A 55,875-nucleotide genomic window follows, 5' to 3' on the forward strand; every position below is an offset into this window, starting at 1 on the left:
CGAGGGCGAGGGCCAGGGCCGATACCAGGGTGAGGGCGGTGATGAAGGCGGACTGGGCGGTCGCCGTGCGCACGCCGATGTCCCGCACCCGCCGGGCCCGCTCCGCGAACTCCGCGGACTCCTCCTCCGGCCGGCCGAACAGCTTCACGAGCGTGGCGCCCGGCGCGGAGAACCGCTCGGTCATGCGGGTGCCCATCGCCGCGTTCAGCGTGGCCGCCTCACGCTGCATGACGGCCATGCGGCGGCCCATGCGCCGGGCGGGGACGACGAACACCGGCAGCAGCACCAGCGCGAGCAGGGTGATCTGCCAGGACAGCGTGAGCATCACGGCGAGCGTCAGCAGCAGCGTGACGAGGTTGCTGACGACTCCGGACAGCGTGTTGCTGAACGCGCGCTGTGCGCCGATCACGTCGTTGTTGAGTCGGGAGACGAGCGCGCCCGTACGGGTACGTGTGAAGAACGCGACCGGCATGCGCTGCACGTGATCGAACACGGCCGTCCGAAGATCGAGGATGAGTCCCTCCCCGAGCGTCGCCGACAGCCGCCGGGAGAGGATCCCGAGCGCCGCTTCGGCGACGGCGATGAGGGCGATCAGCAGCGCCAGGCGTACGACGGTGCTCTCGGCGCCGTCCGACACGATCGCGTCGACGACCTTGCCGGCCAGAACGGGCGTCGCCACGGCGAACAGGGCCGTCACCACCCCCAGGAGGACGAACAGGGCGATGCGGCGGCGGTGCGGGCGGGCGAACGCGCCGATGCGGCGCAGCGTCGCGCGCGCCAGGGGACGGCGGTCCTGCTGGGCGGTCAGGACGCTGTGCAGCTGTGTCCACGCTGTGGTCTCCATGCTCATGGAGACGAACCTAGGACCTCAAGCTTCCTTGAGGTCAAGGATTCGGCGACACCGTCTCCGGCGCGCTCGCTGACGGCCGTCACTCGACGCGGGATCAGCGGACGCTCACCCGCACCGGCCCGCCGCCCGGGTCCACGCGCCGCGTCCACCGTGCCGTCAGGGTCAGGGTCCGGTTCGGCAGCGCCGGGCCGAGGCGGGCCTGGTGCAGGGGGCGGCCGTCCTGAGTGACGGTCAGGACGACGCGGGGAAGGGGAGCCGACGTCCGCAGCACATACGGGTGGTGGTCGCCCGGCGTCACGCGGTTCGGGGCGATCCAGCGCAGCGGCGGGTCCACGAGGAGCGGGACTGCGGCCGGCCAGTCGGCCCGTGCCAGCCAGGCCCGCACGGCCCGGGCCACGTGCGCTCCCTCGCGGGCGGCCGCGCCCGCCCGCTCCACGGCGTGCAGCACGTTGCCCGCGGCGAACACGCCCGGCCGTTCGGTGCGCAGGGCGCCGTCGACGGCGGGGCCCCGGGTGCCGGGGTCGAGGGCGAGTCCGCCGCGCCGGGCCAGTTCGTGGTCGGGCACGAAGTCGCCCGTGAACACGACGGTGTCGCAGCGCAGGGTGGCGCTGCGGCCGTTCCGGTGGCGGATCCGCACGCCCGACAGGCGTCCGCGGCCGAGCAGTTCGGTGACCGTCGTGCCGGTGAGCAGGGGAACGCCCCGGCGCAGCCTGGCGTCCAGGGCACGGGCCGGTGCCGTCTGGGCGCGCGGCAGCTCCGTGACCATGGCGACGACCTCGGCCCCGGCGGCCCGTACGGTGCCGGCGGCGGCGTACGACACGTCCTCGGCGCCGACGATCACCGCGCGCGTGCCGACGCGCTGCCCGTGGAGGTGGACGGCCTGCTGGAGTTCCCCGGTGGTGAGGACGCCCGCGGGCCGGGTGCCGGGGACCAGGCGGGCGGCGCGGGGGCGTTCGCGGGCGCCGGTGGCCAGCACGACGGCGCGGGCCGTGACGGTCTCCGCGCCCTCGGGTCCCACGGCGGTGAGCGTCAGCGGGCCCGCCCAGTCGAGGGCGGTCACCCCGGTCCGTACGACCGCGCCGGACCGCAGCGCCGCCTCGGTGAGCCGACGCGCGTACTCGGGGCCGGTCAGCGGGTGCGGCCAGGGTCCGAAGCCGCCGTGGACGCAGTGCCGCGGCACTCCCCCGGCCCGCTGCTCCCGGTCGAGCACCTCGATCCGCCGTCCCTCGCCGGTACGGGCCAGGGCGGCGGCAGCCGCGAGCCCGGCGGGCCCCGTCCCGACGACCAGCACATCGACCCGGCGTTCACCGCTGCTCATGACCCCGCCCCTCCACACAGCGCCCGGCCGACAGGTCCGCGCCCCGGGGCACCGCACGCCGGCCCGGCCGCGTCCCGGTCACGGCCCGGCCTCCCGGCTGCCCCACGCGGGCACGCCCCGACCGGGCCGCGTCGGCCCGCCGCATGCCGCTCACGGCTCCCCCAGCGGAGCCCGCCCCGCAGACCACACCACGGATCCCGCACCACCCCGACCACGACCGGCCTTCCCGGCCGGCCCGCGCAGGAACTCCCCGCAGCCCTGCGCACCGGCCCGCCGCACCCCGGCCACGGCCGAGTCCGCCGGCCCGCCTCGCCCCCCTCACACCCCCGCCTCCCCCAGCAGCGCCCGTACCTCCGCACCGCAGTAGAACCCCTGGCAGCGGCCCGCCCGGGCGCGGGTGCGGCGGCGCAGGCCGTCCGGGGTGCGGGGCGGGATCGTGCCGGCGAGGGCGTCGCGGATCTCGCCCCGGGAGACGCGCTCGCAGTGGCAGACGAGGCGGCCGTACTCCGGGTCGGCGGCGACGAGTTCGGGCCGCTGGTAGGGGCGCGGGAAGGCCTCGCCGAGGTTCGGCATGCGCACCGGCTCCAGGTCCCGGTCGGCGCCGGGTTCCAGGCCCGCGTCGCCGAGCAGGTCCATGACGTGCTCGGCGATGGCGAGGGAGGCCGTCAGGCCGGTGGAGCGGATGCCGCCGACGGTGACGTACGCCTGCCCGGGGTGGGCGCGGATGCGGTAGTCGTCGTGCTCGGTGGCGGCGCGCAGCCCGGCGTACACGGCCGTGACCTCCTCGTCGAGGAGCCGGGGCAGGATGCGGCGGCCCTTGTCGCGCAGCGCGGCCAGGCCCTCGGCGGTCGAGGCGGTGGCGGACTTGTCGTCCAGGTCCTCGGCGGTGGGCCCGAGCAGGACGTTGCCGTACACGGTCGGGGCCACCAGAACGCCCTTGCCGAGGGCGGTGGGCACGGGCAGCAGGATGTGCCCGACGAGGGAGCGGGCGAACTTGTCGAAGACGATGAGCTGGCCGCGGCGCGGGGTGACCGTGAAGTCGTCGTGGCCGAGCAGCCGGTCGAGCGTGTCGGCGTGCAGCCCGGCCGCGTTGACCAGCAGGCGGGCCCGCAGCGCGCCCCGCCCGGTGCCGATAACGTGCAGGCCGTCGCGCCGACCGACCGTCGTCACCGGCGAGTTGAGGTGCAGGTCGACGCCGTGCCGGACCGCCTGCGTGGCGTACGCGAGGGTCGTCGTCCAGGGGCAGACGATGCTCTCGCCGGGCACGTGCAGGGCGGCGAGCGCGCCGGGGCCGAGGTGGGGTTCGCGGGTGTACAGCTCGTCGGGGCCGATGATGCGGCTCGCCCGGTACTCGTTGGCCTCGGCCTTCTCGGCGAGGCGGGGCAGCGCCGCGAGCTGCTCCTCGTCCCAGGCGACGAGGAGCGCGCCGACCGGTTCGACGGGGATGCCGGACTCGGCGGCGTACGCGGCGAGCAGCCGGGCGCCCTCGCGCACGAGCCGGGCCTCCAGGGAGCCGGGGGCGGCGTCGAAACCGGTGTGCAGGATCGCCGTGTTGGCCTTCGAGCTGCCCTCGCCGACGTCCTCGCGCGCCTCCACGAGCGCCACGCGCAGCCCGGGGTGCCGGGCGAGCCGGCGGGCGATCGCGCAGCCGACGACACCGGCGCCGACCACCGCCACGTCGTACGGCTCGCGGGGCAGCTCTCCCTCGGCGGTGACCGTCATGCGGGGGTCCGTTCCAGCAGGGCGGCGACCTCCGCGTGGAACCGGCCGCGGCGTTCGGCGGCCTCGTCGGCGGTGATGCGGGGTTCGTACACGGCGGACGGTTTCCCGTCGGGCAGGGCCTGTTCGAGGGCGGGGACGGCTCCCGAGCCGAGGCGGGCCAGCGCGCCGACGCCGAGCGCCGTCGCGTCGGGCAGCGCGGACACCTCCACGGGGCGTTGCAGCAGATCCGCCTGCGTCTGCATGAGCAGCGCGGAGCGGGTCAGGCCGCCGTCGACGCGCAGGGTGCCCAGCGGGGTGCCGAGGTCGGCCGCGGCGGCGTCGGCGAGTTCGGCGACCTGGGCGGCCAGCCCTTCGCACAGGGCGCGCACCAGGTGCCCGGCGGTGGTGTCGAGGCCGAGGCCGGTGAGGGAGCCGCGCACGTCGCCGCGCCACCAGGGGGCGGCGAGTCCGGCGAGGGACGGCACGAAGACGACGCCGCCGCTGTCGGGGACCGTGCCGCCCACGGCGTCGAGGTCGGACGCGCCGGAGAGGACCCCGAGGTCGGTGAGCCAGCGCACCGCGGACGCGGCCGTGTAGACCTGGCCGTCGAGGCAGTAGCTGGTGCGTCCGGCGAGCCGCCAGGCGACGCAGCTGACCAGCCCTGAGGCGCCGCGCCGGGGGGTGTCGCCGGTGTGGGCGAGGAGGAACGCGCCCGTGCCGTAGGTGCACTTGGCGGCGCCGGCCGCGGTGACGCGCTGGGCGAGCAGGGCGGCCTGCTGGTCCACGAGGAGGCCGGTGAGCGGCACGGCGGGGCCGAACGCGGTGGTGGTGCCGACGGGTTGGGCGGCGTCGACGACCTCGGGGAGGCGTTCGCCGGACAGGCCGTACAGGTCCAGGGCGCGCGGGGACCACCGCGTCCGGTCGAGGTCGAGGAGCTGGGTGCGTCCGGCGGTCGCGGCGTCGGTGACGAAGGCGCCGGTGAGGCGGTGGACGAGCCAGGCGTCGGTGGTGGTGACGACTCCCTCACGGGTGAGGTGACGTCGTATCCAGGCCATTTTCGGGGCGGCGAAGTACGGGTCGAGGGGCAGCCCGGTCAGCTGCCGCAACTCCTCGGCGTGCGACGCGAGTTCGTCGCAGACGCCCTGGGCCCGGCGGTCCTGCCAGACGAGGGCGTCGGTGAGCGGGCGGCCGGTGTCCGGGTCCCAGGCGAGCACGGTCTCGCCCTGGTTGGCCAGGCCGACCGCGGTGACGGGTTCGCCCGCCTCGGCGAGGGCTCGCCGGCCGGCGTCCACCACGGAGGCGTACAGTTCCCCGGGGTCGGCCTCGACCAGGCCGCCGGGCAGATGGCGGGGTCGTACGGCGGCGAATCCGGTGCCGACGACGCCGCGTTCGGGACAGATCACGAGGGCCTTGGTGCCGGACGTGCCCTGGTCGACGGCGAGCACCGCACCTGTCATCGTGCTTCTCCTGTCGCACCGTGGAAGATCGCCGCACGTCAGCCTGCCGCCGTCGCGCGCGCCGCGTCAAGCACGCACCGCGCCGCACACCGCGGGGGCCGGTGGGGCGCAAGGGGAGGGAGTTCGGCAAGATGAGGACAACGGAACAGTTCCGGAACGTGACGCTCTATATAGTGACCGGCGACCGAACGTGACTCCTCAACCCGTGCCCATAGGAGGGCTGTTGCTACTCCAGCCTGCCGCCCTGCCCGGCTCGTTCCCGGGAGCGGCCGGGTGATGGCCAAAGCGGGGGAACGGCCCGCCTACGACCCGGCCGGCCACGACAGCGCCCTGCGTGCCGCTCTGCAAGAGGTGCGCACCGGGCGCTGGATGTCGATGCGCGAACTGCTCGAGCAGACCACGACGTGGTCGCAGTGGACGCAGCGGACCCAGGTGCTGGCCGCCGCCGCCGCGGGCACCGACGTGGTGCGTGCCTGGCGTGCGGAGGAGCCGAAGAACGTGCACGCCTCGGTGATGCACGCCCGGGTCTGCGTGGAGCGGGCTCTGCGGGCGGGCCGCGAGGGTCATCGCCGTACGCACGAGCTGTGGCAGGAGGCCTGGCACGCCTGCGACTCGGCCGCGCACGCCGCGCCGCACGATCCGGTGCCGTGGGTGTGCCTGCTGGCGCTGGCCCGGCTGGACGAGGAGCAGCGCTGGGCGGAGCACCGGATGCCGCCGCCCGAGCCGATGCTGCCCGCGGGGCCGTGGGGTCTGCTCGCGCAGGCCGACAAGCGCGACCCGTACAACCGTGAGGCGCACCACCGGATGCTGCAGTTCCTGTATCCGCACAGGGATTCGGGGCGGCTGGCGGAGGCGTCCGGGTTCGCGCACTGGGCGGCCGGTTCGGCGCCGCCCGGTTCCGCGCTGCATGTGCTGCCGCTGTACGTGCGGGTGGAGCGGTACCGCCGCTCGGGCGGCCGGGACGCCGCCCTGGACCTGCACTGGGTGGCCGAGGACGCGACGCGTGAGGCGCGCCGGGCGTTTCACAGCTGGTTCGAGCTGACCCGGTCCGAGGAGCGTTCGCTGCTCGACCTGAACCACCTCGCGCACGCGCTGTGGGGCGCCCTGCAGTTCCCGGAGGCCGCCCAGGTCTTCGATGCGCTCGGCCCGTACTACACGCCCCTGCCCTGGGCCTACCGCACCAGCGATCCGCGCGACGCCGCGCAGGCCGTGGAGGTCTTCGTGCAGGCCCGGGCCCGCTGCCGGTCGGCCGGCCGGCGCACCTGATTCCGCACGCCCCGTGGTCCCGATGCAGGGCCCTCCAGTCCCCCACTCGTCCCTCTCCCGTCCCACCCGTCCCGGAGGTTCCGGCATGTCCCCCACCCACCGTCCCGCGCACGCGCAGGGGTCCCCGCACCCCGACGAGGAGCAGCGCCTGCGGGAGCTCGGCTACCGCCCGGTGCTCGCGCGCCGCATGGGCGCGTTCGGCAACTTCGCGATCAGCTTCTCGGTGATCTCGATCCTGTCCGGCTGCATGACCCTGTACGGCTTCGGCATGGGCGCGGGCGGCCCCGCCGTGATGCTGTGGGGCTGGGCGGGCGTCGGCCTGTTCGTGCTGTGCGTGGGGCTCGCGCTGGCGGAGGTCACCAGCGCCTACCCGACGTCGGGGGCGCTGTACTACATGGCCGACCGGCTCGGCGGGCGCCGCTGGGGCTGGTACACCGGCTGGCTGAACCTGCTCGGCCTGCTCGGCGCGATCGCCGGTATCGACTACGGCGCCGCCCTGTTCACGGGCGCGTTCATGAACCTCCAGTGGGGCTTCGAGCCGACGCCGGAGAAGACCTTCCTCATCTTCTGCGTGATCCTGCTGCTGCACGCGGTGCTCAACCTGTTCGGGGTGCGGCTGGTCAGCGTGCTCAACTCGATCAGCGTGTGGTGGCACCTGGCGGGTGTGGCGATCATCGTGGGCGCGCTGGTGATCGTGCCCGACCACCACCAGTCGGCGTCGTTCGTGTTCACCGAGTTCGTCAACGACACGGGCTGGGAGAACCCGCTGTACGTGGCCGCGATCGGCCTGCTGCTCGCCCAGTACACGTTCTCCGGCTACGACGCCTCGGCGCACCTGTCCGAGGAGACCGCCAACGCCTCGGTGACGGCGGCACGCGGCATAGTGCGCGCGATCTGGGTGTCCTGGGTGGCCGGTTTCGTCCTGCTGGCGGGACTGACGTTCGCGATCCAGGACTACACGGCCACGCAGAACAGCGCGACGGGCGTGCCGCCCGCGCAGATCCTGCTCGACGGGCTCGGCACCGACGCGGCGAGCGCCCTGCTGCTGATGGTGATCGTCGCCCAGCTCTTCTGCGGCAACGCGGAGGTCGCCGCGGCCAGCCGCATGGTGTTCGCGTTCAGCCGGGACGGTGCGCTGCCCGGCTCCGCGCTGTGGCGCAAGGTGTCCCCGCGCACCCAGACGCCGGTCGCGGCGGTGTGGCTGTCGGTCGGCGTCGCCTGCGTCCTCGCCCTGCCGTCGCTGTACTCGGCGACGGCGTACGGCGCGGTCACGGCCATCAACGTCATCGGCATCACGCCCGCGTACGCCATCCCCGTGTTCCTGCGGCTGCGGGCGGGTGACCGCTTCACGCCGGGGCCGTGGCACCTGGGCAAGTGGAGCCGGCCGATCGGCATCGTCGCGGTGGTGTGGGTGGCGTTCGTCACCGTGCTGTTCTGCCTGCCGCAGTCCTCGCCGGTGACGGCCGACACGATGAACTACGCGTCGGTCGCCCTCGTCGTCGTCCTGGTCCTCGCCACCGTGTGGTGGTTCGTGGCCCGCCGCTCGTACGGCGTCCCGACGACGGCCGCGTACGGCACCGACAAGGAACAGGCCGAACTGGCCGAGGGCATCGTCTGATTCACCTGCTCGCGACACCGCATCCGGTACGAACACCCGTGCCGGATGCGGCAGGATGAGCCATCGCGCCGGCCGCTCGTGCTTCGGGCGGCCGACGCGCCGGCACATCTTGGAATCGAGCAGGTGACGACGTGACGACACTTCACATCCGGCCGTCGGCGGGGACCTTCGCCGCCGCCCTCCGCCACGGGGGTGACCGGTGACGCGGGAGCTCACGGTGGACGACCTGGTCCTCGCCGGGATCGCCCTCGGCGCGGGCCTGCTGGCGGCCTTTCTGCTGCGGATGCTGCTGCGCTGGCTGGGCCGGCACGCCGACCGCACCCGCTGGGGCGGCGACGACGTCATCGTGGACGCCCTGCGCGCCCTGGTGCCCTGGGCGGCGATCTCGGCCGGCGCGGCCGGTGCGGGCGCGGCGCTCCCGCTGACGCGGACGGTCCAGCACAACGTCAACCAGGCGCTGACGGTGCTGCTGATCTTCGTGGCGACGGTGTCGGTGGCCCGGGTGGTCGCCGGACTGGTCCGCTCGGTCGCCCAGTCCCGCTCCGGGGTCGCCGCCTCGGCCACGATCTTCGTGAACATCACCCGGGTGCTGGTGATGGCGATCGGCTTCCTGGTGGTGCTCCAGACGCTGGGCATCTCCATCGCGCCGCTGCTCACCGCCCTGGGCGTCGGCGGCCTCGCGGTCGCCCTGGCCCTTCAGGACACCCTCGCCAACCTCTTCGCGGGCCTCCACATCCTCGCCTCCAAGACCGTCCAGCCCGGGGACTACATCCGGCTGAGCAGCGGCGAGGAGGGCTACGTCGAGGACATCAACTGGCGCCAGACGACGGTCCGCAACCTGTCGAACAACCTGGTCGTGGTCCCCAACGGGGAGCTGGCGAAGACGAACATGACCAACTTCATGCGTCCCGAGCAGCAGTTGACGATCATGGTGCAGGTCGGGGTCGGCTACGACAGCGACCTGGAGCACGTCGAGCGGGTCACCACCGAGGTCGTCACGGAGGTGATGACGGAGATCAGTGGGGCCGTGCCCGACCACGAGCCCGCCGTGCGGTTCCACACCTTCGGCGACTCGCGGATCGGGTTCACCGTGATCCTCGGCGTGGGCGAGTTCAGCGACCAGTACCGGGTCAAGCACGAGTTCATCAAGCGCCTGCACCGGCGCTACCGCGCGGAGGGCATCCGCATCCCGGCGCCCACCCGGAACGTGTCGCTCCAGCAGGGCGCCCCGGCCATCCCGCAGCAGCGCACCGGCGGGGAGACCGTGCCGGACGAGACGGCCCGGCTGCACGACTGACCGCCGCCGTTCCCCGCGCACGGACCCGGGGTGTGGGCCTTCTCACACCCCGGGGCCGTGCGCGTCGGCACATCGCCCCGCAGGTGGCCGCCGACCCCTGTCGAGCCGGGGACGATCACGAGATATCTTGATGTCGAGCAATGTTGCAGACGTGGAGCGGAGCACCCGGTGACTGACTCGACCATCATCTATACGCACACTGACGAGGCCCCGGCCCTGGCGACGTATTCCTTCCTGCCGGTGGTCCAGGCATACGCCTCGCAGGCGGGTGTCGCCGTGGAGACGCGCGACATCTCGCTGGCCGGGCGCATCATCGCCGTCTTCCCGGAGTACCTGACCGAGGACCAGCGCATCCCGGACGCGCTCGCCGAGCTCGGCGAGCTGGCCAAGACGCCCGAGGCCAACATCATCAAGCTGCCGAACATCTCGGCGTCGATCCCGCAGCTGAAGGCCGCCGTCGCCGAACTGCAGAGCCAGGGCTACGCGCTGCCGGACTACCCGGACGACCCGAAGACCGACGAGGAGCGCGAGATCCGCGCCCGCTACGACAAGGTCAAGGGTTCCGCCGTGAACCCGGTCCTGCGCGAGGGCAACTCCGACCGCCGCGCCCCCGCGTCGGTGAAGAACTACGCCAAGACGCACCCGCACCGCATGGGCGCCTGGACCCCCGAGTCCAAGACGAACGTGGCGACCATGGGCGAGAACGACTTCCGCTCCACCGAGAAGTCCGTGGTGATCGCCGAGGACGGCGCGCTGCGCATCGAGCTGGTCGGCGACGACGGCACCACCACCGTGCTGCGCGAGTCCGTACCCGTCCTCGCGGGCGAGGTCGTCGACGCCTCCGTGATGCGGGTCGCCGCGCTGCGCGAGTTCCTCACCGCGCAGGTCGCCCGCGCCAAGCAGGAGGGCGTGCTGTTCTCCGTGCACCTGAAGGCCACGATGATGAAGGTCTCCGACCCGATCATCTTCGGTCACGTGGTGCGCGCCTTCTTCCCGAAGACGTTCGCCAAGTACGGCGAGACCCTCGCCGCGGCCGGCCTCACCCCGAACGACGGCCTCGGCGGCATCTACAAGGGCCTGGAGGGCCTGCCCGAGGGCGCCGAGATCAAGGCGTCCTTCGACGCCGAACTCGCCGAGGGCCCGGACCTGGCGATGGTCGACTCCGACAAGGGCATCACCAACCTGCACGTGCCGTCCGACGTGATCGTCGACGCCTCCATGCCCGCCATGATCCGCACCTCCGGCCACATGTGGGGCCCCGACGGCCAGGAGCACGACGCGCTCGCCGTGCTGCCGGACTCCAGCTACGCCGGCGTCTACCAGGCCGTCATCGACGACTGCCGCGCCAACGGCGCCTACGACCCGTCGACCATGGGTTCCGTCCCGAACGTCGGCCTCATGGCGCAGAAGGCCGAGGAGTACGGCAGCCACGACAAGACGTTCGAGATCCCGGCCACCGGCACCGTCCGCCTGGTCGACGGGGGCGGCAACGTCCTGATCGAGCAGGCCGTGTCCGCCGGTGACATCTTCCGCGCCTGCCAGACCAAGGACGCCCCGATCCGCGACTGGGTGAAGCTCGCCGTCACCCGCGCCCGCGCGACCGGCGCCCCGGCGGTGTTCTGGCTGGACGAGACCCGCGCGCACGACGCCAACCTGATCGCCAAGGTCCAGCAGTACCTGCCGGAGCACGACACCGAGGGCCTGGAGATCAAGATCCTCAGCCCGGTGGAGGCGACCAGGTTCTCCGTCGAGCGCATCCGCCGCGGCGAGGACACCATCTCCGTCACCGGCAACGTGCTGCGTGACTACCTCACCGACCTGTTCCCGATCCTGGAGCTGGGCACCAGCGCCAAGATGCTGTCGGTCGTCCCGCTGATGGCGGGCGGCGGCCTGTTCGAGACGGGCGCCGGCGGTTCCGCGCCGAAGCACGTCCAGCAGCTCGTCAAGGAGAACTACCTGCGCTGGGACTCGCTCGGCGAGTTCTTCGCCCTGGTGCCGTCCCTGGAGCAGTACGCGAAGGTCACCGGCAACGCCCGCGCCCAGGTGCTGGCCGACGCCCTCGACCGCGCCACGGCGACCTTCCTCAACGAGGACAAGTCCCCGACCCGCCGCGTCGGCGGCATCGACAACCGCGGCAGCCACTTCTACCTGTCCCTGTACTGGGCGCAGGAGCTGGCGCGGCAGACCGACGACGCGGACCTGGCGAAGGTCTTCGCCCCGTTCGCCGAGACCCTCGCGGCGAACGAGCAGAAGATCGTCGAGGAGCTGAACGCCGTCCACGGCCGGCCGGCCGACATCGGCGGCTACTACCGGCCCGACCCGGCCAAGGCGGCCGAGATCATGCGCCCGTCGGCCACCTGGAACGCGGCGCTCGCGTCCCTGAGCTGACCGGACGGCCCCCGGGCCCCGGCAGGACCCACCCCGCCCCGTCCGGCACCCGCCGGGCGGGGCGCGGCCGTTCCCCACACGGGCAGGCCGTCACCACTCGCGGGGTGCGATCAGCTCCTCCCCGTCCGCGTCGGGGAAGCCGTGGGCCCGCGCCACGCACCACAAGGCCTCCGCCATCTCCTCCCGGGCCACGGTCTCGATCTCGCTGCCCGGCGCCTCGAACTCGGCCTCCAGGTGGCCTTGAGGAGGTGGTGTCCGCTGACCTGCCGGCCGACGATCCTCATGGTGTCCCGCCCCGTCCGCGCGCTCACCGTTCGACGGAGCACCTTGATCGTGCCGTACGCCCCTGACAACGCCCCCGGAGCCGCCGCATGACCGACGCCCCGCCCGCCTTCGAGCTGCTCGCCGGGGCCGCGCGCTCCCCCGTGATCCTGCACGTGCCGCACTCGGCGCGGGAGATCCCGGCCGCGGTGCGGGCGGGCATCGTGCTGGACGACGCGGCGCTCGGGCGGGAGCTGGACCACATCACCGACGCGCACACCGCCGAACTCGCCGGGGCGGCCTCCGACCTGGCGGCGGTCACGCCCTGGCGGTTCGTCAACCGGCTGTCGCGGCTGGTCGTCGACCCGGAGCGGTTCCCTGACGAGCGGGAGGAGATGCTCGCCGTCGGCATGGGCGCCGTCTACACGCGGACCACGCACCGCGCCGAGCTGCGGCCCGCGGACACCGACCCGCAGCCGCTGGTCGCGCGGTACTTCGAGCCGTACGCGCGGGCGATGACGGAGGCGGTCGCCGGCCGGCTGGCCGCGACCGGGCGCGCCGTGATCATCGACGTGCACTCCTACCCGAGCGCCCCGCTGCCGTACGAGCTGCACGGCGAGGGGCCGCGCCCGCCGGTCTGCCTCGGCACCGACGCCTTCCACACGCCGCCCGCCCTGCTGGGGGCGGCCCGGACGGCGTTCGCGCGCTGCGGTGAGGTCGGCCTGGACAGCCCGTTCTCCGGTGCGTACGTGCCGCTGGAGTTCCACGGGAAGCGGCCCGAGGTGGCGGCGCTGATGGTGGAGATCCGCCGGGACACGTACATGGCGGAGCCGGGTGGCCCCGCCGGGCCGGGCCTGCACCGGCTGGCCGGCGCCCTCGCCGAACTCGTGGACGCCGCGTCCCGCTGAGCCGGGTCCGGCGCGCCACCGGCTGGAGCACTCCGGCGCGACAGACGCCGGGGCCGCCATCAGGGTGGAGGGATGATCGAGGAGACCTCCACGCCGACCGGCCAGGACCGTCCCCCGGTACGGGACTGGCCCGCGCTCGACCTGGACGGGACGGAGTTCGACCCGGTCCTCGCCGGGCTGATGCGCGAGGGCCCGCTGACCCGGATCCGGCTGCCGCACGGCGAGGGCTGGGCGTGGCTCGCCACGCGCTACGACGACGTCAGGCTGATCACCAACGACCCGCGGTTCGGCCGCGCCGAGGTGACGAGGCGTCAGGTGACTCGGCTGGCACCGCACTTCAGGCCGCGGCCCGGGTCGCTCGCCTTCGCCGACCAGCCGGACCACAACCGGCTGCGCAAGGCCGTCGCCGCCGCCTTCACGGTGAGCGCGGCCAAGCGCCTGCGGCCCCGCGCGCAGGCCGTCCTGGACGGCCTCGTGGCCGGGGTCGTACGGGACGGTCCGCCGGCCGATCTGGTCGAGCGGGTGCTGGAGCCGTTCCCGATCGCCGTGGTCAGCGAGGTGATGGGCGTGCGGGCGGCGGACCGGGAGCGGGTGCACGCCTGGACGCGGCAGATCATCTCCACGTCCGGTGGCACTGAGGCCGCCGAGCAGGCCAAACAGGGCCTGTACGCGTATATCACGGACACGGTCCGGGCGCGGGCCGGAAGCACCGGCGACGACGTGTACGCGCTGCTCGGCGCCGCTGTCGCCCGCGGCGAACTCACCGAGGCCGAGACGGTCGGCCTCGCCGGGCCGCTGCAGATCGGCGGTGAGGCCGTCACGCACAACTGCGGCCAGATGCTGTACCTGCTGCTGACCCGGCCCGAGCTGATGGCCCGGATGCGGGAGCGCCCCGGGGAGCGCGGCGCCCTCCTGGACGAGCTGCTGCGCTACATCCCGCACCGCAGCTCGGTCGGCCTCGCCCGCATCGCGCTGGAGGACGTCCGCCTGCACGGCGTGCGCATCGCCGCGGGCGAGCCCGTGTACGTGTCCTACCTGGCCGCCAACCGCGACCCGGACGTGTTCCCGGAGCCGGACCGCATCGACCCCGACCGCTCCCCCAACCCGCATCTGGCGTTCGGCAACGGGCCGCACTTCTGCACCGGCGCCGTCCTCGCCCGTCTGCAGACCGAGCTGCTCGTCACGACGCTGCTGGACCGGCTGCCGGGGCTGCGGCTCGCCGTGCCGCCCGAGCAGGTGCCCTGGCGGCACCGGACGATGATCCGGGGTCCGCGCAGCCTGCCCTGCGCCTGGTGAGCGCGCCCCTCGGGCCCGCAGCCACTCCCCGCGAGCAGTTCGACCGGATGGCACGGCAAGGACCGGCCACCCCGCCTCACTCCGCGGGCAGGTCCAGCAGCCGGGTGATCGTGCGCAGCACCCCGTTGTCGGTGTGGGCGGGGGCCAGGTGCCGGGCCCGCGCGACGACGTCGGGGTGGGCGCCCGCCATGGCGAAGGACCACTCGGCGGCGTCCAGCATCTCCAGGTCGTTGAGGTAGTCCCCGAACGCCATGGTCTGCGCGGGCGTGATGCCCAGGTCGCGCTGGAGACGGCGGACGGCGGTTCCCTTGTCGGCGGTGCGGTTCATCACGTCGACCCAGTGCTCGCTGGAGACGACGACCTTGTGGGTGTCCGCGAACGGGGCCAGGGCCGGTGCCGTGGTCCGCGCCGCCGGGCCGAAGTCGAAGAGGGCGACCTTGATGATGTCGTCGTCCACGGCGGTCGCGTCCCCGACGACGCGGTGGGCCACGTAGTACTTGCGGACCTCCGCGAGGAAGGCCTCGTCGGCCCGCTCGACGTAGGCCGACCGCTTGCCGCACACGACGGCGCCCACGTCCGCCCCGCCTGCCGTGAGCCGCCGTACGGCCTCGATCACGCGGGCGACGACACCGGGGTCCATCGGGTCCGAGCTGAGTTCGACGCCGTCGCGCACCACGTAGGTGCCGTTCTCGGCGATGAACACCATGCCCTCGTCGGCCCCGGTGAACTGCCGGGCCAGGGTGGCGTACTGCCGCCCGCTCGCCGGGCTGAAGAGGATGCCGCGCTCGCGCAGCCGCTCCAGCACGCGGCCGAGCCCGGCGGGCAGGCGCCCGGCCCCGTCCAGGAGCGTGCCGTCCATGTCGGTGACGATCAGCCGGATGTCGGGGGGTCCGCCGACGGGCACGGGCACGTCCCGGCCGCCGCCCCGGGCGGTATGCGGCGCCGCGGAGTCCGAGGTGTGGGCGGAGTTCGGGGAGAAGGGCATCGGGTTCTGGTTCCTGACGGGAGCGCGTCGGTCTGTAGGTGTCGGTACGTGTCTGTACGTGCGAAAGGCCCCCGCGGGCTGTCCGCCCGCGAAGGCCTCTTCGCAGTGTCGGGACGACAGGATTTGAACCTGCGACCCCTTGACCCCCAGTCAAGTGCGCTACCAAGCTGCGCCACGTCCCGGCGCGTCTCCCCCGGCCGGGGGAACACGCACGTCAACCCTACCCCATGGGTCCGGCAACGCCGGGCGGCGGCGCCCCCGTCGTCCCCCGCGCCTCCAGCGTCGGCGTCGCCAGATGCGTACGCCCTTCTCCCCCGGGCCTGTCGAAGCGGTCCAGGAGGCGGCGCGCGGCGAGGCGGCCGATCGCGTGGCCGGCCTGGTCGACGGTGGTGAGCCACAGGTGACGCAGCTGGGCGATGCTCGTGTTGTCGTAGCCGACGACGGACAGGTCGTGCGGCACGCGCAGGCCGAGTTCCCCGGCCGCCGACAGCGCGCCGACGCCGGCGATGTCGTTGACGGCGAAGACGGCGGTGGGCCGGTCGGGGCGGCTGAGCAGCCGGACGGTGGCCCGGTAGCCGCCCTCCTCGGTCATGTCGCTGGGCTCGACGGCCGCTCCGCCGGCCAGGCCGTGGTCCCGTACGGCCGCCTCGAAGCTGCGGCGGCGCAGCTCGCCCACGGCGCCGTAGCCCGCGATGTGCGCGATGCGCCGGTGCCCGAGGCCGAGGAGGTGCTCGGTGGCGAGCCGGGCGCCCTTCTCGTCGTCGCCGGCCACGACGTCCACGCCGGGCGGCACCGGTTCGCGGGCGCCCGCGACGACGACCGGTATCCGCTCGGCGACGGGGCCCAGTGCGGCCGGGTCCGGCAGCGTGCCGACCACGACCAGGCCGTCGACCCGCAGGTCAAGCAGCGGGCCCGCGGGGTCCTGGCCGGTGCGGCGGTTGAGGCGGGCGTCGGCCAGCAGCATGTGCAGGCCGGCCGCGTGCAGCAGGGAGTTGAGGCCGTCGAGCAGGTCGGCGAACCACGGGTTGCGCAGGTCGTTCAGCAGGACGCCGACGGTCCGGGTGCGCTGTTCGCTGAGGCTGCGCGCGGCGGCGTTCGGCCGGTAGCCCAGCTCCCGCGCGGCCCGCAGCACGGCGTCCCGCTTCTCGGGCCGCACCTGCCCGGAGCCGCGCAGCACCAGCGAGACCAGCGACTTGGACACGCCGGCCCGGTCGGCCACGTCGCGGATCGTCGGTGGTCTCATGGTGTGGACCGTTCCATGGGCGCAGTCGCCTGTCAAAGCCTTGACAGCGGCTGGTGGGCGCGCTCAGGGTGGCCGACATCCGGTGTGGAACGGTCCAAAGAGGGGCTGGGGTCTCATGGTGGACGCGCTCGGTGTCGCCGTCGTCGGGTTCGGCTGGATGGGCCGGGTGCACACCCAGGCGTACGCGCGCGTGCGGCACCACTATCCGGACCTGCCGCTGCGCCCGGAGCTCGTGACGGTCGCGGAGGAGGTGCCGGGCCGAGCCGAGGAGGCCGCGGCGCAGTTCGGGTCACGGCGAGTTCGGCGCGTTCCAGCCGGGCGCGGCGAACGCCATGGGCTACGACGACCTGAAGGTGATCGAGGCGTACCGCTTCCTGCGGTCGGTCGCCGAGGGCAGGCCGTACGGCGCGACGCTCGCGGACGCGGTGCGCAGCGCCGAGGCGCTGGACGCGATGGCACGCTCGGCGGAGAGCGGCGCGTGGGTCGGCGTGCCGGAGCGGTAGGCGGGGCGGGCGGCGCGTGGGCCGGCGTATCGGCGCGGTGGGCGGGCCGGGTGTGTGGGCCGGCGTGCCGGTGCGGTGGGCGGACCAGCGGGCGCGTGGGTCACGCGTACCGGCCCGGGAGGCGCGGCACGTGGTCAGCGTATGGGCGCGGCGGGCGGACGGGGTGGCATGTTGTACGGCGTGACCACCTGGCAGCGCGCCCACGGCGCCTGAGGGGTTTTTGATGGCTTCCTGCTGGTTGTTCGACGGGTTTGTCAGGACAAGAATGTCAGCGCTGCGGCGGCCCTGTCACCGAAGGGACGACGTCCTCGGCGCCCTCGACCGGCCCTTGCCCCAGGCCCGACCCCGTACTCAAGGAGCAGGCACCCCATGCGCATCGGAATCCTCGGCCTCGGCCGCATCGGCGTCTTTCACGCCGAGACCCTCTCCGGGCTCGGCGCCGTCACCTCGCTCGTCGTCGCCGACCCGGTCGCGGACGCCGCCAAGTCCGCCGCCGAGCGGTTCGGCGCCGAGGTCGCGGACTCCCCCGAGGCCGTGCTGGCGGCCGGGGTGGACGGCCTCGTCGTCGCCGCCGCGACCGACGCCCACCCCGCGCTGATCCGTGCCGGTGTGGCGGCCGGCGTGCCGGTCTTCTGCGAGAAGCCCGTCGCCCGCACCATGGCCGAGGGCGTCGAGGTGCTGAAGGCGGTCGAGGGCAGTGGCGTGCCGGTCCAGATCGGCTTCAACCGGCGCTTCGACGCCGGATTCATGGCCGCGCGGGAGGCCGTGCGCGGCGGCGCGCTGGGCAAGCTGCACACCGTACGGTCGACGACGCTGGACCCGGCGCCGCCGCCGGCCGCGTACGTCGCCGCGTCGGGGGGCATCTTCCGGGACTGCTCGGTGCACGACTTCGACATGATCCGCTGGGTGACGGGCCGCGAGGTGACCGAGGTGTACGCCGTCGGCGGCAACCGGGGCGCGGACCACATCCGGGAGGCGGGCGACGCCGACACCACGGGCGCGGTGCTCACCCTGGACGACGGCACGATCGCCGTGGTCTCCAACAGCCGCCACAACGGCCGCGGTCACGACGTCCGCATGGAACTGCTCGGCTTCGCGGACTCCGTGGCCGTCGGCCTGGAGGACAGGCTGCCGCTGCGTTCGGTCGAGCCGGGCGCGACGTTCCCGGCGGGCACCCCGCACGACTTCTTCATGGACCGCTTCGCCGCCGCCTACCGCGCCGAACTGGCCGCGTTCACCGAGGTCGTCGCGGGCAGCCGGCCCTCCCCGTGCACGGTGGCGGACGCCCTGGAGGCGGGCTGGATCGCCGAGGCGTGCACGCTGTCGCTGCGCGAGCACCGGCCGGTGACGGTCGCTCAGGTGCGGCAGGGCTGACCCGGCCGGGACGGCGGGGGGCGGGGTCACGGTGATCGCCGTGGCCCCGCCCCCCGCCGCCGTCGCCGTCAGGCCCCGCAGGACCGCAGGAACCTGCGGGTGCGCACCGCGATGGGCAGCGGCCTGTCCGGCTCGCAGGGGTACATGTCCTGCTCCACGATGGCGAAGAGGTCCACGCCGAGGTTCTGGGCGGCCTGCAGGACCGGGCCCAGCTCGGGCACGCCGCCGGGCGGTTCGCACATCACGCCGCGCTGCACGGCCGGGCCGAACGGCACCCCGCCCGCGCGGACGTCCGCCAGGATCTCCGGGTCGACCTGCTTGAGGTGGAGGTAGCCGATGCGTTCGCCGTAGGTCTCGATGAGTTTGACGCTGTCGCCGCCGCAGTAGGCGTAGTGCCCGGTGTCGAGGCACAGGCCGACCAGGTCGGGGTCGGTGGAGTCGAGGAAGCGTTCGACGTGTGCCTCGGTGTCGATGTGGGTGTCGGCGTGCGGGTGGACGACGATGTCGAGGCCGTAGCGCTCCCTGACCTCGCGGCCGAGGCGTTCCATGCCCTCGGTCAGGTGGGCCCACTGCTCGCCGGTCAGCTCCGGCGGCTCCAGGATCTCGGCGGTCTTGTCGTCGCGCCAGAAGGACGGGATGACGACGAGGTGCCGGGCGCCCATGGCCCGGGTGAGGGCGGCGACCTGGCCGACGTGCTCCCAGGTGGCGTCCCAGACGGCCGGGCCGCGGTGCAGGCCGGTGAAGACGGTGCCCGCGGAGACCTTCAGACCGCGGCGCTGCACCTCGTCGGTGAGGCGGGCCGGGTCGGTGGGCAGGTAGCCGTAGGGGCCGAGCTCGATCCAGGAGTAGCCGGCCTCGGCGACCTCGTCCAGGAAGCGCTGCCAGGGCACCTGCCGGGGGTCGTCCGGGAACCACACTCCCCAGGAGTCGGGGGCGGAGCCGACGCGGATCCGGTCGAGCACGGGGGCCATGGCTGTCAGTTCCCTTCGGACGGTGCGGGTGCCTGGAGGTCCTGTTCCCCGGGGAGCCGTTCGGTGTCGACGCCGCGGACCTGGGCCAGTTCGTGCTTGAGGGCGGCGAGTTCCGCGCCGCCGGCCATGTGGTTGGTGAGTTCGTCGAGGCCGATCTCGCTGCGGGGGGCGCTGAGTTCGAGGGTGCCCAGGCGCAGCACGCTGAAGTGGTCGCCGACCATGTAGGCGTGGTGCGGGTTGTGGGTGATGAAGATGACGCCGAGGCCGCGGTCGCGGGCGGCGGCGATGTACTTGAGGACCACGCCGGACTGCTTGACGCCGAGGGCGGCGGTGGGCTCGTCCAGGATGAGGACGCGGGCGCCGAAGTGGACGGCGCGGGCGATGGCGACGCACTGGCGCTGGCCGCCGGAGAGGGTGCCGATGGGCTGTTCCAGGTCGTCCAGGACGATGCCCATGTTGCGCAGTTCCTCGTCGGCCGTCTTCTTCATGCGGTCGATGTCGAGGCGGCGCACGGGCCAGGGGCCCTTGGTCAGCTCGGAGCCGAGGAAGAAGTTGCGCCACACCGGCATGAGCGGCACGGTCGCGAGGTCCTGGTAGACGGCGGCGATGCCGCGGTCGAGCGCCTCGCGCGGGGTGGAGAAGCGGACCGGCCGGCCGTCGACCAGGAACTCGCCCTCGGTGTGCTGGTGCAGCCCCGAGACGATCTTGATGAGGGTGGACTTGCCGGCGCCGTTGTCGCCGAGGACGCAGGTCACCCTGCCGGGACGGACGGCGAGGTCGACGCCGTGCAGGGCGCGGACGTTGCCGTAGGACTTGCCGGCGCCGCGGAGTTCGACGACGGGGTGGTCCTCCTCGGGGGCGGTGTCCTGGAGCGCGGCGCCGTGGGTGCCGGTTGCCTTGGGGGTCATGGGTTCACCTCCGGGTCGCCGTGCGGCGGACCCACAGATTGACGAGGGTGGCGCCGAGCAGCATCACGCCGAGGAAGGCCTTGAACCAGTCGGCGTTCCAGCCGGCGTAGACGATGCCCTGGTTCACCATGCCGAACATGAAGGCGCCGAAGACCGTGCCGATCGCCGAGCCGTAGCCGCCGGTGAGCAGGCAGCCGCCGATCACCGCGGCGGCGATGTAGATCAACTCCTGGCCGACGCCCTCGCCGGACTGCACGGTGTTGAAGGAGAACAGGTTGTGCATGCCGACGAACCAGGCGCCGAAGCCGACCGTCATGAACAGCGTGATCTTGGTGAAGGTCACGGGGACGCCGACCGCGCGGGCGCTGTCCTTGTTGCCGCCGACGGCGAAGATCCAGTTGCCGTACTTGGTGCGCAGCAGCACCCAGGTGGCGATGGCGGCGAAGACCAGCCACCACACGACGGTGATCTTCACCTGGACGCCGCCGACGTCGAAAGAGGACGCGAAGACCGCCCGGGCCTGCTCGAAGCCGTCCATGTCGCTGATGTCGTCGGTGGCGACGTTGCCGGTGACGTGTTTGGTGATGGCGAGGTTGGCACCCTGGAGGATCAGGAAGGTGCCCAGTGTGACCAGGAAGCTGGGCAGGCCCGTGCGCACCACCATCCAGCCGTTGAACGCGCCGATGGCGAGGGACAGGATCAGCGCGACGACGATGCCCGTCCAGACGTTCACGGTGAGCTGGTAGCTGAGCATGCTCGCGGTGAGCGCCGAGGTGATGACCGAGACCCCGGACGACAGGTCGAACTCGCCGCCGATCATCAGCAGGGCGACGGGCAGCGCCATGATGCCGATGGTGGACGCCTGGTAGAGCACGGTCGCCATGGAGCTGCCCTGACGGACGGTCGGGGCGGCGATCAGGAAGAAGACCAGCACGGCGAGCGCGCCGAGGAGGACGCCCACCTCCGGCCGCGCCAGCAGCCGCAGGACCAGCGGGCGCCGCGCGGTGCGCCCGTCGGTCCGCCGGGGGCCGGAGGCCGGCGGTGTGGTCACCGCCGGCTGCTGGGTCGTGCTCATCACCGGGTGCCCTTCGCGGCGAACTCGGCGATCGTGTCGACGTTGGACGTGTCGACGAAGGCGGGGCCGGTCAGCACCGGCTGCTCGCCGCCGCCGCTGTAGTTGCCGTTGTTCTTGTAGAGCCACAGGGAGTCGACGGCCAGGTAGCCCTGGAGGTAGGGCTGCTGGTCGACGGCGAACTCGATGGTGTCGTCCTGGATGGCCTTGGTGAGTTCCTTGTTGAGGTCGAAGGTGGCGACCTTGGCCTTGCTGCCGGCGTCGCCGATCGACTGCACGGCGGTCAGGGCGAAGGGGGCGCCGAGCGTGACGACGTGGTCGACGGAGGTGTCCTGCTTGAGCTTGGCGGTGATGGTCGACTTCACGGACGGCATGTCGGTGCCGTTGACGTAGAGGTTCTCGACCGAGCCCTCGAAGGTCTTCTTCACTCCGTCGCAGCGCTGGGTGAGGCCGATGTTGCCCTGTTCCTGGATGACGCAGACGGCCTTCTTGGCGCCGACCTCGTTCAGCTTCTTGCCGAAGGCCTCGCCGGCGACGGTCTCGTCCTGCCCGAAGAACTCCAGCAGGCCGAGCTTCTTCCAGTCGCTCACCCCGGAGTTCAGGCCGACGACGGGGATGCCGGCCTGCTCGGCCTTGGCGACGGCGCCCTTCATGGCGTCGGGCTTGGCGAGGGTGACGGCGATGCCGTCGACCTTCTGGTCGACGGCGTTCTGCACGAGGTTGGCCTGGTTGCCCGCGTTCGGGTCGGCCGAGTAGACGAGCTTGATGTTGTCCTTGGCCGCGGCGGCCTCGGCGCCCTTGCGGACGATGTCCCAGAAGGTGTCGCCGGGCGACTGGTGCGTGATGAGCGCGACCGTCATGCGGGGTGTGGTGGCCTTGCCCGCGGAGGCGTCGGCCGCTCTCTCCTCGGCCTTCTTTCCGCCGGAGCCGCTGGAGCAGCCGGCGAGGGCCAGTGCCGCCGCCGCGGTCAGGGCCAGGGCGGGGGCGAATCTGCGGGAGCGGGCGGGAGAAGAGCGGTCCATCTTTCCTGCACCTCACTGTGCGACGAACGAGGGAGACGGCGAAACGGACGGATCACCAGGATCCGGGGCCCGTGGGCCCGGATGGCCCGGGTCGTGTGCCGTCGGGCACGGCTGTTGCGCTGGGACGCGATCCAAGTCTCTGACACGCCCGCTGTCAATACTTTGTTATGACATCATTTCACAAGCAGGTCCGAATGTAAGTACAAACTATTGACAGTGGGGCCGCCGGGACCTACACCTGAGAGGCGGCAGGCCCCCGCCCAGTCAGAGGAGCGTCGCGCATGGCCGAGTCACGCCAGCCCTTCGACCTGATCACCATGGGCCGCATCGGGGTCGATCTCTACCCGCTGCAGACGGGTGTACCCCTGTCCCGGGTGGAGACATTCGGCAAGTTCCTCGGCGGTTCCGCCGCCAACGTCGCGGTCGCCGCCGCGCGCCTGGGCCGCGCCTCGGCCGTGATCACCCGCACCGGCGACGACCCGTTCGGTGTCTATCTGCACGAGGCGCTCAAGGAGTTCGGTGTGGACGACCGCTGGGTCACCCCGGTCGCCGCGTACCCGACGCCGGTCACGTTCTGCGAAATCTTCCCGCCGGACGACTTCCCGCTGTACTTCTACCGCCGCCCCAAGGCCCCCGACCTGGAGATCCACCCGGACGAACTCGACCTGGACGCGATCCGCGCGACCCGCGTCTTCTGGATGACCGGCACGGGCCTGAGCGAGGAGCCCAGCCGCACCGCCACGCTCACCGCGCTGCGGGCCCGCGCCAAGGCGGGCGTCACCGTGTTCGACCTGGACTGGCGGCCGATGTTCTGGCCCGACCCCGGCACGGCCCGCCCGCACTACGCCGAGGCGCTGCGGCACGCCACGGTCGCGGTCGGCAACGTGGACGAGTGCGAGATCGCCACCGGCGTCCGCGAACCGCGCGCCTGCGCCGAGGCGCTGCTCGCGGCCGGGGTGGAACTCGCGGTCGTCAAGCAGGGCCCGAAGGGCGTGCTGGCCGTGCACCGCGACGGCTCCGAGGCGCAGGTCCCGCCGGTGCCCGTCGAGGTCGTCAACGGCCTCGGCGCGGGCGACGCGTTCGGCGGCTCGCTGTGCCACGGGCTGCTGTCGGGCTGGGACCTGGAGCGGACCATGCGGTACGCCAACGCCGCGGGCGCGCTCGTCGCCTCCCGCCTCGCCTGCTCCTCCGCGATGCCGACCGGGTCCGAGGTCGCCGACCTCCTCGCCCGCGGCTGACCGGGGCCGAGGCCGAAGACCTCCTCGCCCGCGGCCGACCGCGCCACTCCCCGAACGGAGCCCGTCTTGACCCTCAGCATCCCCGACCTCACCGCGGTCAGAGCGCGCCGCCCGGAGGCCGTCGCCGAGGCCGCCGCCCGCCGGGCGCGCCGTCCGCTGACCGGCGACAGCGGCCGGCTGATGATCGTCGCAGCGGACCATCCGGCGCGCGGCGTGCTCGGCGTCGGCGACCGCAGGCTGGCCATGGCCAACCGGGCGGACCTGCTGGAACGGCTGTGCGTCGCGCTGTCCCGGCCCGGCGTCGACGGGGTCCTCGCCACCGCCGACGTCCTGGAGGACCTGCTGCTGCTCGGGGTGTTGGAGAACAAGGTCGTCATGGGCTCCATGAACCGCGGCGGCCTCGCGGGCGCCGCGTTCGAGATGGACGACCGGTTCACCGGGCACCGCGCCGAGGACATCGCCCGGCTCCGCTTCGACGCGGGCAAGCTGCTGCTGCGCATCGACTACGACGACCCCGGCTCCCTCACCACCCTGGAGTCCAGCGCCCGGGCCGTCGACGCGATGGCCGCGCTGCGGCTGCCGGTGTTCGTCGAGCCGTTCATCTCCCGCCGGGTTGACGGACAGGTCCGCAACGACCTGTCCGCCGAGGCCGTCACCCGGTCCATCGCCATCGCCTCCGGCCTCGGCGGCACCTCCGCCTACACGTGGCTGAAGCTGCCGGTGACCGACGACCCGGACGACATGGCCCAGGTGCTGGAGACGTCCACCCTGCCCGCGGTCCTGCTCGGCGGCGAGGTCGGCGACGACCAGGACCGGGCCTACGAGAGGTGGCGCAAGGCGCTGCGGCTGCCCACCGTGCAGGGCCTGATGGTGGGCCGTTCCCTGCTGTACCCGGCCGAGGGCAGTGTCGAGACGGCGGTCGACACGGCCGTGGGCCTGCTGTGACCGACCGCGCCGAGACGAGCCCGAGGCACACGAGGAGACACCGATGACGAGCCCGTACCACCTGCCCGCCGGCACGGCGTCCGGCGGCCCCTACGCCGTGGACGTCACCCCGGACACCGCGGGCTGGGGTTACTCCGCCCTGCGGGTCCTGGAGCTGCCGCCCGGCGGTGCGCACACCTTCGACACCGGAGACAGCGAGTGGATCGTGCTGCCGCTCAGCGGCGCCTGCACGGTGGCGACGGCCGACGACTTCGGGCACGAGACCTTCGACCTGCACGGCCGTCCGGACGTGTTCAGCGCGGTCACCGACTTCGCCTACGTCCCGCGGGACGCGCGGACCACGGTGACGGCGACCGGCGGCGGACGGTTCGCGCTCACCGGCGCGCGCTGCGAACGGCGGCTGCCCGCCCGCTACGGACCGGCCCCCTCGGTGCCGGTGGAGCTGCGCGGCACCGGCAGCTGCTCCCGCCAGGTCAACAACTTCGGCGCTGCCGGGGTCTTCGACTGCGACCGGCTGATCGCGGTCGAGGTGCTCACCCCGGGCGGCAACTGGTCGTCGTTCCCGCCGCACAAGCACGACGAGCACCACCCCGGCGAGGAGTCGGTGCTGGAGGAGATCTACTACTTCGAGTTCGCCGTCCATGACGGCGTCCCCGGCCTCGGCTACCAGCGGGTCTCGCCGTCCGGGCCGGGCCGCGGGACGGACGTGCTCGCCGAGGTCCGCGGCGGTGACGTCGTGCTCATCCCGGACGGCTGGCACGGGCCGTCCATCGCCGTGCCCGGCCACCACATGTACTACCTGAACGTGATGGCGGGCCCCGAGGCCGAGCGTGCCTGGCTGATCCGCGACCACCCCGACCACGCCTGGATCCGCGACACCTGGCCCCAGCAGCCCGTCGACCCCCGTCTGCCCCTCTACCGCGCGCCCGAGAGGTCCCGATGAGCGCCACCACCCGCCGCCTGACCACCGCACAGGCCCTCGTCCGCTTCCTGGCCGCCCAGTACACCGAACGGGACGGCGTGCGCCGCCGGCTGGTCGCCGGAACCTGGGGCATCTTCGGGCACGGCAACGTCGCCGGGCTGGGCCAGGCGCTCGTCGAGTACGGCGACGTCATGCCGTACCACCAGGGCCGCAACGAACAGGCGATGGTGCACGCGGCCGTCGGTTACGCCCGCCAGCTGAACCGGCTGTCCACGCAGGCGGTGACGACGTCCATCGGGCCGGGCGCCACCAACCTCGTCACGGGTGCCGCGCTCGCCACCGTCAACCGGCTGCCGGTGCTGCTGCTGCCCGGCGACTACTTCGCCTCGCACGCCGCCGACCCGCTCCTCCAGCAGCTGGAACACCCGGTCTCGGCGGACGTGTCCGTGAACGACACCCTCCGCCCGGTCTCCCGCTACTTCGACCGCGTCACCCGCCCCGAGGCCCTGATCGCCTCCGCGCTGAACGCGATGCGCGTCCTCACCGACCCGGCGGAGACCGGCGCCGTCACGCTGGCTCTGCCGCAGGACGTGCAGGCGGAGGCCTTCGACTGGCCGGAGGAGTTCTTCGCCGACCGCGTCTGGCGGGTACGCCGCCCCGCGCCCGACGAAACGGAGCTGGCGGAGGCGGTCCACGCGATCCGGACCGCCCGGCGCCCGCTGATCGTCGCGGGCGGCGGCGTCCACCACAGCGAGGCCGAGGAGGCGCTGGGGGCGCTGGTGGACGCCACCGGCATCCCCGTCGCCTCCACCCAGGCCGGCAAGGGCTCACTGCGCCACGACCACCCCGCCGACGTGGGCGGCATCGGCCACACCGGCACGGCCGTCGCCGACGCGCTCGCCCGCACCGCCGACCTGGTGATCGGCGTCGGCACCCGCTACAGCGACTTCACCACCGCCTCCAGCACCCTGTTCCGCGACCCGGACGTCCGCTTCCTCAACGTCAACATCACCGGATTCGACGCCCACAAGCTGGCCGCCCGCACCCTGGTCTGCGACGCGCGCACCGGCCTCACCGCCCTCACCGGGGCGCTGCGCGGGCACCGTGTCGCCGACGCCTACGCCGCCGAGTACCGCGCCGGCAAGGAGCGCTGGGAGCGGGTCGTGGAGGCCGCCTACCGCGGCGACGACGACGCCGTTCCCACCCAGACCCAGGTGCTGGGCGCCCTCGACGCGGTGGTCGGCGACGAGGACGTGGTGATCAACGCGGCCGGTTCGCTCCCCGGCGACCTGCACAAGCTGTGGCGGTCACGGTCCCCGCGCCAGTACCACCTGGAGTACGGCTACTCCTGCATGGGCTACGAGATCCCCGCAGCGATCGGCGTGCAGCAGGCCGCGCCGGACACGGTGGTCTGGTCACTGGTGGGCGACGGCACGTATCTGATGATGCCGACGGAGATCGTCACGGCGGTCCAGGAGGATCTGCCGGTCAACATCGTTCTCCTGCAGAACCACGGCTACGCCTCCATCGGCGGTCTGTCGGAGTCGGTGGGCGCCGAGCGGTTCGGCACCGCCTACCGGCACCGGGCCGCCGACGGCACCTTCACCGGCGCCCCGCTGCCGGTCGACCTCGCGGCCAACGCGGCGAGCCTCGGCATGGACGTGCTGCGCGCCAAGACCCTCCGGGAGCTGCGCGAGGCGCTGTCCGCGGCCCGCGCCTCGGACCGGCCGACGTGCGTGTACGTGGAGACCGACCCGGCGCCGACCGCTCCCCCGGCCGAGGCCTGGTGGGACGTACCGGTCGCCGAGACCGCCACCCGGGAGGCCGCGCGCACGGCCCGCGAGGACTACGACCGGCAGGCCGCCGGGCGCCGCCGCCACCTGTGAACCACCGCGAATGACGCGACTCCCGCCCCCCGCAGAGCTCACTCAGGGAGGTACCTCCATGGCGAGGACCGGTGACCCCGCACGCGCCGTGACCGCCCCCGCGCTCGACCGCCTGGACTTCGCCCTGGACCGCTCCAGTCCGGTGCCGCTGTACCACCAGCTCGCGCGGCAGCTGGAGGCGGCCATCGAACACGGGGTGCTCACCCCGGGGAACCTCCTGGGCAACGAGATCGACCTCTCGGTGCGCCTCGGCCTGTCCCGGCCCACGGTCCGCCAGGCCATCCAGTCCCTGGTGGACAAGGGCCTGCTGGTCAGGCGCCGCGGGGTGGGCACCCAGGTCGTGCACAGCCGGGTCAGGCGCCCGCTGGAACTCAGCAGCCTGTACGACGACCTTCAGGCGGCCGGGCAGGGGCCGTACACGCGGGTGGTGCGCAACGAGACCGTGCCCGCCTCCGCCGAGGTGGCCGCCGCGCTCGGCATCGCGGAGGGCGCGGAGGTCACGGCCCTGGAGCGGCTGCGCGGCACCCACGGCCAGCCGGTGGCGATCCTGTGCAACCACCTCCCGGCGGGGCTGCTGGACCTCGCCACCGACCGCCTGGAGTCGACCGGCCTGTACCGGATGATGCGCTCCGACGGCATCGTCCTGCACAGCGCCCGGCAGAGCGTCGGCGCCCGCACGGCCACGGCGGAGGAGGCCGCCCGCCTGGACGAGCAGGCGGGCGCGGCGCTGCTCACGATGCGGCGCACGGCGTACGACGACACCGGCCGCGCGGTCGAGTTCGGCACGCACCTCTACCGCGCGTCGCGGTACGCGTTCGACTTCCAGCTCCTGGTGCGCCCCTGACCCCGGGCCGTCGGTTCGCGGGGCGAGGGCCCTCGGTGGGGCGCCGGCGGCCCTGCGGTCAGTGGGCCGCGTCCAGGCGTGCCCGCTGCTCGGGAGTCAGGTCCAGGTCGACGGCGGCCAGGTTCTCCTCCACCTGCGCCACCGATGACGCGCCGGCCAGCGGGATCACCGGGAGCTGCCCTCCGATCTGCCAGGCCAGCACCACCTGGTTGACCGTCGCGCCGGTCTCCCGGGCCACGTCGCGCAGCACCGACAGCCGGGCCGGGGTGCCGGGGTGGTCGTAGTCGGGCGGCAGCGGCTTGTCGTCGCGTACGTACGCGCCGGCCAGCAGGGGCGAGTAGGCGACCAGCGTCAGGCCGGGCTCCGCCCGCAGGTAGCCGAGCAGTTCCGGGCCCGCGTGGCCGAGGCTGCCGTCGGGGAACAGGTCGCTGGGCATGTCGGTGCGCGGGCGCAGGTGACTGTGCTGGTACTGGAGCACCTCGTAGCCCGGCAGGCCCGCGGCGGCCGCGAGGGCGCGGGCGCGTTCCACCCGCCAGACGGCGTGATTGCTGGCACCGAGCAGGCCGACGGTGCCCTCGGCGACGAGCGCGGCGAAGCCCTCGACGGTCTCGGCGAGCGGGACGGTGCGGTCCTCGATGTGGGCGTAGAGCAGGTCCAGTTTCGGCACGCCGAGCCGTTCGCGGCTGCGCTCGGCCGACTCGCGGATCACGTTCGCCGACAGTCCCTCCGGGTTGTCGACGTAGCTCGTGCCCGGGGCCAGCGGGCGGGCGCCGAGCTTCGTCGCGATCACGATCTCGTCGCCGATGCCGCGGCTGCGCCGCCACCGGCCGAGCAGTTCCTCGCTCTGGCCGCCCTGCCCGCCGTCGGTCCAGAAGGCGTAGTTGTCGGAGGTGTCGATGAAGTTCCCGCCCGCCTCGACGTAGCGGTCGAGGACGGCGAAGGAGGTCTTCTCGTCCGTGCGTGAGCCGAACAGCATCGCGCCCAGCGCGAGGACGCTGACCTGCCGGCGGGTCTTCGGGTCGGTGCCGATCGTGCGGTACTTCATGCGGTTGTCCCTCCCTGTGGCGCCCACGGTCGTGGTGCGCGAACGGGAGTCTTCAGCTTGAAGTGCGCTTCAAGTCAAGGGGTCACGGCCCACGGCCCTCGGTCCGGACGCCTCGCAACGACGGTCGCCGCGGCTCTCACGACGAGCGGCCCCGCCCCGCCGGACAGGCCTCACCCCTTCAGACCCGGCTTGCAGTCCGCACGCGGGCTCCTTGTCCGACCGGACTGCCCTGCCGCGCGCGAAGGGAACGCCGGCTCAGTGGAAGCAGAGGCAGAAGGGGTGACCGGCGGGGTCCGCGTAGATCCGCCAGTTGGTGCCCGGGTGGAGCTGGTCCGTCCGCTCCAGCACGGTCGCGCCGAGGGCGAGCGCCCGCTTCTCCTCTCCGTCGAGGTCGTCCACGTCGAAGTCGAGGTGGAGTTGTTGCGGGCGCTCCTGGCCGGGCCACTCGGGCGGCCGGTAGCCGTCCACCCGCTGGAAGGCCAGCGGCGTCCCCTCGAACCCGTGCACCTCGACCCAGCCGGGCTCGTCCGGGTCGGCGACCACCCGGCCACCGAGCAGCTGCGCGTAGAACTCCGCGAGCGCCACCGGATCAGCGCAGTCCAGCGCGACCGCCTGCAGCTTTCGAATCACTCCGACACCCTTCGCTCCTCGGCCGCTTCCGCGGCGCCCTCGTACAGGAGGCGTCGTACCCGCCGTCGCGGCGGGCATGCGCGAGAACCGCACCCCCTCGGGAAACGACCGAGGGCCCTGCCCCGCCGAAGCGAAACAAGGCCCTGACCTGGGCTTCAAGCCCTCTGCACCGTCGGGACGACAGGATTTGAACCTGCGACCCCTTGACCCCCAGTCAAGTGCGCTACCAAGCTGCGCCACGTCCCGGTGCGCGCCGTCCCGCGGCAAGCCGCGTGATCGCGCGGACAGCACTTTACCCCACCGGGCGGGCCGCGCCGAAAGGGGCCGGTGCGCGGCACAATCGGCGTATGGGCAGCAGTCGCAGGGGCAGCACGGGGCCGGGCCGGACGAACGACGCGCGTGACCGCGACGGCGAGGGCCGGGCGCGCAACGCGCGGCCCCGGGACGGGCTGGGGCGGCCCTTGCCGTACGGCGCCGCCGGTGTGCCGCGGCAGCCCGAGGGCATCGCGCGGACCCCTCCGGAGACCGTCGAGGAGGCCCAGCGGCTGCTGGACGAGGGCAAGCCGTTCCACGCGCACGAGGTCTTCGAGGACGCCTGGAAGTCGGGCCCCGAGCAGGAGCGCCCGCTGTGGCGGGGTCTCGCCCAGCTCGCCGTGGGGCTCACGCACTGCGCCCGGGGCAACGTCACCGGCGGCGCCCGGCTGCTGCGCCGCGGGGCGGGCGCCGCCGAGGAGTGGGCGTCGGCGCAGGGGCAGCCGCGGCCGTACGGGATGGATCTCGCCGGGGTCGTGGTCTGGGCGCGGGCGCTGGCGGAGGCCGTGGAGCGGGACGGCGGGACGGTCGACGCGGCCCGGAGCGCGCCCCGGCTGCGGTGACCGGCGCCGACGACGGGGCCCGCGGGACAGGGGAGGCCCGGGCGGTGTCGGTGGTCCGGCACCCGTGCGGCACACTCGGGGCGTGCGAAAGATTCATGTCATCGGTATCGGCGCGGGCGACCCCGACCAGCTCACCCTCCAGGCGGTCCGGGCGCTGCGCGGCACGGACGTGTTCTTCGTCCTCGACAAGGGCGAGGTGAAGGCGGACCTCACACGGCTGCGCCGGGACATGCTGGAGGCGCACGTGCCGGAGGGGACGTACCGCGTGGTCGAGGCGCGCGACCCGGAGCGCGACCGCCGTGCGGGCGGCGCCGCCTACTCCCCCGCCGTCGGCGACTGGCGCAGCGCCCGCGCCGGCATCTACGAGCGGATGATCGCCGAGGAGCTCGGCGAGGACGACAGCGGCGCGTTCCTGGTATGGGGCGACCCGTCGCTGTACGACAGCACGATCGGCATCCTGGAGGAGGTGCTCGCGCGCGGCGCGGTGTCCTTCTCGTACGACGTCGTGCCGGGCATCAGCAGCGTGTCGGCGCTGGTCGCCCGGCACCGGACGGGGCTCAACCGGGTGGCGCGCCCGGTGCAGATCACCACGGGCCGGCGGCTCGCGGAGGGCTTCCCGGAGGGCGTCGACGACGTCGTGGTGATGCTCGACGCGCACCAGGCGTTCCGGCGGTACGCCGACCAGGACATGCACATCTACTGGGGCGCCTACATCGGCACCCCGGACGAGATCCTCGTCTCCGGGCCGATCGCCGAGGCCGCGCCCCGCATCGAGCGGGTGCGCGCCGAGGCCCGCGAGCGCAAGGGCTGGATCATGGACACGTATCTGCTGCGCCGGAACCCGAAGGACGCGTAGCCCGGTCCTGGCCTGGTCCGAGGCCGAGGAAGTCCAGGACCCCCGGCACGTCCGGCACCGCTCGCGCGCCCTCCGGGAGGGGCGGGCGGCGTACGACGACGACCGGCAGGCGCAGTGCGCGGGCGGCGGTGAGTTTGGGTGCCGTCGCCGCTCCCCCGCTGTCCTTGGTGACCAGTACGTCGACGGCGTGGGCGCGGAGCAGGGCGTGTTCGTCGGCGAGCGTGAACGGGCCGCGGGCCAGCACGGTGTGCGTGTGCGGGGGCATCGGTGGGCCGGGGGGTTCCACGGAGCGTACGACGAAGCGGAGGTCCGTCAGGTGCGCGAAGGCGGACAGGCCCAGGCGGCCCGTGGTGAGGAAGACCCGGCGGCCGAGGCGCGGCAGCAGGTCCGCCGCCTCCGCCAGGGACGCGACGGGGTGCCAGCGGTCGCCGGGGCCGGGCCGCCAGCCGGGGCGGCGCAGGATCACCGCGGGCACGCCGGTCACGGCGGCGGCGCGGGCGGCGTGCGCGGTGATGGCCCCGGCGAAGGGGTGCGTGGCGTCGACGAGCGCGTCCACCCGCTGCCCGCGCAGCCACTCCGCCAGCCCTTCCGCACCACCGAACCCGCCCACCCGTACGTCCCCGTCGAGCGCTCCCGGCCGCGCGACGCGCCCCGCGAGGGACGTCGTCACGCGGACTCCGCGGGCGGTGAGGGCGGCGGCCAGTTCGCGGGCCTCGGTGGTGCCGCCGAGGATCAGCACGTGCGGGGACGACATGGGTGCGAGCCTACGAGGGGCGCGGGCGGCGGCGCCGCCCGGCTCAGCGCAGCAGCAGGTGCAGGGCGCCCAGCACGGTCGCCGCGATCACCAGCTGCTCGAACAGCCGCTGGTTGATGCGCTTCACGGCCCACGTGCCGAGCAGCGCGCCGGGCACGACGAACCCCACGAGAGCGGCGTCGAGCAGCAGCGAGCGGCCGTCGATCAGCCCGAGCCCGGCGCTGAAGGGCACCTTGGAGACGTTGACGATCAGGAAGAAGAACGCCGACGTGCCGAGGAAGCCCAGCTTGCGGAAGCCGGCGGAGAGCAGATACATCGACATGACCGGGCCGCCCGCGTTGGCGACCATCGTGGTGAAGCCGCCCAGCACGCCGTACGAGCGGGCCTTGAGGCGCCCGGCGCGGCTGGTGACCGGCTCCGGTTCCGCCCCGGCGTCCGCCGTGCGCCGCCGCCACAGCGTGACCGCGGCCATCACCAGCAGGATCGCCCCGATGGACGTGCGGACGATCCCGTCGTCCGCCCACATCAGGAACACCGTGCCGACGACGACGCCTGCGGCGACCGCCGGGAACAGCCGCCACAGCGTCGGCCAGTGGGCGTGCCTGCGGTAGGCGAGGACGGCGAGGAGGTCCCCGGCGATCAGTACCGGCAGGAGGACGCCGGTGGAGGCGCGGGCGGGCAGCACCGCGGCGAAGACGGCGAGGCTGACCGTGTTGGCCCCGCTCACGGCGGTCTTGGAGAAGCCGACGAGCAGGGCCGCGACGGCGAGCGCCGCGAACTCCCAGCCGGTGACGTGCCAGAGTGTCATCGTGTCCATGCGGAGACCGATGCTATGCCCACCTAACGGATTCCGGTAACGGACGGTCCGCCGGGTGACACCGTCGGCCGGAGCCCGGCCTGCGCCTGCGCGTCACCGCCCGCTCATCCGCCGTACCGCACCCGCAGCTCCCGCTTGAGGACCTTCATGCTCGGACCGAGCGGCAGCTCGTCGGCAAGCTGTACGCGCCGCGGGTACTTGTGCCGGCCGAGGCGCTCCTTGGACCACTCGGTGAGGGCGGCGGCGTCCGGGGCGGTGCCGGGGGCCGGGACGATCACGGCGCACACCTCCTCGCCGTGCAGCTCGTCGGGCAGGCCGATGACGGCGACCTGGGCGACGTCCGGGTGGCGGGCCAGGACCTCCTCGACCTCCCGCGGGTAGACGTTGAAGCCGCCGCGGATGATGACGTCCTTCTTGCGGTCGACGATCCTGAGGAACCCCTCGTCGTCCTTGGTGCCGAGGTCGCCGCTGCGGAACCAGCCGTCCACGAGGGCCTCGGCCGTGGCCTCGGGGCGGCCCAGGTATCCGGAGAAGACGTTGTGGCCCCGGATCACGACCTCGCCCAGTTCGCCCGGCGGCAGCAGCTCGACACGGTCCTCGACCTCGGCGCGGGCGATCTCCACGTCCACGCCCCACAGGGGGTGGCCGATGGTGCCGGGCCGGGTGCCGAACCACGGCTGGTTCACGCTCGCCGTCGGGGACGTCTCCGACAGGCCGTACCCCTCGTAGATCGTCGCGCCGAACGCCGCCTCGAAGCGTTCCAGCACCGCGACCGGCAGCGAGGCTCCGCCGGAGATGCACACGCGCAGCTCGGGCAGCGCCTGCGCGTCCGCCGCCGCGGCGGCCAGCGCGACGTACATCGTCGGCACGCCGTGGAAGGTGTTGACCCGTTCCCGCACCATCACGTCGATCGCGCGGGCCGCGTCGAAGCGGGGCAGCAGCACGAGCGTGGCGCCCGCCCGCCAGGTCGAGTTCATCGACACGGTCTGCCCGAAGGCGTGGAACAGCGGCAGGGCGCCGAGCGCGATGTCGTCGGGGCGGATGTCGTTGGAGTCGAAGGCGTTGACGGTCGCGTTCATCACCAGGTTGAAGTGGCTGAGCACGGCGCCCTTGGGCACTCCGGTGGTGCCGCTGGTGTAGAAGACGACCGCCGGGTCGTCGGCGCCGCGGGTGACGTACGACGGCAGCGGCTCGGCGTCCGCCGCGAGCTTGTCGAACTCGTCGCCCAGCATGACCACCCGTACCCCGGTGGCCCGCGCGGCGGCCGTGCCGGTCGCGGCCTGCGCCGGGTGGCACAGCAGCAGCGTGGCGCCGCTGTCCTTGAGGACGTGCTCGACCTCCGGCGCGGACAGCAGCAGATGGACGGGGACGACGACCCCGCCCGCCGCGGCGATCGCGTAGTACGCCGCCGGGAACTCGGCCGTGTTCGGCGCCATCAGCGCGACCCGGTCCCCGGGCCGGACGTCCAGGCCGGTGAGGGCACCGGCCTGGGCGCGGGCCCGCTGCCACACCTCGGCGAAGGTGAGGCGCAGGTCGCCCTCGACGAGCGCGGTCTTGTCGGGGCGGCGCCGGGCGTTCTCGGCGAGGATGGCGGCGACGGAGAGGGTGGCCATGTGGGTGCGGCTCCGTTTCGTGGTTGCTGGTGGTACGTCGGTGCCTCTGGGTCCCGGCCGTCAGTGCCGTTCCACCAGCACCGCGCTGCCCTGCCCCACGCCGACGCACATCGTCGCCAGGCCCCGCGCCGCGCCCGTGCGGCGCATGCGGTGCAGGAGGGTGGTGAGGATGCGGGCGCCCGAGCAGCCGAGGGGGTGGCCGAGGGCGATGGCGCCGCCGGTCGGGTTGACCAGGTCGGGGTCGATGCCGAGCTGGTCGACGCACGCGAGGGCCTGGGCGGCGAACGCCTCGTTGAACTCGGCCTCCTCGACGTCCCCCACGCTCCAGTCGGCGCGGGCCAGCACCTTGCGGGTGGCGGGTACCGGGCCGATGCCCATCACGTCGGGGTGGACACCGGCCGAGGCACCGGCGACGTACCGGCCGAGGGACTCCAGGCCCAGCTCGTGCAGCGCCTCCTCGCTGACCAGGAGGAGGGCCGCGGCGCCGTCGTTCATCGGCGAGGCGTTGCCCGCGGTGACCGTGCCGCCCGCGCGGAAGACGGGCTTGAGGCGGGCCAGCTTCTCCAGCGAGGTGTCCTCGCGGACGCACTCGTCGGCGTCGACGACCACCCCGTCCGGGCGGGTGACCGGCAGGATCTCGTCGTCGAAGTGGCCGTTCTTGCGGGCCTCGGCGGCGAGGCGGTGGCTGCGCAGCGCGAACTCGTCCTGCCGCTCGCGCGTGACGCCGTACCGCTCGGCGACCTCCTCGGCGGTCTCGCCCATGGACAGCAGGCCGTGCAGGTCCTTCATCGCCGGGTTGACCAGCCGCCAGCCGAGGCGGGTGTCGGCGGTCTCGATGCGGTGCGGCAGGGCCTCGTCGGGCCGGGGCAGCACGAAGGGCGCGCGGCTCATGGACTCGGAGCCGCCGGCCACGACGATCTCGGCCTCGCCGGCGGCGATGGTGCGGGCGGCGGTGGTGACGGCCTCCAGGCCGGAGGCGCACAGCCGGTTGACCGTGGCGCCGGGCACCGACTCGGGCAGGCCGGCGAGCAGCGCGGCCATGCGGGCCACGTTGCGGTTGTCCTCGCCCGCCTGGTTGGCGGCGCCCCAGTAGACGTCGTCGACGCGGACGGGGTCGAGGGCGGGGACGTCGGCGACCAGGCCGCGGATCACCGCCGCCGCGAGGTCGTCGGGCCGCACGGAGGAGAGGGCTCCACGGAGCTTGCCGATGGGGGTGCGGCGGGCGGCCGCGAAGTGGACGGGACGCACGGGATGACTCCTGACCTACGGCGCTGTACCCGGCCGGCGGCGCTGCCGTCCGAGCACTCGTGACGAGCACAACGTAAAAGCACAACTCAATCGGCACACCTCATCGGCACAGCCAAATCAGCAGACTTAATTAGCAGTGCTAGTTTTCGACTATAGACCGCCCGGTGGCTCCCTGGGAAGATCCCCCCGGACCTTTACCGAAGCAGCCGGAGGAGACAATGGCCGACGCCCGCGAGCACACCCTGACCGGCACCCGGGGCGCGCTCACCGTCCGCGAGTGGCCGCACCCCCGGCCCCGCTTCGTCGCCCTCCTCGCGCACGGGTACGGTGAGCACGTCGGCCGGTACGAGGAAGTGGCCGGCGTCCTCGTCGGGCTCGGCGCGGCCGTGTTCGGGCCCGACCACATGGGGCACGGCAGGTCGGCGGGCGAGCGGGTGCTGATCGAGGACTTCGAGGACGTCGTCACCGACCTGCGCCGCGCGGCGGAACTGGCCCGCGCCAGGCACCCGGAGGCCCCCGTGGTGCTGGTCGGGCACTCCATGGGCGGCCTGATCAGCGCCCGCTACGCCCAGCGGTACGGCGCCGGTCTCGCCGCGCTCGTGCTGTCCGGGCCGGTCATCGGCGCGTGGGAACTGCCCGGGCGGCTGCTCGCGCCGGACGAGATCCCGGACACCCCGGTCAGCCCGGCCTCACTGTCCCGCGACCCCGCGGTGGGCGAGGCGTACGCGGCCGACCCGCTGGTGTGGCACGGGCCGATGAAGCGACCGACGGTGGAGGCGTTCGCGCGGGCCCTGGAGACCGTGCGCAGGAGCGGCGACGTGGGGCGGCTGCCGCTGCTGTGGCTGCACGGCGACGACGACCGGCTCGTCCCGCTCGCCGGCAGCCGGACCGGGATCGAGGAACTGGGCGGCGCCGGGACGGCCGTACGCATCTATCCCGGCGCGCGGCACGAGGTGTTCAACGAGACGAACAGGGCGGAGGTCTTCGCCGATCTGGCGGACTTCCTGAACGACGTTCTCGGGCGCGGCTGAACGGCGCCGCGCCCGCGCGGTGTTGCCCGGCACCCCTGAACATGGCCCTCCGGCAGACCCGGACCGAGCGCAAGGGGCCGCGAGGCACCGCGTTTGCCCCCGAACGCCATGGGCACCCGCGCCCGCATGGAGTGGTTGCGGAGAGCAGCCTGCGTGGGGGAGGACCCGGAACTGTTCTTCCCCGTGGGCACATCAGGACCGGCACTGCGGGACGTCGCCGCCGCCAAGCGCGTGTGCGCCCGCTGCGAGGTGAGCACCGAGTGTCTGACGTTCGCGCTCAGCAGCGGTCAGACCACGGGCGTGTGGGGCGGCACCTGCGAGGAGGAACGTGCCGACCTCGTCCGCGCCTCCAGAGAGACAGCCAAGCACGACACCAGGAGGAGAAGCACCCTATGACGACGGCCGTGAAGAGCACCCTGCCCGAGGAGGCCCGCCGGGTCACCTGCGAGGCACTCCAGGAGACCCTGATCGACCTGCTCGGGCTGTCGCTGACCGGCAAGCAGGCCCACTGGAACGTCGTCGGACCGCGGTTCCGCTCCATCCACCTCCAGCTGGACGAGCTGGTCAGCGCCGCCCGGGGCTTCGCCGACACCGTGGCGGAACGCTCCGCCGCGCTCGGCGTCCCGCCGGACGGCCGCCCGGAGACCGTCGCCTCCGGCTTCGCGCTGCCCTCCCCCAAGGAGGGGTGGGTGCGCGACTCGGACGTGGTCCAGCTGATGGCGGAGTCGCTGGAGAAGACGATCGGACGGCTGCGCGAGCGGATCGACGTGACCGAGAAGTCCGACCCGGTCAGCCAGGACCTGCTGATCGGCATCACCGCCGAGCTGGAGAAGCAGCGCTGGATGTTCGACGCCGAGAACTTCCCCCGCGACGCCTGACCGGCCCGGCCCGCAACGCACGCAGCACGGAAGGGGCACGCCATGACCGACGCCCTCGAACGCGACGCGCTGTGGGAGGACTTCCACCGCGTGGTGAACATGACCTCGCAGGAACTCGCGGCCTGGCTGCGCGTCCGCTACGCGGGCGAGGAGACCGAGCCGCTGCCGGAGGAGCCGGGCTCGCCCACGGGGCAGCACGTGCTGGCGATCCTGCAGAAGCGGCGCATGGACCTCACCGAGGACGACATCCGCGTGATGCGGAAGGTCGTCGACACGGTCACCGCCGAGGCGGACCTGGAGAACGAGCCGGAGGCCGCCGACACCCACCTCAGGCACCGGCTGATGACCCTCGGCCACGATCCGCTCAAGCCCTGAGCGGTGAGCCGTGCGCCGTGACGAGCGGGTGGTGCGCGCACTCGTCGGCGCGCACGGGCAGACCTACGCCGAGGAGGCCGGCATCCGGCTGAGGGACACACCGCAGCCGCTGTACCGGCTGCTGGTGCTGGCCCACCTGCTCAGCGCGCGCATCCGCGGCTCGATCGCGGTCGCCACGGCACGGTCCCTGTACGAGGCGGGGCTGCGCGATCCTCACCGGATGGCGTCCGCCTCCTGGCAGGACCGCGTGGACGCGCTGGGCCGGGGCGGCTACCGGCGCTACGACGAGCGCACCGCCGCCCAGCTCGGCGCCGGTGCCGAGCTGCTGGGCGAACGCTGGGGCGGCGACCTGCGGCGGCTGCGGAAGGAGGCCGACGGTGAGGTCTGCGAACTGCGGCGGCTGCTGCGGGAGTTCCCCGGCGTGGGCCCGGCCGGCGCCGACATCTTCCTGCGCGAGGCGCAGCGTGTCTGGCCGGACATCGGGCCCTACCTGGACGGCAAGGCCCTCCAGGGCGCGGGCCGGCTCGGCCTGCCCAAGGACCCGGAACAACTGGTCGAACTGGCCGGGAGGACCGAACCGGCCGTGCTCGCCGCCGCGTTGGTGCGGGCGGCGCTGGACAAGGAGGTCGCCGAGGACTGCCTCCGCCACGCGGAATGACCAGGCCGGACTGCGCCGTCCGTCCGGATCGCGCCGTCCCGTGGCCCGGTGGCGTGCTCGCTGTGGCGTCCCGACACCGACTCCCCCGCCGCCGTACCGCAGTTCGGCGCGGTCGCCGTGAAGCCCTGGCCCCGCGACGCGCCGCGGCCCGCCGTGTGCGCCGCCCCTTCGACAGCCCGCCGGGCGGGGGTGAGCGGGGCCTGGCCGGCCACCTGTTCCGGAGCGGCTCTCCTGGAGCCGCACGCGCTGAAAGTATGATCAAGCAATGTCTGACATGACCGATACCACGCCCGGCTGGCTGTCCTCCGACGAGCTGGAGCTGACGCGCGCCCGCATGCCGATCCTCTACGTCGAGGCCGTCCCGGTGCGGGTCGACGACAGCGGCGAAGTCACCAGCGTCGGCCTGCTGCTGCGCATCGGGCCCGACGGCACGGTCAGCCGAACGCTGGTCTCCGGCCGGGTGCTGCACCACGAACGGGTCCGCGACGCGCTGCTGCGGCACCTGGAGAAGGACCTCGGCCCGGTGGCGCTGCCCCGCGTCCCGGCCTCGCTCCAGCCCTTCACCGTCGCCGAGTACTTCCCGACCCAGGGCGTCACGCCGTACCACGACCCGCGCCAGCACGCCGTGTCGCTCGCCTACGTGGTGCCGGTGACGGGTGACTGCCGGCCCCGGCAGGACGCGCTGGACCTGGTGTGGTTCAGCCCGCGGGAGGCGGTGTCCGCGGCCGTCCAGAGCGAGATGCCGGGCGGACACGGCGTCCTGCTGAAGCAGGCGCTGGCGCACGTCGGCTGCGAGGTCTGACGGTTCGGCCGGGCCGCGCCATGCGAAAAGGGTCTTCGCGGAATCTCTTCCGCGAAGACCCTTCGCCGTGTCGGGACGACAGGATTTGAACCTGCGACCCCTTGACCCCCAGTCAAGTGCGCTACCAAGCTGCGCCACGTCCCGTTGCCGTCTGACCTGGGGTTTCCCCCGGCCGAACAGGCAGGAAAACCATACCGCACTCGGGTCGGTGGTCGCGCACTCCTTTGTGCGAGCCGACACATTCCGGTCATCTCCGCCCGGTGCGGCCCACCACCCCGGCGGCACTTGACCTCAACTTTGCTTGAGGTTGCACGATCGTCGGCATGACGATCACCGAGGGACACGAGCGCACGTACACCTACCAGGACCTGTCCGCCCTCATGGGCCTGATGACGGGCGACGAGAAGCACGGCCCCGCCGCCACGTCCACGCTGGACGTGCTGTGGGTGCTCTACGACCGGGTGCTGCGCGTCGGCCCCGACCGCATGGCCGACCCGGCACGGGACCGGTTCCTGCTGTCGAAGGGCCACGGCCCCATGGCGTACTACGCGGTGCTGGCCGCCAAGGGCTTCTTCCCCGCCGACTGGCTGCGGAGCTTCGGCTCCTACGACTCCCCGCTGGGCCACCACCCGGACCGCACCCTCGTGCCCGGCGCCGAGATCGGCAGCGGATCGCTCGGCCACGGTCTGCCCATCGCCGTCGGCACGGCACTGGGGCTGCGCGCCCGGGGGCTCGACGAGCCCGCCGTGTGGGCGCTCATCGGGGACGCCGAGCTGGACGAGGGCAGCAACCACGAGGCGATCGCCTTCGCCGGGCCCACCGGACTGGACCGCCTGCACACCGTCGTGGTCGACAACTCCTCCGCCAGCCACGCCCGGCCCGGTGGGATCGCCGCCCGCTTCGAGACCGCCGGCTGGTCGGCGCTCACCGTCGACGGACGCGACCACGAGGCGCTGTACGCCGCGCTCACCGCGCCGCACCCGGGCCGCCCGCACGTGGTCGTGGCCCGAGTCGAGCCGAAGAACGCGTGACCCGCCCGCACGCCGCTGCCGACGCCCCCGCCCGTCCCGCCTTCCTGAGAGGAACTCACCCCATGGACACCATGCGTGACCGTTTCGCCCCCGTCGTGACGCGGCTCCTGGACGAGGATCCGCGAGTCGCCGTGGTGCTCGCCGAGATCGGCAGGGACGGCTTCGCCGAGGCCGAGCGCCGCCATCCCGACCGCGTGATCAACGTCGGCATCCGCGAGCAGCTCCTCGTCGGGGCCGGCGCAGGCCTGGCGCTGACCGGACTGCGGCCCGTCGTGCACACCTTCGCCAGTTTCCTCGTCGAGCGTCCCTTCGAGCAGGTCAAGCTGGACCTCGGGCACCAGGACGCGGGCGCCGTGCTGGTCAGCGCGGCGGCGTCCTTCGACTGGCCGGCCGGCGGCTACACGCACATGGCGCCCGGCGACGTGGCCCTGCTCGACACCCTGGACGGCTGGACCGTGCACGTGCCGGGGCATCCGGACGAGGCCGAGGCGCTGCTGCGGCACGCGGTCGCCGCCGGTGACGACAAGGTGTACGTCCGGCTGTCGGTGCAGTCGAACGCCGGCGGGCGCCCGGTGGACGGCGCGCGCTTCCTGACCGTCCGGGAGGGCGGCTCCGGCGTGGTGGTCGCCGTCGGGCCGGTGCTCGACGCCGTACTCGACGCCACGGAAGGGCTCGACGTCACCGTGCTGTACGCGACGACCGTCCGCCCCTTCGACGCGGCGGCGCTGCGCCGGGCCGCGCAGACGGCGGGCACGGACGTCGTCCTGGTCGAGCCGTACCTGGCGGGCACGTCCACGGCCGCCGCGAACGACGCGCTGTCCGACCTGCCGCACCGCGTGCTGGGCCTTGGCGTGGGCCGCCGCGAACTGCGCCGCTACGGCCGTGTCGAGGAGCACGTCGCCGCGCACGGCCTGGACGCGCGGTCCCTGCGGGAGCGCATCGGCGGCTTCCTCGGGCGCACCGGTGACCGGGCGGTGGCGGGCCGGGTCTGACCGGCGGCGCCAGGGTCAGCATTTCCCCGGGCAGGAGGCAAGGACGGTCACGGTCGTGGGAACCGCCCGCCTTCCCGCCCTCCCCCGCTCCCCGGCCTGATCCGCCGCGTACACCGCACGGCGTGCCGATGGCAGCCGGAGCCCCCTCCACTCCGGCTGCCACTCGTGCTCACGGATCATGCCACGCGCCACTGACAACGCACCCGGTCGTGGTCAGTCCCCCGCCGGGAGCCCCAGCCGCGGGTGGGCGTCGAGCAGCCGGGTGGGCGCGGCCTGCCGCCAGGAGTCGGCGAGGATGTCGCGCAGCTCGTCCTCGTCCTCGACGGCCGCGAGGCGGACCCGGACCCAAGCGAACTGTGTCTCGTGGTCCGCTGTCCAGAACTTGTCCGGTTCGGCCAGCACCAGTTCGTCGCGCTCCTCCTTGGGGCAGCGCACGGCCATGGAGGTCTCGTCCTCGGGGAGCGTGGCGAACATCTTCTGCGCGACCCGGAAGGTGGGCATGCCCCAGGCGATCTTCTCCGTCGTGTCCGGCAGGGACAGGGCGATTCGGCGTACGTCTTCGGCATCCTGCATGGCAGGCACCGTAGCGGCGGGCACTGACAATCGCCTGGTGGGAGCGGGCCCGGTCAGCCGGTGAGGGCTCCCAGGCGCTTGTAGTAGACCGTCGTGGGCCGCAGTTCGCCGCCGGGGTTCGCCGCGTAGTCGGGGATCGCGCCGAGCCGCGTCCAGCCGGCGCCGGTGTAGAGGCGTTCGGCGGGGCTGTCCGTCTCGGTGTCGAGGTGGAGCAGGGTGATGCCGGCCTCGGCGGCGGCCCGCTCGGCGGTGGTCAGCAGGGCGCGGCCGAGGCCCTTGCCGCGTGCGTGCCGGTGCACCATCAGCTTGACGAGTTCGGCGCGGTGTCTGCTGTTGGGCTTGTCGGGCAGGGCGAGGCTGACGGTGCCGGTCACGCGGTCCCCGTCGCGCGCCGCCCACACGGCGAGCTGCCCGGCGGCGACGGCGCCGGCGCGCTCCCGCCACCAGGCGGCGGCCTCCGCGTGGCCGAGCGGGGCGAGGAAGCCGACGGAGGCGCCGCCGTCCACAACGTCGGTGAGCAGGTCGGCCAGGTGCGGCAGCAGCTCCCGCAGTCCGGCCGCGTCGAGGCGGCTGATGTTCACGGCAGCACCACCGCCAGCGCGTACCGCACGTCCTCGGGGCCCGGGCAGCGGAAGCGGGTCGCGCCCCACACCCTCAGGCGCAGGCAGTCCCCGGGGGCGAGGTGGTGCTCGACGTCCTGCGCGGTCACCTCCAGCGTGCCGTCGAGGACCCAGATGTGCTGTTCGAGCCCGGGCACGGGCGGCCGGTCGTAGGCGATGTCGGCTCCGGCGGTGAGCCGGCCCTCGACGAGTTCGCCGCGCAGCCCGGCGTGCGGCGGGGACACCGAGCGCCGTACGAAGCCGCAGGCGGGGTCCTCCCACACCTGCTGCTCGGCCGCCCGCACCAGCTGTGCGGGCCCGTCCTCGACCTCGCTGAGGAGCTGGGACATGGTGCGGCCGTAGGCGGCGCACAGGCGGTTGAGGAGGGCGGCGGTGGGGCTGATCTCGGCGCGTTCGGCGCGGGACAGGGTGGACCGGCTCACGCCGCTGCGCTCGGCGACCTCGCCCAGGGACCAGCCGCGCTCGGCGCGCAGCTCCGCGAGGCGGGCGGCGAGCCGGGCGTCGACCGGGTCGGGGGTGGCGTCGCGGGCCGTGGCGGGGACCGCATCCTCCGTCTCGTTTCTCATATTCGGGAAGTTATCCCAGATATGAAACACCCGGGTTACGGAAGGCTCACGCCCGTGCCGCCGCCTCCAGCGCGTCGAGCACCGGCCGGATCAGCGGATGCCCCTCGGCGCCCCGCCGTACGGCCGCGAAGACGCGCCGGGTGGGCGCGACCCCGTCGACCGGCCGGACGACGACGCCCGTGAGGTCCATGCCGCGCAGCGCCGAGCGGGGCACCAGGGCCACCCCGGCGTCGGCCGCGGCGAGCGCCACGACCGCGCGGAAGTCGTCCGAGGAGTGCTCCAGGCGCGGCTGGAACCCGGCGTTCTCGCAGGCCAGGACCACCACGTCGTGACAGGGGTTGCCCGGGTACGGGCCGATCCAGGCGTCCTTGGCCAGCTCGGCCAGCGGTACCTCGGCGGCGTCGGCGAGCCGGTGCGCCACGGGCACGACCGCGTCGAACGGCTCGGCGTACAGCGGAACGTGGGTCAGCCGCGGGTCGTCGGCCGGGGGCGCGCCCCGGTACTCGACGGCCACGGCGATGTCGACCTGCCGGTCCAGCACCATCGGCAGGCTGGCGTCGCCCTCGGCGTCCTGGACGCGCAGCGCTATGCCGGGCGCGGTGGCGGCGAGGCGGGCCACGGCGGGCGCGACGACCTGCGCGATGCCGGTGGCGAAGGCGGCGACCGTGACCGTGCCGGCCGCGCCGGAGCTGTACGCGGCGAGTTCGGCCTCCGCGCGCTCCAGCTGCGCGAGGACGGCGTTGGTGTGACTGAGCAGGATCTCGCCGGCCGGGGTGAGCCGTACGCCCTTGGCGCCGCGTTCGACCAGGCGGTGGCCGGTCTCCTGCTCCAGTGCGGTCAGCTGCTGGGAGACGGCCGACGGGGTCAGGTACAGCGCGGCGGCAGCCGCCGTCACCGTGCGGTGGTCGGCCACCGCACGGAGGATGTGGAGCCGCCGCGCCTCGATCATGCCGGCGATTATCGCAAGTGTCCGGGCCGCTCAGCCCTCCAGCTCGGCGCGGGCCGCGACGAACGCGTCCACCGCGCGGTTCACGTCGTCCGTGGAGTGCGCCGCGGACAACTGGACGCGGATGCGGGCCTGGCCCTGCGGGACGACCGGGTAGGAGAAGCCGATCACGTACACGCCGCGCTCCAGCAGCAGCTCCGCCATGCGGCCGGCCTTCGCCGCGTCGCCGATCATGACGGGCGCGATGGCGTGGTCGCCGGGCAGGACGTCGAAGCCCGCCTCGGTCATCCGGCCGCGGAACAGGGCGGTGTTCTCGGCGAGCCGGACGCGCAGGTCGTCGGCCGACTCCAGCAGGTCGAGGACCTTCAGCGAGGCGGCGGCGATCACCGGGGCGAGCGTGTTGGAGAACAGGTACGGCCGGGAGCGCTGGCGCAGCAGGGCGACGATCTCGGCGCGGGCCGCGACGTAGCCGCCGGACGCGCCGCCGAGGGCCTTGCCGAGGGTGCCGGTGATGATGTCGACGCGGTCCATGACGCCGTGCAGCTCGGGGGTGCCGCGTCCGCCGGGGCCGACGAAGCCGACGGCGTGCGAGTCGTCGACCATGACCATCGCGTCGTAGCGGTCGGCGAGGTCGCAGATCTCGGCGAGGGGCGCCACGTAGCCGTCCATGGAGAAGACGCCGTCGGTGACGATCAGCCGGCGGCGCGCGTCGGAGGCGTCCTTCAACTGCCGTTCCAGGTCGGCGAGATCGCGGTTGGCGTAGCGGAAGCGGCGGGCCTTGGACAGGCGGATGCCGTCGATGATCGAGGCGTGGTTGAGGGCGTCGGAGATCACCGCGTCCTCGGGTCCGAGGAGGGTCTCGAAGACGCCGCCGTTGGCGTCGAAGCAGGAGGAGTACAGGATCGTGTCCTCCTGGCCGAGGAACGCCGAAAGGCGCGCCTCCAGCTCCTTGTGGACCTCCTGCGTGCCGCAGATGAAGCGGACGGAGGCCATGCCGTAGCCCCAGCGGTCCAGGGCCTCGTGGGCGGCGGCGATCACCTCGGGGTGGTCGGCGAGGCCGAGGTAGTTGTTGGCGCAGAAGTTGAGGACCTCGCCGGGCCGGCCGCCCGCGGTGACGTTGACGGTCGCGGACTGCGGGGTGCCGATGACCCGCTCCGGCTTGTGCAGTCCGGCGGCGCGGATCTCGTCGAGGGTGGCGCGCAGGTCGTCGCGCACGGAGTCGAACATGGCTGGCTCCTAGAAGGCAGAGGGCGTGGCGGTCGGGAGGTGGCTCACGCGGTCCAGTCGAGGATGACCTTGCCGCCGCGGCCGCTCGCCGCGTCGGCGAACGCCGCCTCGAAGTCGCGGTAGCCGTACCGGCCGGTGATCACGGGGGCGAGGTCGAGGCCGCCCTCCAGCAGGACGGTCATCGCGTACCACGTCTCGAACATCTCCCGGCCGTAGATGCCCTTGATCGTGATCATGGAGGTGACGATCCGGGACCAGTCGACGGGGAACTCCTCGGCGGGCAGGCCGAGCATGGCGATCCGGCCGCCGTGCGTCATGTTGGCGATCATGTCGCGCAGCGCCTCGGGGCGGCCGGACATCTCCAGGCCGATGTCGAAGCCCTCCCGCAGGCCCAGTTCGCGCTGGCCGTCGGCGATGGACGCCCGGGCCACGTTGAGCGCGAGGCTGACTCCTATTTTGCGGGCCAGTTCCAGCCGGTCCTCGCTGACGTCGGTGACGACGACGTTGCGCGCGCCCGCGTGCCGGGCCACGGCGGCGGCCATCAGGCCGATCGGGCCGGCGCCGGTGATCAGCACGTCCTCGCCGACCAGCGGGAAGGACAGGGCGGTGTGCACGGCGTTGCCGAACGGGTCGAAGATCGCGGCGACGTCGAGGTCGACGGGCACGCGGTGCACCCAGACGTTGGCGGCGGGCAGCGCGACGTACTCGGCGAACGCGCCGTCGCGGCCCACGCCGAGCCCGACCGTGGCCCGGCACAGGTGGCGGCGCCCGGCCAGGCAGTTGCGGCACTTGCCGCACACCAGGTGGCCCTCGCCGCTGACCAGGTCCCCGGCCGTGATGTCGGTGACGTCCCGGCCGGTTTCCACGACCTCGCCGACGAACTCGTGCCCGACCACGAGCGGGGTGCGGATGGCCTGCCGCGCCCAGCCGTCCCAGGACCGGATGTGCAGGTCGGTTCCGCAGATGCCGGTGCGCAGCACCTTGATGAGCACGTCACCGGGTCCGACAGCGGGCTCGGGGACGTCCGTCAGCCAGAGCCCGGGCTCCGCCTTCTCCTTGACCAGTGCCTTCAACGCTACGGCTCCTGTGGGTGAGGTCCCGGCCCGCGGGCATGGCGAAGCGGCCCGTGGCCGGGGAAGAAGAGTGGAATCGCCCAGCAATCTGCCGTATGACACCGGTCCGGGTCCATCGAGGATTTCTTAACCGCCGCCTCAGCTTTCCTTCACGCCGGGCGACACGGCACGGGGGCGGGCCCGCGGTCGGCGGTCGCGGCGGTCGGCGGTCTCACAGCGGCAGCCCGCCCTCGGCGCCCCGCTCCAGCCGTACGACGAGCTCGCCGGCCGCCCGCTTGATGGTCTCCAGGCCCGAGCGGCCCCACGCCCGGGGCGTCACGTCGGCGACGCTGACCGTGCCGAGCGCCGTGCCCGTGGAGTCGATGAGAGGGGCGCCGAGATAGGAGTGGATGCCGTACTCGTCGACGATGGCGTTGCCCGCGAAGCGGGGGAAGTCCCGCACGTCCTCCAGCACCAGCGCCTTGCGCCGCGCCAGCACGTGCGGGCAGAACCCGTGGTCGCGGGGCAGCCTGCGGCCCACCTCGGGCCGGGCGCCGCCGGCCGGGCCGGGCGGCGGCGCGGGCGGCAGGTGCAGCCCGGCGTAGAACTGCCCGGTGGTGTCGGGCAGGTTGACCATGGCGTACGGCGTCCCGGTGTGCTCGGCGAGACGGTCGGCGAACACGTCCAGGGCGGGTTCCGGGCGCGTGCCCAGACCCAGTCGCCGCAGCCGTTCAGCGCGGGCGGGTGCCTCCTTGTCCTCGGGGGTGAGCAGCAGCCGACCTGCCGGGCGCGGCGGGTCGTAGCTCATGTCCGGGCTCCGTCGCGGGGGACGTTCGTCATGGCTGGGCTCCGTGGCGGGTGCGGGGCGGGTTCACGTGTGGGCTCCGTGGCCGGTGGCGGGCTCCGGGGCGTGGGCGATGAGGTGGCGGACGAGGGTCAGCAGGGTCTGGACCCCGGAGCTGGAGATGCGGGCGTCGCAGCGCACGACGGGGATCTCCGGCGGGAGGTCGATGGCGGCGCGCACCTCCTCGGGGTCGTAACGGAAGCCGCCGTCGAACTCGTTGACGGCGACGATGAAGGCGAGGCCGCGCTGCTCGAAGAAGTCGACGGCGGCGAAGCAGTCCTCCAGGCGGCGGGTGTCGGCGAGGACCACCGCGCCGAGCGCGCCCTCGCACAGCTCGTCCCACATGAACCAGAAGCGTTCCTGGCCGGGCGTGCCGAACAGGTACAGCACGTGGCGCGTGTCGAGGGTGATGCGGCCGAAGTCCATGGCCACGGTCGTCTCGACCTTGTTCTCGATGCCCTCCAGGTCGTCGGTGGCGGCGCTGACGGTGGTGAGCAGTTCCTCCGTGCTGAGCGGCGCGATCTCGCTGACCGCGCCCACGAAGGTCGTCTTGCCCACGCCGAACCCGCCCGCCACGAGGATCTTGAGCGCGGTCGGGAAGGGATCGGTGCCGTCGTCGTGGCTCTGGTGGTCACAGCTGTCGTCGTAGTCCATCGAGCACTGCCTCCAGAAGGGCCCGGTCCGTGGGGTGGTGGGAGAACACGGGTGGTTTGGTGGTGAGCGCGCCGCAGTCGAGCAGGTCGGCCAGCAGCACCTTGGTGACGGCCGCGGGCAGCCTGAGATGGGCGGCGACCTCGGCGACCGGGACGGGCGCGCGGCACAGGGCGAGTGCCTGCGCGTGCTCCGGGCCGAGACAGCCGAGGGGGGTGACCCCGGTGGCCATCACGTGTGACAGCAGGTCGAGTGCGACGCTGGGCCGGGTGCGGCCGTTGCTGATCGTGAAAGGGCGTACCAGCCGTCCGGCCGCGTCGTCCAGCCACGGCCCGTCGCCGGCCGCCGCCACGCTCAAGACCTCAGCGCCGGGGATTCGACGGGCTGCTGCCGGGGGGCTGTCGTGAGGTAGGGGCGCACGCTCTTGACGAGCATCGCCATCTCGTAGCCGAGCACGGCGGCGTCGGCCTCGCGGCCGGCGAGCACGGCGAGACAGGTGCCGGAACCGGCGGTGGTGACGAACAGCAGTGTCGAGGCGAGTTCGACGACGACCTGCCGTACGTCGCCGCCGTCGCCGAAGCGGACTCCGGCGCTGCGGCCCAGGGAGTACAGGCCGGACGCCAGGGCGGCCATGTGGTCGGCGCTGTCGGCGTCGAGGCCGTGCACGGACTTCACGAGGCCGTCGCAGGACAGCAGTACCGCGCTGGTCGTGTGCGGGACGCGCTGCACGAGGCCGCTCATCAGCCAGTCGAGGTCGGACACCTGGCCGGTCGGCGCATCGCTCGCCATGGTGGATCGTCTCCTTGGGGTACGAGGGTCTGCGGGCGCGCTCGAGGCGGACGGGGAGGTCGGAGTGGTGGGGGCGTGGGGGCGGGGCATGATCGCTTCGGTGGGGGTGGTCATCCGGCTGGTGCGCTCCCGTCGTGCCGGGCGGTGTGGTGGGGGCGGGGTGCGGGCCCGCCGTCGTCGCGCGTGCCGTGCGCGCGCTGGTCGCCGGCCGGGCGGGCGGTGCCCGCGGGCCGGACCGCGAGGGTCGTGCTGCTGGTCGGCGCGGTGGGGGGCACCGGTTCGGCGCGGTGCGGTACCGGGGGTGCCGTCACCGCGTGGGCGGGGCCGCTGCCGTACGCGCCGGGGTCGAGGTGCTGCTGGGACTCGGCGAGGCCGATGCCGCGCCGGAACGCGGCCATGAGTCCGGGGTCGTGGCCGGGGGCGTCGTCGCTGTCGGGGCGGGGCGCGGGGCCGTCGCGCAGTTGGGGAACGAGGTGCTCCTGGGCACGGCGCCGGGGCAGTCGGGGCTTGCTCATGGTGCCGCGCACGGTCGCGGCGCGCGGCAGCGGCGGCACGCCCTCGTGCTCGGCAGGCACCGGCCGGTCCTCGGGCCGGATGCCGGGGACGGCCTCGGCCGGGGTGGGGCGGTCGTGCAGGGCACCGCGCACGGGCAGCGGCGGCGGCCCGTCGGGGGCGGCGTGGCGCGCGGTGCGGCGCTGGGGCGGCAGCGGCGCGGAGGGCCGGGCGGCGACGGGGGTGGTGGTGCCGGCGATGTGGGGCGGGATCGGCGTGTGCGGGGCGTGCGGCGTGTGCGGCGCGACCGCTGGTCCCGAGCCGGGCGGTACGTCATGGGCGCCATCCCGTGCCGGTGCCCCCGGCGCGACCGGCGCGTGCGGCAGGCCGGAACCGGGCGGTACCCCGTGGCCGTCGCCCCGCGCAGGCGTGTCCGGTGCGACCGGCAGTCCGCAGCCGGGCGGTACCCCGTGGGCGTCACCTCGTGCCGGTGCCCCCGGCGCGACCGGCGCGTGCGGCAGGCCCGAGCCGGGCGATACACCCTCGGCGTCGCCCCGCGCCGCCGCGTCGTCCCGCGCCTCCCACGGGCCCGATGCCCCCGGTGCCGGGTGCTGCGGTACGCAGTCGGTGGCGCCGGCCCCGGTGTACTGCTGCCCGTTCGCCGCGGGCGACTGCTCGCGCGTCCCCGGTACGGCTCCGGGGGCGCCCGGGCCCAGCAGGGCCTGCGGCACGACGAGCACGGCCTGGACGCCGCCGTAGATGTTGGACTGCAGGCGCACCGTGATGGCGTGCCGCCGGGCGAGCTGGGAGACGACGTACAGGCCGATGCGGCCGTCGGCGAGGAGGCTGGCGACGTTGACCTGGTCCGGGTCGGCGAGCACGGCGTTCATCCGGCTCCGCTCCTCGGCGGGCATGCCGAGGCCGCGGTCCTCGACCTCGACGGCGAGTCCGGAGGTGACGAAGCCGGCGCGGAGCAGGACGTGGGTGTGCGGGGCGGAGAACACCGTGGCGTTCTCGATCAGTTCGGCCAGCAGGTGGATGACGTCGGCGACGGCGTGGCCGCGCACCTCGCCGTCGACGGGCGGGACGAGCCGCACGCGGGAGTACTGCTCGACCTCGGCGATCGCCGAGCGCAGCACCTCGGTCATGGGCACGGGATTGCTCCACTGCCGGCGCGAGACGGCGCCGCCGAGCACGGCGAGGTTCTCGGCGTGGCGGCGGATGCGGGTGGCGAGGTGGTCGACGTGGAAGAGGCCCTTGAGGAGGTCGGGGTCCTCGATCTCGTTCTCCAGCTCGTCCAGGGTGCAGATCTCGCGGTGGACGAGGGACTGCAGGCGCCGGGCGAGATTGACGAAGACCTCCAGTTTCTGTTCGCTGCCGGTCTGGCTGGAGAGCTGGGCCGCCTGGACGACGGCGGCGACGGCGCCGTCGTGCGCGCGGCCGAGATCGGCGGCGAGGAGGCCGAAGTCGTCGGCGTCGCCGGGCGGTCCACCGCGGGGCTTGCGCGGGGGCGGCTTCTCGCCGCGCCGCAACTGCTCCACCAGCTCCCGCAGTTCGGCCTCGCCGCGCGCGGTGCCGCGCCGCAGGGCGGTGACGCGCTCGTGGACGCTGTGGGCGGCGCGGTCGGCGGCGACGGCGGCGGTGACGATGCCGGCGACGGTCACCGAGAGCGCGCCGACGAGTACGGCCCACAGCGCGGGCGAGGGCCCGGTGCCGGTGGAGCGGACGGCGCACAGGACGGCCGCGCAGCCGCTGAGGGCGACCGCGACGGGCGGCAGCACGGCCATGCGCAGCAGTTGGGGCCGTATGCGGGCGTCGGGCAGTGCGGGGGCGGTGCGGGCGACCGGCCGCCCGTGCCGCCCGCCCTCTCGGCGGTCGGCGCGTCCGGCCGGTGCGCGGAGGTGAGACATCGGTGTCCTCGTACTGTCCGTCGGTCGGGGCCCGGTGCTCCGGACCGCACGCGGTCTGCGCGATCCGGCGTGCGTCATCGCGGTGTCGGCGGGCAGGCCCGCGGGATGCGGCCCTGCGTCGCCCGACGGACACTGACAGTAGTCGGCGGCGGTTCCTGTGCGGTGGGCAGTTGACAAACTTGTACGGGGAGCGTCCCGCTCTGGTATGAGAGGCCGCACGGCTGACCGAGTGACCCGTCGGGTGCCTGCTCACGAACGGGCAGGGAACGGTCCGGCCTGGCCAGCGGCGATCACCGGCGGGCGGCGGCGGTGCCGTGCCCCGTCCCCGCACCGCCTCACCCCGTTGCGGCTCCTCCCGGTCCTGAACCGCCCCGCCCCTGCCACCCGGTGACGTCACGGGTCGTGCACGGCGGGACGCGGCGGCTGCCGGGCAGGCCTCGCGCCACGAAGTTACCTGTGCGTTCCGCACGCCCGAGTCATGACAGCGGTGACTGTCCAGGGCCGTGAACCGCGTGGCAGCGTCATACCCGTCGATGACGCGTGGAGGGGAGCGAGGGTGAACAAGGGCTACGCCGTGTACTGCGATGCGGACCCGCACTTCTACGACGCTCCGCACCGCACGGTTCCCCGCCCCGGCACCGGCCGCGCCCGGTACGCCGCGGCCTCGTTGCCCGTCCCGGCGGGATGGCAGCAGAACGAGAGCGGGGACTGGCTCGCCCTTCGGCCGGTGGACGCCGACCTGCCCGACCAGGGCTGGAAGATCCACATCTCCGCCTGCCTCGACAACGCCGAGTCCGTCGTGGAGCGGGTGCGCCGGCACTGTGTCGCCGACGGCACCGCCTTCAAGTTCGTCCCGAGCCGCTATCTGCTGCACCAGCGCAACGCCAAGTACGCGGACCGGGCGGGCAGCGGCAAGTTCATCACCGTGTACCCGGCGGACGAGGCGCACTTCGAACGGCTCGTGGGTGAGCTCGCGGACCTGCTGGCCGGTGAGCCCGGGCCGCACATCCTCAGCGACCTGCGCATCGGCGACGGGCCCGTGCACGTCCGCTACGGCGGCTTCACCCGGCGCAACTGCTACGACGAGAACGGCGAGCTGCGCCCGGCGGTGACCGGTCCGGACGGCGTGCTGGTGCCCGATCTGCGCGGCCCCGTGTTCCGGGTGCCCGACTGGGTGACCCCGCCCGCCTTCCTGCGCCCGCACCTGGAGGCCCGCTCCGCGGTGACCGTGGCGGACCTGCCGTGCACGATCGAGTCGGCGCTGCACTTCTCCAACGGCGGCGGCGTCTATCTCGCCCGGGACAGGGAGACCGGCCGGCAGGTCGTCCTCAAGGAGGCCCGCCCGCACGCCGGTCTGGCGGCCGACGGCGCCGACGCGGTGACCCGGCTGCACCGCGAGCGGCGGGCGCTGGAACTGCTGTCGGGTCTCGACTGCACGCCGGAGGTGCTCGGCCATCTGACGGTCGGGGAGCACCACTTCCTCGTCCTGGAGTACATCGACGGCAAGCCGCTCAACACGTTCTTCGCACGCCGCCACCCGCTCATCGAGGCCGACCCGGGCGAGGAGCGGCTGGCCGAGTACACCGCCTGGGCCCTCGACATCCACGCGCGTGTGGAACGTGCCGTCGCGGAGATCCACGCGCGGGGCGTGGTCTTCAACGACCTGCACCTGTTCAACATCATGGTCCGGGAGGACGGCAGCGTCGTCCTGCTGGACTTCGAGGCGGCCCACCACGTCGACGAGGCCGGCCGGCAGACCGTCGCCAACCCGGGGTTCGTGGCCCCCGCCAACCGGCGGGGCGTCGCGGTGGACCGGTACGCGCTGGCCTGTCTGCGGCTCGCCCTCTTCCTGCCGCTCACCAGCCTGCTGGCCCTGGACCGGCACAAGGCCGCGCATCTCGCGGACGTGATCGCCCGTCAGTTCCCGGTGGACCGCGCCTTCCTGGACGCCGCGGTGGAGGAGATCACGGACGGGGCCGGCGAGGCCACAGTGGCGTGGGCGACGGCTGGGGCGGCGATATCCGGAACAGCGGCAGCCGGAACGGCCCTTGCAGCGACACCCGGAACAGCTGCGGCAGCGCCGCCGGAGACGGCCCTCGCAGCGGCACCGGGAGCAGTGGGTACGGCCGCTGGTACGGCCGCACCGGGAACGGCCCGTGGACCGGCAGCGGAAGCAGCCGGTACGACGGCACCGGTCCGGCCGGGCGACTGGCCCCGCAGCCGCGAGTCGATGGCCGCCGCCATCCGCGCCTCGGCGACACCGTCCCGCACGGACCGGCTCCACCCCGGCGACATCGCGCAGTTCGCCACCGCGGGCGGAGGCCTGGCGTTCGGCCACGGCGCGGCCGGCGTCCTGTACGCCCTGGCCGAGAGCGGCGCGGGACGGGACGAGGACGGGGAGCAGTGGCTGCTGGAGCGGACCAAGCAACCGCCGTCGGGCATACCGCTCGGATTCCACGACGGGCTCGCGGGCATCGCCTGGACGCTGGAGTACCTGGGCCACCGCGACCGCGCGCTGGACCTCGCCGAACAGCTCATCGACCAGCCCTTCGACCACCTCTCCCCGGACCTGCACAGCGGCACCGCCGGACTGGGCCTGGCCCTGGACTCGCTGGCCGCCGCCACCGGTGAGACCGCGCTGCGCTCGGCGGCCCTGCGCTGCGCCGACCTGGCCGCCCGCGGCACACCGGCCGGGAGCGGGCAGCCCGCCCGGCCCCGCGCGGGACTGCTGCACGGCGCGACCGGAAGCGCCCTGCTGTTCCTGCGGCTGTACGAGCGCACCGGGGACTCCGTCCTGCTCGACCTCGCGGGCGACGCGCTGCGCCGGGACCTCGCCCGCTGCGTGCGGGGCGCGGGCGGCGCGCTCCAGGTCGACGAGGGCTGGCGCACCATGCCCTACCTGGGCGCGGGCAGCGTGGGCATCGGCATGGTGCTCGACGACTATCTGGCCCACCGGGACGACGCGGAGTTCGACCGGGCGCGCGGCGAGATCGTGGCGGCGGCGCAGGCCATGTTCTACGCCCAGCCGGGCCTGTACCGCGGAGTTGCCGGAATGGTGCTGTATCTCGCCCGCACCACGGCCACCGCGCCGGGCACCGGGCCCGCGGCGGTCCGCCGCCAGCTCGACGCGCTGTCCTGGCACGCCATGTCCTACCGCGGACAGCTCGCCTTCCCCGGTGAGCAGATGATGCGCCTTTCCATGGACCTCTCCACCGGTACGGCCGGGTGCCTGCTGGCTCTCGCCTCCGTGTACGGCGACCCGCCCGCCGCCCTGCCGTTCCTTCCGCCGCCGCCCACCGGGCAGCGGCCCCAGAGCCGGCCCCACCAGGGGTCGTGAGAAAAATCCAACCGTTGTCACACGAAGGGAAATGTCATGAACCTTTTCGACCTGCAGTCGATGGAGACCCCGAAGGAAGAGGCCATGGGGGACGTCGAGTCCGGCAGCCGCGCGAGCCTGCTGCTCTGCGGCGACAGCAGCCTGAGCGTCACGACCTGTAACTGACGTAACAGGGTGCTGCCGCGGTGACGCGGTGAGCCGTAGTGCTCGGCACCGGCGTTCCGGGCTCAGGCCCGGGGCGCCGGTGCCCGCGTTCGCGGACGCGGGGTTCAAGTCCGGGGGGACGGTGCCCGTGTCCGCGGACGCCCGGGCGTGCGGCCCGACGGGCGCACCGCCGGTGTCCCGGTGCGAAGGAACGGACGGGACCGACGGGACCGACGGGACCGGGCGTACGCACAGGACGTACGCACGGGACGTACGGACGGAAGGGGTTCGGCTGGTGGTGGTTCGGCTGGTGGGGAAGACCAGGCCGCGGGCGCGGCCACCGGCCGCGGAGCGGGACGCCACGACGGAGAGGCCGGGGCGGACCCCCGAACTGCTGGTGCTGCTCTGCTCGTCCGCGGCGGCCCTGGCGGCGGTGGCCCAGCCCTTCGTCCTCGGCCGCACACTTGACCTGCTGCTGAGCGGCGGCGACGCGGGGCGCTGGCTGGCCCTGAGTGCCGGGCTGCTCCTCGGCGAAATGCTGCTCGACAGCCTCACCTCGCTGTTCACCGGCCGCTGCACCGCGGGCTGGACGGCCTCCATCCGCTCGCGCGCCCTCACCGGGCTGCTGCGGAGCGCGCCGGACGGGGCGCGCCCTTTCTCCCCGGGCGACGTCGGGACCCGGCTCACTCTCAACGCCGCCGACGCCGGAGGCGCCCCCGCGGCCCGCGCGGCCCTGGTGGCCTCCCTCGTCACCCCGGTGGGCGCGCTCGTGGCACTGGCCGTCGTCGACCTGTGGGTGACGGCGTGCGTGCTGGCCGGGCTGCCCGCCCTGGCGCTGGTGCTGCG

The 55,875-nt window shown here is 73.7% G+C and carries 52 protein-coding genes, 3 tRNA genes and 2 pseudogenes (2 of these 57 cut by a window edge); 26 read left to right on the forward strand and 31 right to left on the reverse strand.

Features of this window, described 5'->3' with window-relative positions; genetic code table 11:
* The 4 genes from AB0M97_RS00500 to AB0M97_RS00515 form a co-directional block, all read right to left on the reverse strand.
* Positions 1-844, reverse strand: partial view of an ABC transporter ATP-binding protein gene (locus tag AB0M97_RS00500; RefSeq protein WP_365958691.1) — the beginning only. It extends 1,040 nt beyond the left edge of the window; 844 of the gene's 1,884 nt are visible here — the first part of the coding sequence; the start codon lies at positions 842-844; its stop codon lies beyond the left edge, outside the window.
* Between the two features lie 100 nt (positions 845-944).
* Positions 945-2,168, reverse strand: coding sequence for an FAD-dependent oxidoreductase (locus tag AB0M97_RS00505; protein WP_365958437.1), 1,224 nt, complete (start codon positions 2,166-2,168; stop codon positions 945-947).
* Between the two features lie 318 nt (positions 2,169-2,486).
* Positions 2,487-3,890, reverse strand: a complete 1,404-nt coding sequence (locus AB0M97_RS00510; protein ID WP_365958438.1) for an FAD-dependent oxidoreductase — start codon at positions 3,888-3,890, stop codon at positions 2,487-2,489.
* Positions 3,887-5,326: an FGGY family carbohydrate kinase gene (locus AB0M97_RS00515; protein WP_365958440.1), complete on the reverse strand. Its 1,440-nt coding sequence runs from the start codon at positions 5,324-5,326 to the stop codon at positions 3,887-3,889. Before AB0M97_RS00515 ends, AB0M97_RS00510 begins: the two co-directional genes overlap by 4 nt.
* Positions 5,327-5,602: 276 nt before the next feature.
* Here AB0M97_RS00515 and AB0M97_RS00520 point away from each other — a divergent pair, with 276 nt between their 5' ends.
* From AB0M97_RS00520 to AB0M97_RS00535, 4 genes are all read left to right on the forward strand, one after another.
* Complete coding sequence (locus AB0M97_RS00520; RefSeq protein WP_365958441.1) at positions 5,603-6,592, forward strand: hypothetical protein; 990 nt, start codon at positions 5,603-5,605, stop codon at positions 6,590-6,592.
* Between the two features lie 85 nt (positions 6,593-6,677).
* On the forward strand, positions 6,678-8,210 hold the full coding sequence (locus AB0M97_RS00525) for an amino acid permease (protein WP_365958442.1): 1,533 nt from the start codon (positions 6,678-6,680) through the stop codon (positions 8,208-8,210).
* A gap of 199 nt (positions 8,211-8,409) precedes the next feature.
* Positions 8,410-9,507: a mechanosensitive ion channel family protein gene (locus AB0M97_RS00530; RefSeq protein WP_365958444.1), complete on the forward strand. Its 1,098-nt coding sequence runs from the start codon at positions 8,410-8,412 to the stop codon at positions 9,505-9,507.
* A 168-nt stretch (positions 9,508-9,675) separates the two neighbouring features.
* Positions 9,676-11,895 carry an NADP-dependent isocitrate dehydrogenase gene (locus AB0M97_RS00535; RefSeq protein ID WP_365958446.1) on the forward strand — a complete coding sequence of 740 codons (2,220 nt, stop codon included), beginning with the start codon at positions 9,676-9,678 and terminating at the stop codon, positions 11,893-11,895.
* Between the two features lie 90 nt (positions 11,896-11,985).
* Here the strand turns inward: AB0M97_RS00535 and AB0M97_RS00540 are convergent.
* Positions 11,986-12,129 (reverse strand): annotated as a pseudogene (locus AB0M97_RS00540) (DUF5713 family protein); the annotation flags it as partial.
* Between the two features lie 137 nt (positions 12,130-12,266).
* Between AB0M97_RS00540 and AB0M97_RS00545 the strand changes: the two are divergent.
* Complete coding sequence (locus AB0M97_RS00545) at positions 12,267-13,064, forward strand: N-formylglutamate amidohydrolase (protein WP_365958447.1); 798 nt, start codon at positions 12,267-12,269, stop codon at positions 13,062-13,064.
* A gap of 72 nt (positions 13,065-13,136) precedes the next feature.
* Entirely contained in the window at positions 13,137-14,360 is a 1,224-nt protein-coding gene (locus AB0M97_RS00550) for a cytochrome P450 (RefSeq protein WP_365958448.1), read from the forward strand.
* A gap of 76 nt (positions 14,361-14,436) precedes the next feature.
* Here the strand turns inward: AB0M97_RS00550 and AB0M97_RS00555 are convergent, their stop codons facing one another.
* From AB0M97_RS00555 to AB0M97_RS00565, 3 genes are all read right to left on the reverse strand, one after another.
* Positions 14,437-15,345 carry a Cof-type HAD-IIB family hydrolase gene (locus AB0M97_RS00555; protein WP_365958449.1) on the reverse strand — a complete coding sequence of 303 codons (909 nt, stop codon included), beginning with the start codon at positions 15,343-15,345 and terminating at the stop codon, positions 14,437-14,439.
* A 108-nt stretch (positions 15,346-15,453) separates the two neighbouring features.
* A tRNA-Pro gene (locus AB0M97_RS00560) sits at positions 15,454-15,527 on the reverse strand.
* Positions 15,528-15,565: 38 nt separating this feature from the next.
* Positions 15,566-16,588: a LacI family DNA-binding transcriptional regulator gene (locus tag AB0M97_RS00565; protein ID WP_365958451.1), complete on the reverse strand. Its 1,023-nt coding sequence runs from the start codon at positions 16,586-16,588 to the stop codon at positions 15,566-15,568.
* A gap of 115 nt (positions 16,589-16,703) precedes the next feature.
* Between AB0M97_RS00565 and AB0M97_RS00570 the strand changes: the two are divergent.
* Together AB0M97_RS00570 and AB0M97_RS00575 are read left to right on the forward strand one after the other, a co-directional pair.
* Positions 16,704-17,091, forward strand: a pseudogene (locus AB0M97_RS00570) (hypothetical protein).
* Positions 17,092-17,460: 369 nt separating this feature from the next.
* A complete protein-coding gene (locus AB0M97_RS00575; RefSeq protein WP_365958452.1) occupies positions 17,461-18,465 on the forward strand; it encodes a Gfo/Idh/MocA family oxidoreductase in 1,005 nt (334 codons plus the stop codon).
* Between the two features lie 68 nt (positions 18,466-18,533).
* Here AB0M97_RS00575 and AB0M97_RS00580 read toward each other — a convergent pair whose 3' ends face one another.
* From AB0M97_RS00580 to AB0M97_RS00595, 4 genes are read right to left on the reverse strand one after another with little or no spacing between them, the layout of a single operon-like run.
* Positions 18,534-19,436 carry a sugar phosphate isomerase/epimerase gene (locus AB0M97_RS00580; protein WP_365958454.1) on the reverse strand — a complete coding sequence of 301 codons (903 nt, stop codon included), beginning with the start codon at positions 19,434-19,436 and terminating at the stop codon, positions 18,534-18,536.
* A gap of 5 nt (positions 19,437-19,441) precedes the next feature.
* A complete protein-coding gene (locus tag AB0M97_RS00585; RefSeq protein WP_365958455.1) occupies positions 19,442-20,344 on the reverse strand; it encodes an ATP-binding cassette domain-containing protein in 903 nt (300 codons plus the stop codon).
* A 4-nt stretch (positions 20,345-20,348) separates the two neighbouring features.
* Positions 20,349-21,419, reverse strand: a complete 1,071-nt coding sequence (locus tag AB0M97_RS00590) for an ABC transporter permease (protein ID WP_365958456.1) — start codon at positions 21,417-21,419, stop codon at positions 20,349-20,351.
* Complete coding sequence (locus AB0M97_RS00595) at positions 21,419-22,438, reverse strand: sugar ABC transporter substrate-binding protein (RefSeq protein WP_365958457.1); 1,020 nt, start codon at positions 22,436-22,438, stop codon at positions 21,419-21,421. The genes AB0M97_RS00590 and AB0M97_RS00595 overlap by 1 nt, the downstream gene beginning before the upstream one ends.
* 281 nt (positions 22,439-22,719) lie before the next feature.
* On the opposite strand from AB0M97_RS00595, the gene iolC reads away from it, so the two are divergent.
* From iolC to AB0M97_RS00620, 5 genes are all read left to right on the forward strand, one after another.
* Positions 22,720-23,676 carry a 5-dehydro-2-deoxygluconokinase gene (gene iolC / locus AB0M97_RS00600; RefSeq protein WP_365958458.1) on the forward strand — a complete coding sequence of 319 codons (957 nt, stop codon included), beginning with the start codon at positions 22,720-22,722 and terminating at the stop codon, positions 23,674-23,676.
* Between the two features lie 66 nt (positions 23,677-23,742).
* Positions 23,743-24,621, forward strand: a complete 879-nt coding sequence (locus tag AB0M97_RS00605; protein ID WP_365958459.1) for a deoxyribose-phosphate aldolase — start codon at positions 23,743-23,745, stop codon at positions 24,619-24,621.
* 43 nt (positions 24,622-24,664) lie between these two features.
* Positions 24,665-25,564 carry a 5-deoxy-glucuronate isomerase gene (gene iolB / locus AB0M97_RS00610; RefSeq protein ID WP_365958460.1) on the forward strand — a complete coding sequence of 300 codons (900 nt, stop codon included), beginning with the start codon at positions 24,665-24,667 and terminating at the stop codon, positions 25,562-25,564.
* Positions 25,561-27,429 carry a 3D-(3,5/4)-trihydroxycyclohexane-1,2-dione acylhydrolase (decyclizing) gene (gene iolD, locus AB0M97_RS00615; protein WP_365958461.1) on the forward strand — a complete coding sequence of 623 codons (1,869 nt, stop codon included), beginning with the start codon at positions 25,561-25,563 and terminating at the stop codon, positions 27,427-27,429. The genes iolB and iolD overlap by 4 nt, the downstream gene beginning before the upstream one ends.
* Positions 27,430-27,487: 58 nt before the next feature.
* Positions 27,488-28,273, forward strand: a complete 786-nt coding sequence (locus tag AB0M97_RS00620; protein ID WP_365958462.1) for a GntR family transcriptional regulator — start codon at positions 27,488-27,490, stop codon at positions 28,271-28,273.
* Between the two features lie 58 nt (positions 28,274-28,331).
* On the opposite strand, the gene AB0M97_RS00625 is transcribed toward AB0M97_RS00620, so the two are convergent.
* The 3 genes from AB0M97_RS00625 to AB0M97_RS00635 all read right to left on the reverse strand — a co-directional run bounded on the left by AB0M97_RS00625 (position 28,332) and on the right by AB0M97_RS00635 (position 30,194).
* Positions 28,332-29,318 (reverse strand): aldo/keto reductase, encoded by a 987-nt coding sequence (locus tag AB0M97_RS00625; RefSeq protein ID WP_365958464.1) that lies wholly within the window; start codon positions 29,316-29,318, stop codon positions 28,332-28,334.
* A gap of 255 nt (positions 29,319-29,573) precedes the next feature.
* The gene (locus AB0M97_RS00630; protein WP_365958465.1) at positions 29,574-29,948 is read right to left on the reverse strand and encodes a VOC family protein; all 375 of its coding nucleotides are present in this window, start codon (positions 29,946-29,948) and stop codon (positions 29,574-29,576) included.
* A 172-nt stretch (positions 29,949-30,120) separates the two neighbouring features.
* Positions 30,121-30,194: transfer RNA gene (locus AB0M97_RS00635), tRNA-Pro, on the reverse strand.
* 101 nt (positions 30,195-30,295) lie between these two features.
* Here AB0M97_RS00635 and AB0M97_RS00640 point away from each other — a divergent pair.
* Positions 30,296-30,823 (forward strand): DUF309 domain-containing protein, encoded by a 528-nt coding sequence (locus AB0M97_RS00640; protein ID WP_365958466.1) that lies wholly within the window; start codon positions 30,296-30,298, stop codon positions 30,821-30,823.
* Positions 30,824-30,905: 82 nt separating this feature from the next.
* Positions 30,906-31,679, forward strand: coding sequence for a precorrin-6A synthase (deacetylating) (cobF, locus tag AB0M97_RS00645; RefSeq protein ID WP_365958467.1), 774 nt, complete (start codon positions 30,906-30,908; stop codon positions 31,677-31,679).
* Here cobF and AB0M97_RS00650 read toward each other — a convergent pair.
* From AB0M97_RS00650 to AB0M97_RS00665, 4 genes are all read right to left on the reverse strand, one after another.
* A complete protein-coding gene (locus AB0M97_RS00650) occupies positions 31,636-32,433 on the reverse strand; it encodes a cobalt-precorrin-6A reductase (protein ID WP_365958469.1) in 798 nt (265 codons plus the stop codon). The two genes, cobF and AB0M97_RS00650, sit on opposite strands and share 44 nt — an antisense overlap.
* A gap of 43 nt (positions 32,434-32,476) precedes the next feature.
* Positions 32,477-33,250 carry a sulfite exporter TauE/SafE family protein gene (locus AB0M97_RS00655; protein ID WP_365958470.1) on the reverse strand — a complete coding sequence of 258 codons (774 nt, stop codon included), beginning with the start codon at positions 33,248-33,250 and terminating at the stop codon, positions 32,477-32,479.
* A gap of 104 nt (positions 33,251-33,354) precedes the next feature.
* Positions 33,355-34,863, reverse strand: a complete 1,509-nt coding sequence (locus tag AB0M97_RS00660) for a long-chain fatty acid--CoA ligase (RefSeq protein WP_365958472.1) — start codon at positions 34,861-34,863, stop codon at positions 33,355-33,357.
* A gap of 60 nt (positions 34,864-34,923) precedes the next feature.
* Positions 34,924-36,111, reverse strand: coding sequence for a thiolase family protein (locus AB0M97_RS00665; protein ID WP_365958473.1), 1,188 nt, complete (start codon positions 36,109-36,111; stop codon positions 34,924-34,926).
* A 218-nt stretch (positions 36,112-36,329) separates the two neighbouring features.
* Here AB0M97_RS00665 and AB0M97_RS00670 point away from each other — a divergent pair, with 218 nt between their 5' ends.
* From AB0M97_RS00670 to AB0M97_RS00695, 6 genes are all read left to right on the forward strand, one after another.
* Positions 36,330-37,142, forward strand: coding sequence for a lysophospholipase (locus tag AB0M97_RS00670; protein ID WP_365958475.1), 813 nt, complete (start codon positions 36,330-36,332; stop codon positions 37,140-37,142).
* Between the two features lie 126 nt (positions 37,143-37,268).
* Positions 37,269-37,538, forward strand: coding sequence for a WhiB family transcriptional regulator (locus AB0M97_RS00675; RefSeq protein ID WP_365958692.1), 270 nt, complete (start codon positions 37,269-37,271; stop codon positions 37,536-37,538).
* A complete protein-coding gene (locus AB0M97_RS00680) occupies positions 37,535-38,020 on the forward strand; it encodes a DNA starvation/stationary phase protection protein (RefSeq protein ID WP_365958476.1) in 486 nt (161 codons plus the stop codon). The genes AB0M97_RS00675 and AB0M97_RS00680 overlap by 4 nt, the downstream gene beginning before the upstream one ends.
* 42 nt (positions 38,021-38,062) lie before the next feature.
* Entirely contained in the window at positions 38,063-38,395 is a 333-nt protein-coding gene (locus AB0M97_RS00685; protein ID WP_365958477.1) for a DUF3140 domain-containing protein, read from the forward strand.
* A gap of 10 nt (positions 38,396-38,405) precedes the next feature.
* Complete coding sequence (locus AB0M97_RS00690; protein ID WP_365958478.1) at positions 38,406-39,053, forward strand: endonuclease; 648 nt, start codon at positions 38,406-38,408, stop codon at positions 39,051-39,053.
* A 265-nt stretch (positions 39,054-39,318) separates the two neighbouring features.
* Positions 39,319-39,855 carry an NUDIX hydrolase family protein gene (locus AB0M97_RS00695; RefSeq protein ID WP_365958479.1) on the forward strand — a complete coding sequence of 179 codons (537 nt, stop codon included), beginning with the start codon at positions 39,319-39,321 and terminating at the stop codon, positions 39,853-39,855.
* Between the two features lie 70 nt (positions 39,856-39,925).
* Here the strand turns inward: AB0M97_RS00695 and AB0M97_RS00700 are convergent.
* Positions 39,926-39,999: transfer RNA gene (locus AB0M97_RS00700), tRNA-Pro, on the reverse strand.
* A gap of 179 nt (positions 40,000-40,178) precedes the next feature.
* Here AB0M97_RS00700 and AB0M97_RS00705 point away from each other — a divergent pair.
* Positions 40,179-40,886, forward strand: a complete 708-nt coding sequence (locus AB0M97_RS00705) for a transketolase (protein ID WP_365958481.1) — start codon at positions 40,179-40,181, stop codon at positions 40,884-40,886.
* 62 nt (positions 40,887-40,948) lie between these two features.
* Positions 40,949-41,878, forward strand: coding sequence for a transketolase (locus AB0M97_RS00710; protein ID WP_365958482.1), 930 nt, complete (start codon positions 40,949-40,951; stop codon positions 41,876-41,878).
* 213 nt (positions 41,879-42,091) lie between these two features.
* Here AB0M97_RS00710 and AB0M97_RS00715 read toward each other — a convergent pair whose 3' ends face one another.
* From AB0M97_RS00715 to AB0M97_RS00765, 11 genes are all read right to left on the reverse strand, one after another.
* A complete protein-coding gene (locus tag AB0M97_RS00715) occupies positions 42,092-42,451 on the reverse strand; it encodes an MmcQ/YjbR family DNA-binding protein (protein ID WP_365958483.1) in 360 nt (119 codons plus the stop codon).
* Between the two features lie 53 nt (positions 42,452-42,504).
* On the reverse strand, positions 42,505-43,032 hold the full coding sequence (locus tag AB0M97_RS00720; RefSeq protein WP_365958484.1) for a GNAT family N-acetyltransferase: 528 nt from the start codon (positions 43,030-43,032) through the stop codon (positions 42,505-42,507).
* A complete protein-coding gene (locus AB0M97_RS00725) occupies positions 43,029-43,637 on the reverse strand; it encodes an XRE family transcriptional regulator (protein ID WP_365958485.1) in 609 nt (202 codons plus the stop codon). Before AB0M97_RS00725 ends, AB0M97_RS00720 begins: the two co-directional genes overlap by 4 nt.
* Positions 43,638-43,683: 46 nt before the next feature.
* Complete coding sequence (locus AB0M97_RS00730) at positions 43,684-44,586, reverse strand: LysR substrate-binding domain-containing protein (RefSeq protein WP_365958486.1); 903 nt, start codon at positions 44,584-44,586, stop codon at positions 43,684-43,686.
* A gap of 30 nt (positions 44,587-44,616) precedes the next feature.
* Positions 44,617-45,810 (reverse strand): glycine C-acetyltransferase, encoded by a 1,194-nt coding sequence (locus AB0M97_RS00735; protein ID WP_365958487.1) that lies wholly within the window; start codon positions 45,808-45,810, stop codon positions 44,617-44,619.
* Positions 45,811-45,854: 44 nt separating this feature from the next.
* Positions 45,855-46,883, reverse strand: coding sequence for an L-threonine 3-dehydrogenase (gene tdh / locus AB0M97_RS00740; RefSeq protein WP_365958488.1), 1,029 nt, complete (start codon positions 46,881-46,883; stop codon positions 45,855-45,857).
* Positions 46,884-47,094: 211 nt separating this feature from the next.
* A complete protein-coding gene (locus AB0M97_RS00745; protein WP_365958489.1) occupies positions 47,095-47,670 on the reverse strand; it encodes a GAF domain-containing protein in 576 nt (191 codons plus the stop codon).
* A gap of 63 nt (positions 47,671-47,733) precedes the next feature.
* Positions 47,734-48,360 (reverse strand): ATP/GTP-binding protein, encoded by a 627-nt coding sequence (locus AB0M97_RS00750; protein WP_365958490.1) that lies wholly within the window; start codon positions 48,358-48,360, stop codon positions 47,734-47,736.
* On the reverse strand, positions 48,338-48,709 hold the full coding sequence (locus AB0M97_RS00755) for a DUF742 domain-containing protein (RefSeq protein ID WP_365958491.1): 372 nt from the start codon (positions 48,707-48,709) through the stop codon (positions 48,338-48,340). Before AB0M97_RS00755 ends, AB0M97_RS00750 begins: the two co-directional genes overlap by 23 nt.
* 2 nt (positions 48,710-48,711) lie before the next feature.
* The gene (locus AB0M97_RS00760) at positions 48,712-49,146 is read right to left on the reverse strand and encodes a roadblock/LC7 domain-containing protein (RefSeq protein WP_365958492.1); all 435 of its coding nucleotides are present in this window, start codon (positions 49,144-49,146) and stop codon (positions 48,712-48,714) included.
* Between the two features lie 110 nt (positions 49,147-49,256).
* Entirely contained in the window at positions 49,257-51,548 is a 2,292-nt protein-coding gene (locus AB0M97_RS00765) for an ATP-binding protein (protein ID WP_365958493.1), read from the reverse strand.
* Positions 51,549-52,104: 556 nt separating this feature from the next.
* On the opposite strand from AB0M97_RS00765, the gene lanKC reads away from it, so the two are divergent.
* The 3 genes from lanKC to AB0M97_RS00780 form a co-directional block, all read left to right on the forward strand.
* On the forward strand, positions 52,105-54,885 hold the full coding sequence (lanKC, locus tag AB0M97_RS00770; RefSeq protein WP_365958494.1) for a class III lanthionine synthetase LanKC: 2,781 nt from the start codon (positions 52,105-52,107) through the stop codon (positions 54,883-54,885).
* 36 nt (positions 54,886-54,921) lie between these two features.
* Positions 54,922-55,050 carry a SapB/AmfS family lanthipeptide gene (locus tag AB0M97_RS00775; protein ID WP_149551904.1) on the forward strand — a complete coding sequence of 43 codons (129 nt, stop codon included), beginning with the start codon at positions 54,922-54,924 and terminating at the stop codon, positions 55,048-55,050.
* Positions 55,051-55,426: 376 nt separating this feature from the next.
* On the forward strand, positions 55,427-55,875 hold the start of the coding sequence (locus tag AB0M97_RS00780) for an ABC transporter ATP-binding protein (RefSeq protein WP_365958693.1). Its footprint extends 1,237 nt past the window's final position; 449 of the gene's 1,686 nt are visible here — the first part of the coding sequence; it begins with the start codon at positions 55,427-55,429; its stop codon lies beyond the right edge, outside the window.

The sequence above is a fragment of the Streptomyces sp. NPDC051207 genome, from assembly GCF_040682395.1.
Lineage (GTDB): Bacteria > Actinomycetota > Actinomycetes > Streptomycetales > Streptomycetaceae > Streptomyces.

Bases quoted from the DNA above. Each gene is read 5' to 3' on its own strand.
- AB0M97_RS00505 (WP_365958437.1), bottom strand. From the start codon at position 2,168: ATGAGCAGCGGTGAACGCCGGGTCGATGTGCTGGTCGTCGGGACGGGG.
- AB0M97_RS00510 (WP_365958438.1), bottom strand. From the start codon at position 3,890: ATGACGGTCACCGCCGAGGGAGAGCTGCCCCGCGAGCCGTACGACGTG.
- AB0M97_RS00515 (WP_365958440.1), bottom strand. From the start codon at position 5,326: ATGACAGGTGCGGTGCTCGCCGTCGACCAGGGCACGTCCGGCACCAAG.
- AB0M97_RS00520 (WP_365958441.1), top strand. From the start codon at position 5,603: ATGGCCAAAGCGGGGGAACGGCCCGCCTACGACCCGGCCGGCCACGAC.
- AB0M97_RS00525 (WP_365958442.1), top strand. From the start codon at position 6,678: ATGTCCCCCACCCACCGTCCCGCGCACGCGCAGGGGTCCCCGCACCCC.
- AB0M97_RS00545 (WP_365958447.1), top strand. From the start codon at position 12,267: ATGACCGACGCCCCGCCCGCCTTCGAGCTGCTCGCCGGGGCCGCGCGC.
- AB0M97_RS00550 (WP_365958448.1), top strand. From the start codon at position 13,137: ATGATCGAGGAGACCTCCACGCCGACCGGCCAGGACCGTCCCCCGGTA.
- AB0M97_RS00555 (WP_365958449.1), bottom strand. From the start codon at position 15,345: ATGCCCTTCTCCCCGAACTCCGCCCACACCTCGGACTCCGCGGCGCCG.
- AB0M97_RS00565 (WP_365958451.1), bottom strand. From the start codon at position 16,588: ATGAGACCACCGACGATCCGCGACGTGGCCGACCGGGCCGGCGTGTCC.
- AB0M97_RS00575 (WP_365958452.1), top strand. From the start codon at position 17,461: ATGCGCATCGGAATCCTCGGCCTCGGCCGCATCGGCGTCTTTCACGCC.
- AB0M97_RS00580 (WP_365958454.1), bottom strand. From the start codon at position 19,436: ATGGCCCCCGTGCTCGACCGGATCCGCGTCGGCTCCGCCCCCGACTCC.
- AB0M97_RS00585 (WP_365958455.1), bottom strand. From the start codon at position 20,344: ATGACCCCCAAGGCAACCGGCACCCACGGCGCCGCGCTCCAGGACACC.
- AB0M97_RS00590 (WP_365958456.1), bottom strand. From the start codon at position 21,419: ATGAGCACGACCCAGCAGCCGGCGGTGACCACACCGCCGGCCTCCGGC.
- AB0M97_RS00595 (WP_365958457.1), bottom strand. From the start codon at position 22,438: ATGGACCGCTCTTCTCCCGCCCGCTCCCGCAGATTCGCCCCCGCCCTG.
- iolC (WP_365958458.1), top strand. From the start codon at position 22,720: ATGGCCGAGTCACGCCAGCCCTTCGACCTGATCACCATGGGCCGCATC.
- iolB (WP_365958460.1), top strand. From the start codon at position 24,665: ATGACGAGCCCGTACCACCTGCCCGCCGGCACGGCGTCCGGCGGCCCC.
- iolD (WP_365958461.1), top strand. From the start codon at position 25,561: ATGAGCGCCACCACCCGCCGCCTGACCACCGCACAGGCCCTCGTCCGC.
- AB0M97_RS00620 (WP_365958462.1), top strand. From the start codon at position 27,488: ATGGCGAGGACCGGTGACCCCGCACGCGCCGTGACCGCCCCCGCGCTC.
- AB0M97_RS00625 (WP_365958464.1), bottom strand. From the start codon at position 29,318: ATGAAGTACCGCACGATCGGCACCGACCCGAAGACCCGCCGGCAGGTC.
- AB0M97_RS00640 (WP_365958466.1), top strand. From the start codon at position 30,296: ATGGGCAGCAGTCGCAGGGGCAGCACGGGGCCGGGCCGGACGAACGAC.
- AB0M97_RS00650 (WP_365958469.1), bottom strand. From the start codon at position 32,433: ATGTCGTCCCCGCACGTGCTGATCCTCGGCGGCACCACCGAGGCCCGC.
- AB0M97_RS00655 (WP_365958470.1), bottom strand. From the start codon at position 33,250: ATGGACACGATGACACTCTGGCACGTCACCGGCTGGGAGTTCGCGGCG.
- AB0M97_RS00660 (WP_365958472.1), bottom strand. From the start codon at position 34,863: ATGGCCACCCTCTCCGTCGCCGCCATCCTCGCCGAGAACGCCCGGCGC.
- AB0M97_RS00670 (WP_365958475.1), top strand. From the start codon at position 36,330: ATGGCCGACGCCCGCGAGCACACCCTGACCGGCACCCGGGGCGCGCTC.
- AB0M97_RS00675 (WP_365958692.1), top strand. From the start codon at position 37,269: ATGGAGTGGTTGCGGAGAGCAGCCTGCGTGGGGGAGGACCCGGAACTG.
- AB0M97_RS00680 (WP_365958476.1), top strand. From the start codon at position 37,535: ATGACGACGGCCGTGAAGAGCACCCTGCCCGAGGAGGCCCGCCGGGTC.
- AB0M97_RS00685 (WP_365958477.1), top strand. From the start codon at position 38,063: ATGACCGACGCCCTCGAACGCGACGCGCTGTGGGAGGACTTCCACCGC.
- AB0M97_RS00695 (WP_365958479.1), top strand. From the start codon at position 39,319: ATGTCTGACATGACCGATACCACGCCCGGCTGGCTGTCCTCCGACGAG.
- AB0M97_RS00705 (WP_365958481.1), top strand. From the start codon at position 40,179: ATGACGATCACCGAGGGACACGAGCGCACGTACACCTACCAGGACCTG.
- AB0M97_RS00710 (WP_365958482.1), top strand. From the start codon at position 40,949: ATGGACACCATGCGTGACCGTTTCGCCCCCGTCGTGACGCGGCTCCTG.
- AB0M97_RS00715 (WP_365958483.1), bottom strand. From the start codon at position 42,451: ATGCAGGATGCCGAAGACGTACGCCGAATCGCCCTGTCCCTGCCGGAC.
- AB0M97_RS00725 (WP_365958485.1), bottom strand. From the start codon at position 43,637: ATGAGAAACGAGACGGAGGATGCGGTCCCCGCCACGGCCCGCGACGCC.
- AB0M97_RS00730 (WP_365958486.1), bottom strand. From the start codon at position 44,586: ATGATCGAGGCGCGGCGGCTCCACATCCTCCGTGCGGTGGCCGACCAC.
- AB0M97_RS00735 (WP_365958487.1), bottom strand. From the start codon at position 45,810: ATGTTCGACTCCGTGCGCGACGACCTGCGCGCCACCCTCGACGAGATC.
- AB0M97_RS00745 (WP_365958489.1), bottom strand. From the start codon at position 47,670: ATGAGCTACGACCCGCCGCGCCCGGCAGGTCGGCTGCTGCTCACCCCC.
- AB0M97_RS00750 (WP_365958490.1), bottom strand. From the start codon at position 48,360: ATGGACTACGACGACAGCTGTGACCACCAGAGCCACGACGACGGCACC.
- AB0M97_RS00760 (WP_365958492.1), bottom strand. From the start codon at position 49,146: ATGGCGAGCGATGCGCCGACCGGCCAGGTGTCCGACCTCGACTGGCTG.
- AB0M97_RS00765 (WP_365958493.1), bottom strand. From the start codon at position 51,548: ATGTCTCACCTCCGCGCACCGGCCGGACGCGCCGACCGCCGAGAGGGC.
- AB0M97_RS00775 (WP_149551904.1), top strand. From the start codon at position 54,922: ATGAACCTTTTCGACCTGCAGTCGATGGAGACCCCGAAGGAAGAGGCC.